53 protein-coding genes, 1 tRNA gene, 2 rRNA genes and 1 pseudogene (2 of these 57 running past the window's edge) are annotated in these 56,656 nt (G+C 61.7%); 21 read left to right on the top strand and 36 right to left on the bottom strand.

The window, feature by feature from the left end; genetic code table 11:
* The 6 genes from glyS to I6L36_RS13315 all read left to right on the top strand — a co-directional run.
* Window positions 1-530: the 3' end of a glycine--tRNA ligase subunit beta gene (gene glyS, locus I6L36_RS13340; RefSeq protein ID WP_053288902.1), read on the top strand. It extends 1,552 nt beyond the left edge of the window; the window shows 530 of its 2,082 coding nt (coding positions 1,553-2,082); its start codon lies off the left edge, out of view; it ends in the stop codon at window positions 528-530.
* A 138-nt stretch (window positions 531-668) separates the two neighbouring features.
* A complete protein-coding gene (locus tag I6L36_RS13335) occupies window positions 669-1,115 on the top strand; it encodes a hypothetical protein (protein ID WP_053288903.1) in 447 nt (148 codons plus the stop codon).
* The gene (locus tag I6L36_RS13330) at window positions 1,112-1,555 is read left to right on the top strand and encodes a hypothetical protein (RefSeq protein WP_152952594.1); all 444 of its coding nucleotides are present in this window, start codon (window positions 1,112-1,114) and stop codon (window positions 1,553-1,555) included. The genes I6L36_RS13335 and I6L36_RS13330 overlap by 4 nt, the downstream gene beginning before the upstream one ends.
* Before the next feature lie 872 nt (window positions 1,556-2,427).
* Window positions 2,428-3,192 (top strand): EAL domain-containing protein, encoded by a 765-nt coding sequence (locus I6L36_RS13325; RefSeq protein WP_053288904.1) that lies wholly within the window; start codon window positions 2,428-2,430, stop codon window positions 3,190-3,192.
* A 153-nt stretch (window positions 3,193-3,345) separates the two neighbouring features.
* Window positions 3,346-4,119 (top strand): hypothetical protein, encoded by a 774-nt coding sequence (locus I6L36_RS13320; RefSeq protein ID WP_042882740.1) that lies wholly within the window; start codon window positions 3,346-3,348, stop codon window positions 4,117-4,119.
* Between the two features lie 339 nt (window positions 4,120-4,458).
* Entirely contained in the window at window positions 4,459-4,647 is a 189-nt protein-coding gene (locus I6L36_RS13315; protein WP_254203437.1) for a hypothetical protein, read from the top strand.
* Here the strand turns inward: I6L36_RS13315 and I6L36_RS13310 are convergent.
* A pseudogene (locus I6L36_RS13310) lies at window positions 4,611-5,880 on the bottom strand (IS3 family transposase). The gene I6L36_RS13315 and the pseudogene I6L36_RS13310 overlap by 37 nt on opposite strands.
* A gap of 99 nt (window positions 5,881-5,979) precedes the next feature.
* Between I6L36_RS13310 and I6L36_RS13305 the strand changes: the two are divergent.
* Complete coding sequence (locus I6L36_RS13305; protein WP_254203436.1) at window positions 5,980-6,201, top strand: hypothetical protein; 222 nt, start codon at window positions 5,980-5,982, stop codon at window positions 6,199-6,201.
* 93 nt (window positions 6,202-6,294) lie between these two features.
* Here I6L36_RS13305 and I6L36_RS13300 read toward each other — a convergent pair whose 3' ends face one another.
* From I6L36_RS13300 to norV, 11 genes are all read right to left on the bottom strand, one after another.
* The gene (locus I6L36_RS13300; protein ID WP_216986717.1) at window positions 6,295-7,515 is read right to left on the bottom strand and encodes an aromatic amino acid transporter; all 1,221 of its coding nucleotides are present in this window, start codon (window positions 7,513-7,515) and stop codon (window positions 6,295-6,297) included.
* 198 nt (window positions 7,516-7,713) lie between these two features.
* Entirely contained in the window at window positions 7,714-8,928 is a 1,215-nt protein-coding gene (locus tag I6L36_RS13295) for an aromatic amino acid transporter (protein WP_043155441.1), read from the bottom strand.
* A 43-nt stretch (window positions 8,929-8,971) separates the two neighbouring features.
* Complete coding sequence (locus I6L36_RS13290; protein WP_080988673.1) at window positions 8,972-10,174, bottom strand: ISL3-like element ISAeme19 family transposase; 1,203 nt, start codon at window positions 10,172-10,174, stop codon at window positions 8,972-8,974.
* Window positions 10,175-10,310: 136 nt separating this feature from the next.
* On the bottom strand, window positions 10,311-11,591 hold the full coding sequence (gene tnaA, locus I6L36_RS13285) for a tryptophanase (RefSeq protein ID WP_254203435.1): 1,281 nt from the start codon (window positions 11,589-11,591) through the stop codon (window positions 10,311-10,313).
* 87 nt (window positions 11,592-11,678) lie between these two features.
* Window positions 11,679-12,626, bottom strand: coding sequence for an IS30-like element ISAs2 family transposase (locus I6L36_RS13280; RefSeq protein ID WP_019706001.1), 948 nt, complete (start codon window positions 12,624-12,626; stop codon window positions 11,679-11,681).
* A gap of 43 nt (window positions 12,627-12,669) precedes the next feature.
* Window positions 12,670-12,864, bottom strand: a complete 195-nt coding sequence (locus tag I6L36_RS13275; RefSeq protein ID WP_216986716.1) for a hypothetical protein — start codon at window positions 12,862-12,864, stop codon at window positions 12,670-12,672.
* Window positions 12,865-13,067: 203 nt separating this feature from the next.
* On the bottom strand, window positions 13,068-13,139 hold the full coding sequence (gene tnaC / locus I6L36_RS22265) for a tryptophanase leader peptide (protein ID WP_223302601.1): 72 nt from the start codon (window positions 13,137-13,139) through the stop codon (window positions 13,068-13,070).
* 188 nt (window positions 13,140-13,327) lie between these two features.
* The gene (locus I6L36_RS13265) at window positions 13,328-14,545 is read right to left on the bottom strand and encodes a 4Fe-4S binding protein (protein WP_052814748.1); all 1,218 of its coding nucleotides are present in this window, start codon (window positions 14,543-14,545) and stop codon (window positions 13,328-13,330) included.
* Window positions 14,546-14,667: 122 nt separating this feature from the next.
* Window positions 14,668-15,006 (bottom strand): DUF1971 domain-containing protein, encoded by a 339-nt coding sequence (locus tag I6L36_RS13260; RefSeq protein ID WP_042864709.1) that lies wholly within the window; start codon window positions 15,004-15,006, stop codon window positions 14,668-14,670.
* 51 nt (window positions 15,007-15,057) lie between these two features.
* Window positions 15,058-16,224 (bottom strand): NADH:flavorubredoxin reductase NorW, encoded by a 1,167-nt coding sequence (norW, locus tag I6L36_RS13255; RefSeq protein WP_053288905.1) that lies wholly within the window; start codon window positions 16,222-16,224, stop codon window positions 15,058-15,060.
* Window positions 16,221-17,705: an anaerobic nitric oxide reductase flavorubredoxin gene (norV, locus tag I6L36_RS13250; protein WP_053288906.1), complete on the bottom strand. Its 1,485-nt coding sequence runs from the start codon at window positions 17,703-17,705 to the stop codon at window positions 16,221-16,223. Before norV ends, norW begins: the two co-directional genes overlap by 4 nt.
* Before the next feature lie 170 nt (window positions 17,706-17,875).
* Between norV and norR the strand changes: the two genes are divergently transcribed.
* The gene (gene norR / locus I6L36_RS13245; protein WP_053288907.1) at window positions 17,876-19,402 is read left to right on the top strand and encodes a nitric oxide reductase transcriptional regulator NorR; all 1,527 of its coding nucleotides are present in this window, start codon (window positions 17,876-17,878) and stop codon (window positions 19,400-19,402) included.
* 83 nt (window positions 19,403-19,485) lie between these two features.
* Here the strand turns inward: norR and I6L36_RS13240 are convergent, their stop codons facing one another.
* The gene (locus I6L36_RS13240; protein WP_042017407.1) at window positions 19,486-20,490 is read right to left on the bottom strand and encodes a substrate-binding domain-containing protein; all 1,005 of its coding nucleotides are present in this window, start codon (window positions 20,488-20,490) and stop codon (window positions 19,486-19,488) included.
* A gap of 435 nt (window positions 20,491-20,925) precedes the next feature.
* Here I6L36_RS13240 and I6L36_RS13235 point away from each other — a divergent pair, with 435 nt between their 5' ends.
* The 6 genes from I6L36_RS13235 (at window position 20,926) to I6L36_RS13210 (ending at window position 26,801) form a co-directional block, all read left to right on the top strand.
* Window positions 20,926-22,047 (top strand): branched-chain amino acid ABC transporter substrate-binding protein, encoded by a 1,122-nt coding sequence (locus I6L36_RS13235; protein WP_053288908.1) that lies wholly within the window; start codon window positions 20,926-20,928, stop codon window positions 22,045-22,047.
* Between the two features lie 66 nt (window positions 22,048-22,113).
* Complete coding sequence (livH, locus tag I6L36_RS13230) at window positions 22,114-23,040, top strand: high-affinity branched-chain amino acid ABC transporter permease LivH (protein WP_010672383.1); 927 nt, start codon at window positions 22,114-22,116, stop codon at window positions 23,038-23,040.
* Between the two features lie 82 nt (window positions 23,041-23,122).
* A complete protein-coding gene (locus I6L36_RS13225) occupies window positions 23,123-24,391 on the top strand; it encodes a high-affinity branched-chain amino acid ABC transporter permease LivM (RefSeq protein WP_039041002.1) in 1,269 nt (422 codons plus the stop codon).
* Window positions 24,388-25,161, top strand: a complete 774-nt coding sequence (livG, locus tag I6L36_RS13220) for a high-affinity branched-chain amino acid ABC transporter ATP-binding protein LivG (RefSeq protein ID WP_010672381.1) — start codon at window positions 24,388-24,390, stop codon at window positions 25,159-25,161. Before I6L36_RS13225 ends, livG begins: the two co-directional genes overlap by 4 nt.
* Before the next feature lie 10 nt (window positions 25,162-25,171).
* The gene (locus tag I6L36_RS13215) at window positions 25,172-25,873 is read left to right on the top strand and encodes an ABC transporter ATP-binding protein (protein ID WP_053288910.1); all 702 of its coding nucleotides are present in this window, start codon (window positions 25,172-25,174) and stop codon (window positions 25,871-25,873) included.
* An 82-nt stretch (window positions 25,874-25,955) separates the two neighbouring features.
* Window positions 25,956-26,801, top strand: coding sequence for an AraC family transcriptional regulator (locus I6L36_RS13210; RefSeq protein ID WP_053288911.1), 846 nt, complete (start codon window positions 25,956-25,958; stop codon window positions 26,799-26,801).
* Here I6L36_RS13210 and I6L36_RS13205 read toward each other — a convergent pair.
* Entirely contained in the window at window positions 26,780-27,373 is a 594-nt protein-coding gene (locus I6L36_RS13205) for a LysE family translocator (RefSeq protein ID WP_053288912.1), read from the bottom strand. The genes I6L36_RS13210 and I6L36_RS13205 overlap by 22 nt on opposite strands.
* A gap of 163 nt (window positions 27,374-27,536) precedes the next feature.
* Between I6L36_RS13205 and glpE the strand changes: the two genes are divergently transcribed.
* Complete coding sequence (gene glpE / locus I6L36_RS13200; RefSeq protein ID WP_005307320.1) at window positions 27,537-27,860, top strand: thiosulfate sulfurtransferase GlpE; 324 nt, start codon at window positions 27,537-27,539, stop codon at window positions 27,858-27,860.
* A gap of 29 nt (window positions 27,861-27,889) precedes the next feature.
* The gene (glpG, locus tag I6L36_RS13195; protein ID WP_029313427.1) at window positions 27,890-28,723 is read left to right on the top strand and encodes a rhomboid family intramembrane serine protease GlpG; all 834 of its coding nucleotides are present in this window, start codon (window positions 27,890-27,892) and stop codon (window positions 28,721-28,723) included.
* 176 nt (window positions 28,724-28,899) lie between these two features.
* On the opposite strand, the gene I6L36_RS13190 is transcribed toward glpG, so the two are convergent.
* Window positions 28,900-31,317, bottom strand: coding sequence for a VolA/Pla-1 family phospholipase (locus I6L36_RS13190; RefSeq protein ID WP_053288913.1), 2,418 nt, complete (start codon window positions 31,315-31,317; stop codon window positions 28,900-28,902).
* 301 nt (window positions 31,318-31,618) lie between these two features.
* On the opposite strand from I6L36_RS13190, the gene I6L36_RS13185 reads away from it, so the two are divergent.
* A complete protein-coding gene (locus I6L36_RS13185) occupies window positions 31,619-31,876 on the top strand; it encodes an accessory factor UbiK family protein (RefSeq protein WP_010672374.1) in 258 nt (85 codons plus the stop codon).
* Window positions 31,877-32,014: 138 nt separating this feature from the next.
* On the opposite strand, the gene fre is transcribed toward I6L36_RS13185, so the two are convergent.
* The 5 genes from fre to trxA form a co-directional block, all read right to left on the bottom strand.
* The gene (gene fre / locus I6L36_RS13180; protein ID WP_010672373.1) at window positions 32,015-32,713 is read right to left on the bottom strand and encodes an NAD(P)H-flavin reductase; all 699 of its coding nucleotides are present in this window, start codon (window positions 32,711-32,713) and stop codon (window positions 32,015-32,017) included.
* A 155-nt stretch (window positions 32,714-32,868) separates the two neighbouring features.
* A complete protein-coding gene (ubiD, locus tag I6L36_RS13175; protein ID WP_010672372.1) occupies window positions 32,869-34,338 on the bottom strand; it encodes a 4-hydroxy-3-polyprenylbenzoate decarboxylase in 1,470 nt (489 codons plus the stop codon).
* A gap of 33 nt (window positions 34,339-34,371) precedes the next feature.
* Entirely contained in the window at window positions 34,372-35,379 is a 1,008-nt protein-coding gene (locus I6L36_RS13170) for a hypothetical protein (RefSeq protein ID WP_216986715.1), read from the bottom strand.
* A 106-nt stretch (window positions 35,380-35,485) separates the two neighbouring features.
* A complete protein-coding gene (rho, locus tag I6L36_RS13165; protein WP_010672370.1) occupies window positions 35,486-36,751 on the bottom strand; it encodes a transcription termination factor Rho in 1,266 nt (421 codons plus the stop codon).
* Between the two features lie 207 nt (window positions 36,752-36,958).
* On the bottom strand, window positions 36,959-37,285 hold the full coding sequence (gene trxA / locus I6L36_RS13160) for a thioredoxin TrxA (protein WP_010672369.1): 327 nt from the start codon (window positions 37,283-37,285) through the stop codon (window positions 36,959-36,961).
* Window positions 37,286-37,398: 113 nt separating this feature from the next.
* Between trxA and rhlB the strand changes: the two genes are divergently transcribed.
* From rhlB to I6L36_RS13140, 4 genes are all read left to right on the top strand, one after another.
* Entirely contained in the window at window positions 37,399-38,688 is a 1,290-nt protein-coding gene (gene rhlB, locus I6L36_RS13155; protein WP_029313424.1) for an ATP-dependent RNA helicase RhlB, read from the top strand.
* Between the two features lie 13 nt (window positions 38,689-38,701).
* A complete protein-coding gene (gppA, locus tag I6L36_RS13150; protein WP_052815022.1) occupies window positions 38,702-40,192 on the top strand; it encodes a guanosine-5'-triphosphate,3'-diphosphate diphosphatase in 1,491 nt (496 codons plus the stop codon).
* A gap of 211 nt (window positions 40,193-40,403) precedes the next feature.
* The gene (locus I6L36_RS13145; RefSeq protein ID WP_216987143.1) at window positions 40,404-41,375 is read left to right on the top strand and encodes a DUF4382 domain-containing protein; all 972 of its coding nucleotides are present in this window, start codon (window positions 40,404-40,406) and stop codon (window positions 41,373-41,375) included.
* Between the two features lie 24 nt (window positions 41,376-41,399).
* Window positions 41,400-41,654 (top strand): modulator protein, encoded by a 255-nt coding sequence (locus I6L36_RS13140; protein ID WP_052815024.1) that lies wholly within the window; start codon window positions 41,400-41,402, stop codon window positions 41,652-41,654.
* Window positions 41,655-41,727: 73 nt separating this feature from the next.
* Here the strand turns inward: I6L36_RS13140 and I6L36_RS13135 are convergent, their stop codons facing one another.
* From I6L36_RS13135 to I6L36_RS13060, 16 genes are all read right to left on the bottom strand, one after another.
* Entirely contained in the window at window positions 41,728-42,480 is a 753-nt protein-coding gene (locus I6L36_RS13135; RefSeq protein ID WP_216987142.1) for a class I SAM-dependent methyltransferase, read from the bottom strand.
* A gap of 60 nt (window positions 42,481-42,540) precedes the next feature.
* Complete coding sequence (locus tag I6L36_RS13130) at window positions 42,541-45,108, bottom strand: bifunctional diguanylate cyclase/phosphodiesterase (RefSeq protein ID WP_216986714.1); 2,568 nt, start codon at window positions 45,106-45,108, stop codon at window positions 42,541-42,543.
* Between the two features lie 234 nt (window positions 45,109-45,342).
* Window positions 45,343-47,385, bottom strand: coding sequence for an oligopeptidase A (gene prlC / locus I6L36_RS13125; protein WP_216986713.1), 2,043 nt, complete (start codon window positions 47,383-47,385; stop codon window positions 45,343-45,345).
* 221 nt (window positions 47,386-47,606) lie between these two features.
* Entirely contained in the window at window positions 47,607-48,626 is a 1,020-nt protein-coding gene (gene hemB / locus I6L36_RS13120; RefSeq protein ID WP_216986712.1) for a porphobilinogen synthase, read from the bottom strand.
* 3 nt (window positions 48,627-48,629) lie between these two features.
* Complete coding sequence (locus tag I6L36_RS13115) at window positions 48,630-49,415, bottom strand: TatD family hydrolase (RefSeq protein WP_104455030.1); 786 nt, start codon at window positions 49,413-49,415, stop codon at window positions 48,630-48,632.
* Between the two features lie 111 nt (window positions 49,416-49,526).
* Window positions 49,527-50,282 carry a twin-arginine translocase subunit TatC gene (tatC, locus tag I6L36_RS13110; protein ID WP_216986711.1) on the bottom strand — a complete coding sequence of 252 codons (756 nt, stop codon included), beginning with the start codon at window positions 50,280-50,282 and terminating at the stop codon, window positions 49,527-49,529.
* Window positions 50,279-50,737 (bottom strand): Sec-independent protein translocase protein TatB, encoded by a 459-nt coding sequence (gene tatB, locus I6L36_RS13105; protein ID WP_104455028.1) that lies wholly within the window; start codon window positions 50,735-50,737, stop codon window positions 50,279-50,281. Before tatB ends, tatC begins: the two co-directional genes overlap by 4 nt.
* A gap of 3 nt (window positions 50,738-50,740) precedes the next feature.
* Entirely contained in the window at window positions 50,741-50,989 is a 249-nt protein-coding gene (gene tatA / locus I6L36_RS13100; protein ID WP_010672358.1) for a Sec-independent protein translocase subunit TatA, read from the bottom strand.
* A 39-nt stretch (window positions 50,990-51,028) separates the two neighbouring features.
* Window positions 51,029-52,669: a ubiquinone biosynthesis regulatory protein kinase UbiB gene (gene ubiB / locus I6L36_RS13095; RefSeq protein ID WP_010672357.1), complete on the bottom strand. Its 1,641-nt coding sequence runs from the start codon at window positions 52,667-52,669 to the stop codon at window positions 51,029-51,031.
* A complete protein-coding gene (locus I6L36_RS13090; protein ID WP_029313421.1) occupies window positions 52,669-53,277 on the bottom strand; it encodes an SCP2 domain-containing protein in 609 nt (202 codons plus the stop codon). The genes ubiB and I6L36_RS13090 overlap by 1 nt, the downstream gene beginning before the upstream one ends.
* 8 nt (window positions 53,278-53,285) lie before the next feature.
* Window positions 53,286-54,038, bottom strand: coding sequence for a bifunctional demethylmenaquinone methyltransferase/2-methoxy-6-polyprenyl-1,4-benzoquinol methylase UbiE (gene ubiE, locus I6L36_RS13085; RefSeq protein ID WP_010672355.1), 753 nt, complete (start codon window positions 54,036-54,038; stop codon window positions 53,286-53,288).
* A gap of 65 nt (window positions 54,039-54,103) precedes the next feature.
* Window positions 54,104-54,481 (bottom strand): fluoride efflux transporter CrcB, encoded by a 378-nt coding sequence (gene crcB, locus I6L36_RS13080; protein WP_041212051.1) that lies wholly within the window; start codon window positions 54,479-54,481, stop codon window positions 54,104-54,106.
* A gap of 87 nt (window positions 54,482-54,568) precedes the next feature.
* Window positions 54,569-55,834, bottom strand: a complete 1,266-nt coding sequence (locus I6L36_RS13075) for a cytosine deaminase (protein ID WP_053288919.1) — start codon at window positions 55,832-55,834, stop codon at window positions 54,569-54,571.
* 213 nt (window positions 55,835-56,047) lie between these two features.
* Window positions 56,048-56,123 (bottom strand) — tRNA-Thr (locus tag I6L36_RS13070).
* Between the two features lie 47 nt (window positions 56,124-56,170).
* A 5S ribosomal RNA gene (gene rrf / locus I6L36_RS13065) occupies window positions 56,171-56,285 on the bottom strand.
* A 121-nt stretch (window positions 56,286-56,406) separates the two neighbouring features.
* A 23S ribosomal RNA gene (locus I6L36_RS13060) occupies window positions 56,407-56,656 on the bottom strand; it runs 2,640 nt beyond the window's last position.

Below are 56,656 nucleotides of genomic sequence, written 5' to 3'. Positions count from 1 at the left end.
AGCTGACCAACAAAACCGTCGTTACCGACGTGGTCGACTTTATGCTGGGCCGCTTCCGCGCCGCCTATCAGGACGAAGGTATCGGTGCCGACGTAGTGCTGGCCGTACTGGCCCGCCGCCCGACCCGTCCGCTCGACTTCGATCGTCGCGTCAAGGCCGTCAGCCACTTCCGCACGCTGGATGCCGCCCTGGCACTGGCTGCCGCCAACAAGCGCGTGAGCAACATTCTGGCCAAGGTCGAAGGCGAACTGCCGACTGCCGTCAAACCGGAACTGCTGGTCGATGCCGCCGAGAAGGCGCTGGCCACCCAGGTTGCCGAACTGCAAGCCGAACTGGCCCCGCTGTTCGCTGCCGGTGACTATCAGGCTGCCCTCACACGTCTGGCCGCCCTGCAGGGGCCGGTCGACACCTTCTTCAACGAGGTGATGGTGATGGCCGACGACGAAGCCCTCAAGGCCAACCGTCTGGCACTGCTGAACAACCTGCGCAACCTGTTCCTGCAAGTCGCGGATATCTCCCTGCTGCAGTAACGAAGATTGCCTGTATTACCCCAAAATGGCGCCATAGGCGCCATTTTTTTACAGATAGGTTCAATACAAGAATCTCTGTGTGATAAGGTTAGTATTTTTATGACATGAGTCATTATCAATAGGATAAAGGAACCTAAATTGCCTAAAGACTCTAAGAATGTCGCATCAAAGCATTTTTCTGGCGAGATATTCGACAAGCCGTTAATAATGGAAGGTTTTATAGAAAGTGAGCCCACACGTTATATCGCTGAAATGCCATACGATTTAACTAGATATGAATTTAGCATCATAAAAAAGCCTGATAACACAGAAATGTATTTTAATTTGTTCGCAGGTGCTAGTATAGGCCTACTAATATCGATCATTGGAAAAGCCGTAGCCTCCTTAGTAGCTAAAGAAGACCCTCAACTAGCTGGATGGGAAATAATATCGCTAGTCATTGGCTTATTTATTTGCCTAGTAACAAAGCGTTTCGTTAAATCTAATGAAGACAAAGAAAAGGAAGATTTACTAAACGCGATAGAAGAGCACTTCATCAATAACAAAAAAAGAAAACTACATGTTACTAAGGGAGAATGGCAATGAAGATTAATTCTCTTCCCACCAACTATAAGGCACCGAGTAGTATTTATATCGGTAGCAACATCATATCCAATGTTAATACTTTGATAGATTTCAAAGGATTCGCTCCCATATTAATAGGGGATGGCAAGATTCCCAGGATATGGATTAATATACCAGCCAAACAAGATGGTTCAGAGTGGTATCCATTGGTAAAAGATAATTTCTCTACAAACCCATCTGTTCTTGTAATTAAAAGCGGAAATAGAGTTAAAGTAACTACGCCAGATGGCGTGATAATTGACTGTGAAAAAGAAAAGAATGGAAGTGTTACAGTTAATAAATTAAATTTAAAACCCTTTGGTTTAAATGTTTATTCAGATGAAAAAAGCATGAGCATTATGAATGCAACTTTCTCATCAAGCAAATTTTCAAACATGATGTCCGTAATTGGCATTAGCTAACAATGTCAGTTCGTAGGTTCGATTAGCCGTCAGGCGTAATCGGACGTTCGCGTAAATCAATTCTCCCGCCATAACGGCCAGCCGAATTTTCCCCTCCGGCTGGCCACCCTGTTTCATGGCAACAACCGCAATCAAAACCTCTCGTTCGTCCGATTACGCTGCGCTAATCGAACCTACAGAAAGCGGTGGCTTGCAGAGCATGCCGGTCGGTGCCGAGCATCGAGAAACCCAACATTGACCTTGGGTTGGCATAACGCCCCCTCATCCCCAACCCTTCTCCCGCGAGGGGAGAAGGGGGCAACCCGTAGGTTCGATTAGCCGCCAGGCGTAATCGGACGTTCGCGTAAATCGATTCTCCCGCCATAACAGCCAGCCGAATTTCCTCCCTCCGGCTGGCCGCCTCTGTTGCACGACAACAACCGCAATCAAAGCCTCTCGTTCGTCCGATTACGCTGCGCTAATCGAACCTACAGGGCATTGGCTGGTGCTCTATGCCGGTTGCTCAAGATCGGCCATTGCCCTTTGCGGGCTATGAGCGGGCCAAGTTGCTGCATCAGGGCACACTGCGAGCATGCATAAGTAAAAATTGGGTCATTATCCGAAAACCCATAAATTCTGTTTATACCGACTGCCTTGGCGGAGTTGGCTGCCACCAGCGGCGCTAACGGGTGCCTACGGGGCATCGCCCGATCTCTGGCAAACAAGCGAGGCCATCCGCGCCCGCCCTTGCCGCATATCTTGCAGCAAACGGGGTAACGTTTGGTACCTCAGGAGGAGTGGCTGCGTATTACCGGGAAATTACTCTGCTGGCGGAGCCGAGCTGTTATCATTTGAGTCAGTCCCCAGCGCCGCCACGCCCCGAGAGGAGAGTCATGGATATACCTGCCGCCCCGTCCTCCACCCTCTGCCAGCAGTGTCATGAGCAGGTGGATCTCGACTTCGATTTCACCATGGCCTTCCAGCCCATCGTCGATTGCAGCCAACGCACTGTCTTCGGCTACGAGGCCCTGGTGCGGGGGCTCAACAACGAGTCGGCGCAGAGCGTGATTGCCCGGGTCAACGACGACAACCGCTACCGTTTCGATCAGCTGTGCCGCATCAAGGCCATCGCGCTGGCCGCCCGGCTCGATATGCGGGGCATGCTGAGCATCAACTTCCTGCCCAATGCGGTCTATCGCCCGGAGCGCTGCATTCGCACCACGTTGCAGGCGGCCCGCGAGCACCTCTTCCCCATCGAGCAGATCATGTTCGAGTTCACCGAGGTGGAACAGGTGCAGGACAACCGCCATATTCGCGGCATCGTCGATCACTATCAGGCCCTGGGCTTCAAGACGGCGATCGACGACTTTGGCGCCGGTTACTCGGGCCTGAGTCTGCTGGCCGATTTTCGCCCCGACATCATCAAACTCGATATGCACCTGCTGCGCGGCATCGACCAGGACCCGATCCGTCAGGCCATCGTTCGCCACTGTCTGGCGCTGTTTACGGAGTTGCAGATCACCCCGCTGGCGGAAGGGGTCGAGACCCGCGACGAGATGGCCTGCCTGCGGGAGATGGGCGTCAGCCTGATGCAGGGCTATCTGTTTGCCCGCCCCGGCTTCGAAACCCTGCCCGAGGTGGATTTCGCCAGCCTGTGAGCGGCGCTGGCTATCTCCCTTTGTTGTCGTTCATTCGGGCAAGGCGGCCCGGAGGGTATCCACGGGCGGACGGCAGAAAGCGCTGGACCGGGCAACCCCCTGGGCTAGGATAGGACTGTCACCCTTTGCAACCACCGCTCTGACAGGGACACCATGGCGCAGGTTTCAGGATACCGCTTCTTCGCTCTTTCACTGCTCTTGCTGCTGGCCTTCCAGGTATGGGGGGCGCAAGGCAGGGGCAACATCACACTGGTGAGCTCCCTTGAAACCAGGGAGTCCCCCTATGGTCGCTGGCTCGATCTCATCTATCGGGACGCGTTCGCTCGCCTGGGCTATGACTTCCAGTACCAGGGCTACCCCGGGGGACGGGCCCCCCTGCTGGCAGAGCAGGGACAGGTCGATGGCGAGATCCACCGCGCCGCCAGCTACCAGCAGCAGACCCGCACCCTCCAGCGCGTGCCCGAGCCCCATTTCGCCGTCTCCTATCAGGCCTATGCCCACCAGCCCGGGATCCAGCTGCAGGGGTGGCACAGCCTGCTGGGCACCGGTTATCGGGTCGAGTTTCGCCGTGGCGCCAAGCTGCCGGAGATGATGCTGGGCAAGGTGGTGGCACCGAACCGGCTCTTTGCCATCACCACCGCCGAGCAGGGGATGGGCAAGCTGCTCAAGGGGCGCAGTGACCTCTATGTGGAGCAGACCCTGATTGCCAGCCAGGCCCTGGCCGCCCTGACGCGCCAGGACCCGGGCTATGCCGGCATCTACTCCGCCGGGGTGATGGAGCTGGCCGATTCTTACGTCTACCTGCACGAACGGCATCAGGATCTGCTGGCCCCCCTTGCCAGCGTGATCCGGCAAATGAAGCAGGACGGCACGGTGGCGCGCTATGAGCAGCAGGCCATGGCGGCTGAGGGCACCAGCCAGCCATGACGTCCTCTTTTTCCGCAAGCCCTCCCGCGCCCTGACCATGCAGGAGACCCGGGGCGATCAATTCTGTCGCAGAGTCATGGCCGCAGCGGGCACCCTGTTCGTCAACACCACGTTGACAAAAACGCCCCCTGTATCAGGGATACTCGCCATATAAAACCCCATCGACCTTGTGTTCATCTGGCTTGCGGCCAAAAGGCACCATGTCCGTCTGTGCATACCCCAAATCTTGCAACATCCCCCACTCCGACCGCCCCATCATTTCGATGGAGTCGCGTCATCGTTCAGGCATATCTTCCCCTCGAGGCCCGTGCCAGGGCCCGATCACAGGAGCAATAGATAATGAAAAAAGCAGTAACGGCCGCCTTGCTGGCCATGATGATGGCGGCCTCGGTTCAGGCGGCAGACAAGGTGACCACGGTGCCGGTGCACTTCGCCAAAGGCGCGCACAGCGCCAAGGTTGACGGCACCTTCTCCGGTTATGACACCATCAACTACACTCTGGGCGCCAAAGAAGGCCAGTGGATTTGACCCCATAGGTCCAGACACTTTTTCCCGCTTAGGATTGTGATACCCGACTGCGCAGAAATTCCCGGGGTGAACGGTATCCCAAGGCGCTGTGCGGGTGGTGTTCGTTATAATGCTCAAACGCGATAGCCAAATTGCCTACCGCTGTTCGGCTATCCGGTTTTGGCATCATCTCGATATAGTCTCGCTTCATCGTCTTCACGAAGCTCTCCGCCATACCGTTGCTCTGTGGGCTTCTCACCGCAGTAGTTCTGGGCTCCAACCCGATTTCTCGTGCAAACGCGCGGGTCTCATGGGCTCGATACGCCGAGCCATTATCAGTCAGCCACTCCACCGGTGATGCCGGCAACGAATCCCCAAAGCGACGTTCGACAGACCTCAGCATGACATCTTGCACAGTGTCACTGTCGTAACCCCCAGTACTGGCCGCCCAGTCCAACGCTTCCCTATCGCAGCAATCCATGGCGAACGTGACACGTAGTTTTTCACCGTTATCACAGCGAAACTCGAAGCCATCTGAGCACCACCGTCGATTGCTCTCCTTGACGGCAACACGCCCCTTATGTGCCTGCTGGGCCAATGGTGCTGCTGGTTTTCTTTCCAGCAGCAAGCCATGCTCGCGCATTACGCGATATACCCGCTTAGCGTTTACCACAGGTTGTTCTGTTGCCTCAGACTGGCGCCGTAACAGCGCCCAGACCCGGCGATAGCCATAGGAGGGAAGCTCTGCCATCGCCTCCATGATACGGCCAAGTAAGGCTGCATCATCACGCTGGCGATGATGACGACCATCTTGCCAACCCGGTTTTCGATGAACACGAACGGATAGCTGCGCACGCGATACATTAAGAGCCTGGCTCACAGCACTTAATCGTCGTCCCCCGGCAACAAGGGCGCATGCGCAATCCATTTTTTTGCTCGACCATACTCCACGGCTTCTTTGAGGATCTCGTTCTCCATGGTCTTCTTCCCGAGCAGACGTTGTAGCTCTCGGATCTGCTTGATGGCAGCAGCCAACTCGGAAGCAGGAACAACATCCTCACCGGCGGTGATCGCCGTGAGAGACCCTTCTTGGAATTGCTTACGCCATTTGAAAAGCTGGTTTGCGTTGACGTCGTGCAAGCGAGCAACATGAGAGACGGTCATCCCGGGCTCAAAGGTCTGCTGCACGATGGCGATCTTTTCTTGTGGAGTCCGGCGTCGACGGCGCTCGGCCCCTGTTAACACTTCGACCATCTTCTCGTTGTGACTAGTACTGAACATAGCTCCAAGACTACCTCTTAAGTTAAGAGGGGCGAAGTGTCTGGATCTTCAAGGGGCCAATCTAGCCAGACCATGACTGTCGCCATCACCGGCAGCACCAATGCCAACTTCAACGTCTTCGCGCCGGGCGCCATCCCGGGTCAGGCCGAGGCTCTGGGCGGCGGCAACGTGGACACAAAATGGCAAGGCACCCTGCCCAAGTCGGGCAAGTACCTGATCCAGGTCTACCAGATGCGCGCCACCGCCCGTAAAGGCGCCAAGGTCCCCCACTCCCTGTCGGTCGGCATTCAGTAACCGACGCCAATATTGCCTGTGTGACAAGCAAGAAGGAGCCCATGAGGCTCCTTCTTTGTCATTGTGTGCTGGCACTGCGACCCGGGTCACGGCTCAGCCCTTGTAGGCGGGCAGCAGGTCCACCATGTTGAGCAGGTGGAAGGCGGCGGTCAGCACGCCGAACAGGATCACCAGGACGATCATGAAGAGGCCACCGGGGGCGCGGAAGCCCTCGCCACCTTCTTCGCGCCGGGCCGCCCGCACCTTCCAGGCCAGCAGGGGCGGGATGATGCAGGTCCACAGGGTCGCCACGGCGCCCGCATAGCCGATGGCCACCAGGAAGCCGAACGGGAACAGCAAGGAGAGCACCAGGGGCGGCAGGAAGGTCACCGCCCAGGACTTGGCGCGGCCACCCCGGCTGTTGTCGAACTTGAACAGATCCGCCAGGTAGTCGAACACCCCGAGCCCCACCCCGATGAAGGAGGAGAGGATGGCCGCCATGGAGAAGGCGTTGAGGGCGCTGGCCACCGCCTTGGACTCGATCACCGAACCGAGAGCCTTGAGCAGGGCATCCACGTTGCCCCCCTCCGCGATCACCGGGCCGAACTCGCTGCGGGGCAGGTTGCCAAAGACGCTCACCAGCCAGATGAGGTAAAACGCGAGCGCGATCAGGGTGCCCCCCAGAATGGCGCGGCTGGCGCGACGCTCTTCACCGTAGTAGGCGCGCATGGAGGAGACCGAATGGTGGTAGCCGAACGAGGTGAGCGCCACCGGCAGCATCACCAGGGCATAGGGGGCGTAGCTCACTTCGCTGCCCACCCGGTCGAGCAGCAGATCGAAGCGCACGTTCATCGACAGGCCCGAGATGCCGAAGGCAAAGCTCAGCCCCATCAGGATCACCAGCAACACCGAGATGCGGTCCACCGCCCGGGTGGAGTGCCACACCAGCAGGGAGAAGGCCAGGGTAAAGAGCACGGACGCCCACTGGCTGCCCATCCCCGTCATACCGTCGATGATGAGACCGGCCGAGGTGATGTAGGCATAGAGCAGGATGCCACCGACGAAATAAACGCTGAGATTGTTGAGGGCGTTGACCTTCTCCCCCAGCAGATCCCGGGTCACGGTATCGAAGGAGACGCGCAGGGGATAGCCCCGATAGGACTCCAGCAGCATCCAGCCGGAGACCGTCATCACCACCATGGTCAGTGCCACCGCGAGCATGGACCAGAGGGTCCAGGCGCCCGCCCCCGCACTCGGCAGCCCCAGCATGCCGGCCCCCACACAGACGCCGGCAATGATGCATGCCCCGCCCACCAACGATGGTTTCTGTTCCATTACTCCCCCAAACGGATTGTCGACTGGTCACGGCACACCGCCGTGCTTCTCCTGCGTTCGCCACTGCTGGCGCCGGGGGACTTTACCCTGCATGCCTTCGGGTATCAAATCCGGAGGGAAAATGGGGAGAAACGGACCGGATCCTGCGCCCCATCCGTGGAATATGCTCGGGATGGGGCCAGGTTCAGCACACCAGGGTCAACCGGTGTAGACGGGCAGCAGACCCGCCATGGCCATCAGGTGGAAGATGGCGGTAAGCACCCCGAAGACGATGACGGCCACCACCATGGGCTGGCCGCCGGGGGCCTTGAACCCCGCCTCGTCCGGGGCCAGCTCCCGGGACTTCTTCGCCAGCAGGGCCGGGATGATGCAGGCCCAAACGGTCGCCGCGGCCCCGGCATAGCCGATGGCCACCACGAAGCCGAACGGGAACATCAGGGAGAGCGCCAGGGGGGGCAGGAAGGTCACCGCCCAGGATTTGGCCCGCCCCCGGCGGCTGTTGTCGAACCGGAACAGATCCGCCAGATAGTCGAACACCCCGAGCCCCACCCCGATGAAGGAGGAGAGGATGGCCGCCATGGAGAAGAGGTTGATGGCCTGGGAGACCTGCCTGGACTCTATCACCGAGGCCAGCGCCCCCAGCAGCACATCCACGTCACCCCCCTTGGCGATGACGGGGCCGAAGGCGGGACGAGGCAGGTTGCCGAAGATGCTGAGCAGCCACAGCAGATAGAGCGCCAGGGCGATCAGGGTCCCCCCCAGGATCGCCTGCCTGGCTTTCTGCTCCTCGCCGTAATAGGCGCGCATCGATGCCACCGAGTGGTGGTAGCCAAACGAGGTGAGCGCCACCGGCAACATGGCCAGGGCGTAAGGGGCGCGGCCCAGCTCCTCGGCAAAGGAGTTGAACAGCTTGGCGGTGTCGACCTTGCTGGCAAGCCCGGAGACCCCGAACACGAAACTCAGCACCATGAAGACGATCAGGACGACCGAAATCCTGTCCACCGCCCGGGTCGAATGCCAGACGAACCAGGAGAACACCAGCACGAACAACACCGAGGCCAGCTGGCTATTGATGCCCAGCAGGCCGCCCAGGATGAGACCCGACGAGGTGATGTAGGCATAGAGCAAAATGCCGCCCACGAAATAGACGGTGAGGTTGTTGAAGAGATTGATCCTGTGACCGAGCAGATCCTTGGTCACCGAGTTGAAGGAGGCGGTCAATGCGTAGGGTTTCAGGGCTTCCAGCAGCATCCAGCCTGAAACCGTCATGACGACCATGGTAAGAATGATGGCGAGGGTTGACCAGCTGGTCCAGGCCCCGGCTCCCGCGCTCGGCAGCCCCAGCATGCCGGCACCGACACAGACGCTGGCAATGATGCAGGCCCCTCCGATGACGGACGGTGTTGATGTCATGTGTGTCACTCCAAATCTTTCACAGAGCAGTGAAAAAAAAGGTTCATCGCGGCTTTCCGGGGAAGGCCGCCTTGATTTTCAGAAAAAAGTATTCTGAGTCCCTAAATCCATATGCCATGCGCTTTATCACTTTGATCTTGTTGTTCACCCCTTCCAGCACACTCGTGTGCATCGGGTAGTTTGCACTCGCCAGGATCCCCCGCATATATTTCGATAAATTTCGACCAAATCGTTGCAGCGGCGCTAGCCCGCTTTCCTTCACCTGCCGCATCCAGCTCCGCCATCGTCGCCATCCTTCCCACACGCTCGGCGCATACCAGATGCCCTTCAACGCCTCTTTCAGCACGTACACCATCGCCAGCGGTTGATTCGCCGCCAACAGCTCCTGCAACTTCACATCCTGTTTTTCACTCAGCTTCGCCCGATTACGTAGCAGCAACCAACGCGCACTTTTGACCACTTTTCGCGCCGGTTTATCGCTTTTCAGTGCATTCGCCTGCTCCACTCGCACCCGGTCCACCACCTCTCGGCCATAGCGAGCCACCACGTGGAACAGGTCGTAGACCACCTCCGCCTGCGGGCAGTGTTGCTTCACCTCCAGGTCGAACGCCGTGTTCATGTCCATCGCCACCGCCTCAATCTGCTGGCATCGCTCGCCGAGCTGCTCGAAGAAGGGACGGATAGCGGCCCGACTGTTGCCGTGCCCCACCCACAGGACGCGGGTTCGCTCGGCATCCATGATCACGGTGGCATAGCGGTGTCCCTTGTGCAGGGCAAACTCATCCATCACCAGCCGCCGCACCTCCCCAAGTTCGATGGTGCCCACACTAGTCTGCAAACGGCGCTTGTCGATCTCCTTGATGGTGTGCCAACCGACCCCGGTGAGCTGGCTGACATGGCGGATGGGGAGGTACTGAACGAGCGCTTCAATCCAGCACTGCATGCGCCGGGTGAGGCGGGAGCCAGAGGGGAGCCAGTCGATATGTTCACTGACGCGACCACAGCGCAGACAGTCGACGCGGCGAACAGGCAGTTGTAACCAGACTTGTCGGTCAAATAGGTCTCGCTCACGCACCCGGCGGATACGTTGGTCGTGGATCAATGGCGTGGGTTGCAGGCATCGGCGACAACGGGGCAAGAAGTCGGCGCGAGGCTCAAGGGTAAACAGGGTGTGATGGTTGGCAGAAAGCGCTTGGGCGATGACGGTATAACCTGGCCAGAAGGAGGTAATATCAATATGATGCACGGCGACAGCAGGGTGATGGTGGTGGTGTGTTTGGCGACAACCAGTTTACCAGCACCCTGTCTGTCAACTTCCACTTTCCCAGGATCCCGCGAAGAACCAAAAAAAAGGGCACAGAAAAATCTGTGCCCCTGACTCGTTATGCTTCTATCAATTTTTTCTGCGTCTTGCCGGCTGACGGGTCGTTATGCTCGACCTCTTTCAGTCTGGCGGTGAAGTGGCGCAGCACGGCCGGCTCGTAAATGAAGTCCAGCCCCTTCACCCGGTGGGCGTTCTTCTTCACCTCGCCGAAGGCCTCGATGACAAAGTCCATGTGGGTCTGGGTATAGGTGGCACGGGGGATGGTCAGGCGCAGCAGCTCCGCCGGGCAGGGGTGCTGCTTGCCGGTGGCGGGGTCGCGCCCCAGCAGCAGGGAACCTATCTCCACCGCGCGGATGCCGGCGACCTTGTAGAGCTCGCAGGCCAGGGCGTGGGCCGGGAACTGATCCGCCGGGATGTGGGGCAGCAGCTTGCCCGCATCCACGAAGGCCGCATGGCCCCCCGCCTGCTGGCACACCACGCCGATGGCCTCCAGCCCGTCCACCAGGTACTGCACCTGGCCGATGCGATAGGCCAGCCAGTCCTGGCGCATGCCGTCCCGCAGGCCCACCGCCAGGCGCTCCATGGCGCCCCCTTCCAGGCCGCCATAGGTCGGGAAGCCCTCCTGCACCACGCACAGGGTGCGGCACTCGGTGTAGACGTCCAGCATGCTGTCATCCTTGAAGCACAGCAGCCCCCCCATCTGCACCATGGCATCCTTCTTCGCCGACATGGCGAGGCCGTCGGCGTACTTGTAGGACTCCCTGGTGATCTCCTCGATGGTCCAGTTCGCGTAGCCGGGCTCCCGCTGCTGGATGAAGTAGGCGTTCTCGGCGAAGCGGGCGGAGTCCATGATAACGGGGATGTCGTACTTTCTGGCGATCTCGTACACCGCCTTCAGGTTGGCAATGGAGACCGGCTGCCCCCCGGCGGAGTTGCAGGTGATGGTGCTGACGATGTAGGGCACGTTGGCGGGGCCCGCCTCCAGGATGGCCTCTTCCAGCTTCACCAGATCGAAGTTGCCTTTGAAGTCGGCGGTGACCGAGGTATCGAACGCCTCCCTGGTGTAGACGTTCTTCGCCACGCAGCAGTTGATCTGGGTGTGGCCCTGGGTGGTGTCGAAGAAGTAGTTGGAGAGGGCCACCATCTTCTTGCGATCCAGCCCCTTCTCCTGCTCCCGCTTCTTGATGAGCACGGGGATGTAAATCTGCTCGGCGCCGCGCCCCTGATGAGTGGGGATGGTCAGGGAGTAGCCGATGATCTCCTGCACCGCCTGTTGCAGGGCATAGTAGCTGCGGCTGCCGCTGTAGGCCTCGTCACCGCGCAGCATGGCGGCCTGCATGTCCTGAGTGATGGCGCCGGTGCCACTGTCGGTCAGCAGGTCGATGAAGACGTCTTCGCGAATTCAACTTCGAAGTGCGACACTCGCCTATGCCGCCTGACGGTACTCTTCGAATACCTTGACAGGCTGCCTGAATCCGAGACATTTCCGAGGTCGTAGGTTGAGCCACTGCTCCGCTCTCCTGACATCCTCGTCCGTGACCTCTCTCAGGTCTGTTCCCTTTGGGATAAACTGCCTCAACAGCCCATTGCTGTTCTCGTTCAGACCGCGCTCCCACGAAGAGTAAGGGTGCGCAAAGTAAGTCTCGGCACCCAGCGCTTCCTCTATCGCCTTGTGTTCGGCAAACTCGCCGCCGTTGTCAAAGGTGATGGTATGCACCTGCTCGATGTAGGGCGTTAACATCTCGATTATCGCATCCCGCACCACCCCAGCCTGTTTGCTCGCGACCCGCTTGACCAGATAGAGCCGGCTCTTGCGCTCCACCAGGGTGACCAGTGCACCTGTGCCTTGCTTGCCCAGCACCGTGTCCGCCTCCCAATCACCGAGCCGCTCCCGGCTATCGACGATAGCCGGCCGTTCATCAATAGAGCGGGCTTCCTTGATGGGAGAACGCAGGCTGCTCGCCCCCTTGCGGTAGCGCTTGTGGCCCTGGCGCAGATGGCGGTACAACTGGCCACCCCGGGCTTTGTCGGCGGCCACATGGCGGTATATCCACTCGTGACTCACCATGAGGCCTATCTGCTTGCCCACCGCGCTTATCTGCTCCGGGCTCCACCACCAGGCGAGTGTCAGCTCGACAAACTGGATGACATCGGCAGATAGCCGAGATTTGGCCGCACTGGCCCGTCGGTGGGTGGCGTGCTGATGCGCATTGTCTGGCTGGTAGCCCTGCGGCCCGGCGTTACGACGCAGCTCCCGGTAGAGGGTGGAGCGATGAACGCCAATGGCGCGTGCGGTGGCAAGGATGGACATCCCCTGTGCGCGAAGCACCGATAACTGGTATCGTTGCCCCTCGGTCAACTGCTGATAGCTCATGGTGATACTGCTTTTACTTTGGCGAGCAGAAGGGTACCACCAATCAGCAGTTGGCCACCTCTCGCCATTCATCCATGAGTGTCGCACTTATTATCTGAATTCCCGCTTCGCTGTCCAGCAGGAAGGGGTTCATGCCCGCCCGGACAATGGCCTCTTCCCGATAGGCACGGGTGGTGCGCTTGACCGGCTCGATGACACGAATACGGAAGGGTTCGGGCAGATGCTTGAAGTTTTCCATAATATAAACACCCCAGATTTAAATATTCAAAATGAGTCTCTTCCCCCGCCGAAAATAGAATGTCCGGCAGGTGGGAAATATTGGGAAATGGGTGCACGACATCGCCTCGCCAGAATAAACAGGCGAAGACGGGTGCAGCTATTTCAGTTCAGGAATGGAGGCGGGCTCTTGGCATGGCAGGCATGCCGCGCCGCCGCGGGGAATTACAGCGGGAAGAAGAACGCGATCTTATGGTCCAGGGTAAACCACTTGGGATAGCTGACCTTGATATTCATGTTGTTGCTCATCCAATTGATATTAACAACGCCAAATAACAGCACCCATTATGGTGGGGAGCGCTATATGATCAATTGCAATATGAGCAAAGTGGGATGGCGCTAACAATTTGGCGGGGGATTTTTATACAGCTTATTATCGCCAATCCGAAAGATCCCCCCATCATCCACCTTTTGCCCTTTCCCCCTCAGTGGCTCAGCCAGGGCAGCCGCTGCAACAACTCGTAGCGGTCAGGGATCGGTGTCTGGCTGACCCAGAGATCCAGCAAGCCGTAAGCGAGCAGCGGCAACACCAGCAGCAACAGACAGAGCAGCCCCAGCAGTTGGCGGGGGGCGAGTCGCTGCCCTTGCGTGCCAAGATGCAGGGCATCGGCCCGCTTGGGGCAGGCGGCCACGCAGCTCTGGCAACTGGTGCACTCGAGATTGCGCACCGCGATGAGCTGGTGCACCTGGATGCGCGAGGGGCAGGCCCGGCTGCACTTGTCGCAGTCGTGGCCCGCACTTCGCAGGCAGCGGGCCGGGTCGCGGCGAATGCGCAGTGGGGTCAGCAGGCCGAGCAGGGCGAACCAGGCGCCGTAGGGGCAGAGGTAGCGACAGAACCCTTGCCGGAAGGTGGCGGTGAGCAGCAGCACCCAGCCAAGGCACAGGCCCGAGATCAGGGTCAGGTTGAAGAAGAAGGCCCCCATCTTCATGTCCGCCGCCTGATGGTAGGGGCTGGCGAGGTAGCCGGGCAGGGCGGCGGCGGGTACCGCCAGCAATATGATGAAGAGCAGAAAGCCGAGCACCAGAAACTTCTGGCCGCGCAACACGGCATCGAGCCAGCGCGGCGGGGTCCACTCCCCCGGCAACAGGCGCGAGCGCAGGCCGTGCAGCCACTCCCCCACCAGCCCGAGCGGGCAGAACCAGGCACAAAACGCCCGACCCAGCAGCAGGGCCGACAGGGAGAGCACCAGCACGGTGACGGTGGCCGCCGGGTGGTGGGGGTCCGTCAGCCCCTGCCCGAGCCAGGCCCGCAGCCCGAGACCACCTGCGATGGGCAGGAAACCGTCCACCACGTCGGGGCGCACCAGCCAGGGGGTCATCCCCAGCCCCAACTGTCCGATATGAACAACATATTGAACCGCCACCAACACCCAACACAGCAGCAATAGCTGCCTGGTGGCCGTTCTGAGACGTTGACTGTCTATGTGGGCCAGCATGAGTAGGGGGCGATAGCGCAGCCAGAGCGCCAGGGTCGTGGCCACCAGCCCCAGTGCGAGCCAGAGTACCGAATCCGCCACCAGCAGCCAGAGCGCGGCGGCCAACAGCAGAGAGAGCGTCCAGCCCCAACCGCTGCGGCCCTGCCACAACAACAGAACCAGATAGACCAGACCCGAGGTCATGGTCAGGGCTTCCAACAGGCTCATGCTTCCCTCACAGTGCTCATCCGAATCGAGGGGGCAGGATAACCAACATCTGAGTTGATGATTTTGATCTGCATGGGCAGAGGGGGCATTTGCCCGCTCCGCCCCCTCAGCCTTAAACCCCGTTATTTGCGGCTGTGGAACAGCGGCTGGTCGGATTCGGCCTGCTCGGCCCAGAAGTGGATGTTGAAGCGGGCATCCTCCGACAGCTCTACCCTGTGCCAGTACTGGGGCGGGCTGGTGGCAAACTCCCCGGCCCGGATCACCAGGCTCAGCTCGGGCTCTTCGGCCTGCTCATCGGCAAAGCCGTGATAGGTGACGGTGCCCTCCATCACGCAGAGCTGGCCGAACACCCCGGCCGCGGTGTTGTGGTGGGTGAGCAGGGCCTGGGGCACATTCTGGCGGGTGAAGAAGGGGGTGGAGCGGCGCACTACCCAGTGAGACGGAATCAGTTGCATGGCCATATCGGTTCTCCTCGCGTGGCCGGGTCGACCCGGCCGGTGCAATGAAAGGGGTTAACGGGGCAGCTGACGCAGCAGCGGGAAGGCGGCGCTCATCTGGTCGCCCCCCACCACGAAGCCGCACAGCTCGCCGGCTTGATCGCGCGCCTCGGCCACCATGCCGTGGCTGTTCCAGCGGCACTGCCAGGCGAGATCCTCGCCCTTGGTGCGGCCGGCCAACTGCAAGGGATAACGCGGCGTCTTCACCTTCACCAGCATGGGCGGCAGGGTCAGCGGGGTCGGCGTGCCGAGCAGGGTGCGCGCCAGCGCATTGGCCCCCAGCACTATGGGTTGCAGGAAGGGGAGCAGCTGGCCCCGCCACTGCACGCAATCCCCCAGTGCGAAGATATGGGGATCGCTGGTCTGCAGCCGATCATCGACCAGGATGCCGCGCTCCACTGCCAGCCCGGCCCCACGGGCCAGGGCCTGATTCGGCCGCAGGCCGATCGCGGCGATCACCAGATCCTGCTCGCTGATGCGCCCATCGGTCAGGGTGACGCGCCAGCCATCCCCCGGCTGGGCATCTATCCTGGCGAGACCCGTCCCGAACTGCAGACTGACCCCCTGGGTGCGCAGGGCCTGTTGCAGCGGCTCGGTCAGGGCGGCGGGCAGCAGGGCGCTTAAGGGGCTGTCGGCCAGATCCACCAGCGTCACCTCTTTTCCTGCGCTCGCCATGTCCATCGCCAGCTCGCAGCCGATGAGCCCCGCCCCCAGCACCAGGATGCGGCGGGCCTGGCGCAGTTGCGCCTCGATGGCGGCGAACTCCTGCTGGCTGTTGAGGGTGACCAGGGATTCGCTGCCCGGCAGATCGGGGCGCGCCGCACTGGCACCGGTGGCCAGCACCAGCTGGCCGTAGGGGAATTCCCCTCGTTCGGTCAGCACCAACCGCCGGGCAGGGTCGATGCCATGCACCGGGCAGTGGGGCAGCAGCGCGATGCGCTGCTGCTCGGCAAAATCGCTGCCGCTAAGGCGAGTCATGGCTGCGGCAGGGCAGCCCCGACTCACCACGTGGCTCAAGTCGGGCTTGTTGTACTCATCGCCGCTGTCGGCGGTGATGAGGCGGATGGGCTGCTCGGCGTTAAGCTTGCGCAGGCTCTTGACCAGTTGCTGGGCAGCGAAGCCGCTGCCGATCACCACTATCTCCCGGCTGATGCCGGCGTCACTCTGCGTTGCTGCGCTCATACACAGGCCTCCACGGCGCAGGGTTCAAATACCTCCTTGCCGATGCCGCAGCCGGGGCAGAGGAAGCTCTCCGGCACCTGGGCCCAGGGGGTGCCCGGCGCCACCAGCTGATCCGGCTCACCCTGGGCCGGGTCATAGACCCACTGGCAGACGGTGCAGAGCATGGCCTGGTCGTCATCCCATTCGGCGGCGGCCGCTGCGGCTTGCGGCTCAACAGCAGGCATCGCGGGGACGGGCGTCACGGTTGTCTGGGTTGTGGTGATCGGGCGGGGTGCGTCCAGCGGGTGTAACGCCCACTGACGGGCGAGCTGGCGGCCGTGTTCGCGGCATTCCGCCAGCGCCGAGCCATCCGGCCGCCACTTGGCCTTGAGGGAGAGGCTGATGTCAAAGCCTGCATCCATCAATCGGGTCTGGATCCGGTCCACCGCACCACCTGTCCAGCCGTAGCTGCCGAAGGCCGAGGCGCGCTTGTTACGGAAGCGCAGGCCGGTGATCTCTTCGAGCATGCCCGCCACCTTGGGCATCATGACGTTGTTCATGGTGGAGGAACCCACCAGTATCCCCTTGGAGCGGAACACCTGGGTCAGAATCTCGTTCTTGTCGTGGCGGGCCACGTTGTAGATCTTCACCGCCACGCCGGGGTCCACCTCGTGGATGCCCTGGGCGATGGCGTCGGCCATCATGCGGGTGTTGTTGGACATGGAGTCGTAGAACAAGGTGATGCGATCTTCCTGATAGTGGTCGGCCCACTCCAGGTATTTCAGGATGATCTGGGTGGGGTCCTCGCGCCAGACGATGCCGTGGGAGGTGGCCACCATACTCACCGGCAGGTTGAAGCCGAGCACCTCCTTGATCTTGGCGGTCACCAGGGGGCTGAAGGGGGTGAGGATGTTGGCGTAGTAGCGCTGGCACTGCTCCATCAGCTCGGTCTGATCCACCTCGTCGTTGAACAGGTGCTCGTCGCAGTAGTGCTGGCCGAAGGCGTCGTTGGAGAACAGCACCGCATCCTCGGTCATGTAGGTCATCATGCTGTCGGGCCAGTGCAGCATGGGGGTCTCGATGAACACCAGCTGCTTGCCGTTGCCGATGTCCAGGCTGTCACCGGTCTTGACCGGGTGGAAGTTCCACTCCGGGTGGTGATGATGGCCGGTGATGGAGTCGATGGCGTTGTGGGTGCAGTAGATGGGGGTGCCGGGGATGCGGGCCATCAGCTCGGTCAGGGCGCCGGCGTGATCCTCCTCGGCGTGGTTGATCACCACGTAGTCGATGGCGGCGAGATCGATCTCGGCCGCCAGGTTCTGCACGAACTCCCGGCTGAACTTGTGATCGACGGTGTCGATCAGCACGTTTTTCCCTTCGCGGATCAGGTAGCTGTTGTAGCTGGTGCCCTTGTGGGTCTTGTACTCGGTGCCGTGAAAGTCGCGTACCTCCCAGTCCCGTTGGCCGACCCAGTGGATGTTGTTCTTGACGTGAATGCTCATCAGGCAGTTCCTCGAATGCAATAGTGGATGTTCAACTGAACCAGCTATTGCAGCGGACGTGCCAAAATGTAACTCGTTGTTTTTAATGGTTTCGCATATCACACATTGTCATTATGACACCATGCCTTTATAGTCAAAATCACAAACACACTGTCATTTGGACAATTATCGTGATCTCGACCGACAGCCTGGCGCGCATCGCCCTCGACCTGCAACTCGGCATCTCCCATCAGGACCGCTTCCACCGCCTGATCCAGAGCGTGCGCAGCCTGCTGAAATCGGATGCCTCGGCCCTGCTGCGCTACGAGGGGGGCCAGTTCATCCCGCTGGCCATCGACGGCCTGATGCAGGACGTGCTGGGCCGCCGCTTCGCCCTCAAGGATCACCCGCGCCTCGAGGCCATCGCCCGCGCCGGGGATGTGGTGCGCTTCCCTGCCGACAGCACCCTGCCCGACCCCTATGACGGCCTGCTGCCGGATCACGACGACTTCAAGGTACACGCCTGCGTCGGCCTGCCGCTCTTCTCGGATCAGGCGCTGATCGGCGCCCTGACCATAGACGGCATGAACCCGACCCAGTTCGACGGCATCAGCGACGAGGAGCTGCGGCTGGTGGGGGCTCTGGCCGCCGCCGCCCTCGACAACGCCCTGCTGCTGGAGCGGCTCGCCCGCCAGAGCAGCGAGCCCCTGGTCCCCGGCACCCGGCCCGGCCCTGAGCAGCCGGAGATGATAGGGCACTCCCCCGCCATGGCCCGGTTGCGCCACGAGATAGACGTGGTGGCAAGCTCCGAGCTGAACGTGCTGATTTTGGGGGAGACCGGGGTCGGCAAGGAGCTGATCGCCAAGGCGGTGCATGGCGGCTCGCCCCGCGCCCATGCCCCCCTGGTCTATCTCAACTGCGCCGCCCTGCCCGAATCCGTGGCCGAGAGCGAGCTGTTCGGCCACGTGAAGGGGGCCTTCACCGGCGCCATCCACAATCGGGCGGGCAAGTTCGAGCTGGCGGACAAGGGCACTCTGTTTCTCGACGAGATAGGGGAGCTGTCGCTGGCGCTGCAGGCCAAGCTGCTGCGGGTGCTGCAATACGGCGATCTGCAGCGGATCGGTGACGACACCCCGCTCAAGGTGAATGTGCGCATCCTGGCGGCCACCAACCGGGATCTGAAACAGGCGGTGGTCGAGGGGCAGTTTCGGGCCGACCTCTACCACCGGCTGAGCGTCTTCCCGATCCACGCCCCGGCACTGCGGGAACGTCCGGGCGACATTCCCCTGCTGGCCGGTTACTTTTGCGAGCGCTGCCGGCTCGGCCTGGGGCTGGAGCAGCTGCGTATCCAGCCACAGGCGCTGCAACTGCTCGAGCGCCACGACTGGCCCGGCAACGTGCGGGAGCTGGAGCACGCCATCCACCGCGCCGCCGTGCTGGCCAGGGCCGAACAGGGCAGCCCCTCGCCGACCCTGAAACCCCACCACTTCAACCTGGGACCGACGGGCTCATCCCTTCCCGCCGACACCGTCAGCCAGCCCGCCTCTCCGGCCATTGCCGGCCTGGGCCTGCGCGCCGCCACCGATCTGTTCCAGCGCCAACTCATCGAGCAGACCCTGACGGCCCATGACGGCAACTGGGCCGCCAGCGCCCGGGCGCTGGATCTGGACGGCGGCAACCTGCACCGCCTCGCCAGGCGGCTCGGTCTCAAGGCCTGACGCCCCCAGATACGAGAGGGGCCCAAAAACAGAAACCCCCTCGCTGGCGAGGGGGTTTCTTGTTCATGGCACCCGTGGCGCCGTCAGCGCAGGGACTTGACCGAGCGGCGGACGATAAGCTCGGGCTGCACCGTCATGGACTCCACTTCCAGCTCCTTGTTGCGGATCCGGCTCACCAGTTGCTGCACCGCCAGCAGGCCGAGTTCGGCCTTGGGGTGGCGGATGGTGGTGAGCGGCGGGCTGGAGAAGCGCGCCATCTCCACGTCGTCATAACCGATCATGGAGATATCGTCCGGCACCTTGACCCCGGCCTCCCAGGCGGCGCAGATGGCACCGATGGCCATGGGATCGTCGAAGGCAAAGACCGCGGTCGGGCGAGGGGTGAGGGCCAGGATGCGCTGCATGGCATCGAAGCCGCTCTGGCTCTCGTAGTCCCCTTCGAAGATCTGCTCTTCTTTCAGGGTCATCCCCTGTTCAGCTAGGGCATCGCGCACCCCGTCCAGCCGTTGCTGGGTAGTCGGCTTGGCGAGATGGCCGGTGATGCAGACGATGTTGGTGTGGCCCTGCTCCAGCAGATGGCGCACCGCCAGACGCGCGCCGATGCGGGCGTTGTCGTTGATCACGTTGGCGAAATCGCACTCGTTGCCCCAGTCCAGCACCACCTGCGGCACCTTCTTGTGGATACGCAGCATGTCCCTGAACTGGGTGTCGATATCGGTCCCCAGCACCAGCAGACCGTCCACCCGCTTCTCCATCAGCATGCGCAGATAGTGCTGCTGGCGTGGCGGCTGGTTCTCGGTGTTGCACAGGATCAGGCTGTAACCCTGCTCGAAGCAGTAGGCTTCCACCCCCTGTACCACTTCCGCGAAGAAGGGGTTGGCACTGGTGGTCACCAGCATGCCGATGGTCTTGGTCGAATTGATCTTGAGACTGCGCGCCACCGAGTTGGGCGCGTAGTTCAGCTCTGCCACCGCCTCAAGCACTTTCTGGGTTGCGTCTTCGCTGACCCGACGGGTGTGATTGAGTACATGTGAGACGGTGGAGATGGATACGCCTGCGCGCGAGGCGACATCCTTGATAGTTGCCATCTCTGTCTCCTGAATAACAAAGGCGGAACAGTAGCAGATTTCCCGAATAAAGGCTTGGTTTTAACGGGCGCTGCCAGTGAATTATCAATGCTGGCTAATCTATGCGGTCATTTCTTTTTGCGCAAACGGATTTTGGTCAAAATGAGAGCGGATGCAGAATGAAATATCGTCAGTTTTTTACTCTGGAAATTGTCACCATGACAATTTGTTATCTGTATGTTGCACCACTTTGACGACATTAAACTCCAGTAAACAGCAATAAACTGCGTGTTAGTTTCACAAAACCTCTCTCACACCTGCTCCGGTTAGTATCTTTAACATCTTGTTATTGCCCGGCGAGGAATGATAGAACCTTATCTATCGCCGGGCTGGCGGGACACAGGCTCGGAATGACGTGCATAAAATGAAACAATTCACTGATTAAGGGACGAATCAATGCATAACTTCAGCAAAATGGCAGTCAGAGCAGCGGTTTCTTTGGCTCTGTTTGGATCAGTTTCCATGGCCAATGCGGCCGATACCATCAAGATCGGCATTGCCGGCCCCCTGACCGGCCCGGTCGCCCAGTACGGTGACATGCAGTTCACCGGCGGCAAGATGGCGGTCGAGCAGATCAACAAGGCGGGCGGCATCAAGGGCAAGCAGATCGAAGCCGTCATCTATGACGATGCCTGCGATCCCAAGCAGGCCGTGGCCATCGCCAACAAGGTGATCAACGACGGCGTCAAGTTCGTGGTCGGCCACCTCTGCTCCGACAACACCCTGCCCGCCTCCGACATCTATGAAGATGAAGGGGTCCTGATGGTCACCCCCGCCTCCACCAACCCCAAGATCACCGAGCGCGGTTACCAGCTGACCCTGCGCACCATCGGTCTGGACAGCGACCAGGGCCCGACCGCCGCCAAGTACATCATCGAGCAGGTCAAACCCCAGCGCGTGGCCGTCATCCACGACAAGAAACAGTACGGTGAAGGCATCGCCTCCAGCGTGAAAGCCGCGCTGGACAAGGCCGGCGTCAAGGTCGTTGCCTATGAGGGCATCACCGCCGGCGACAAGGACTTCTCCGCCCTGATCGCCAAGCTGCAAAAAGAGAACGTCGACTTCGTCTACTACGGCGGCTACCACCCCGAGCTGGGTCTGATCCTGCGCCAGGCTGGCGAGAAGGGTCTGAAGGCCAAGTTCATGGGTCCGGAAGGCGTGGGCAACAAGGACATCTCCGCCATCGGCGGCCCTGCTTCCGAAGGCCTGCTGGTGACCCTGCCGAACAAATATGACCTGGTGCCGGCCAACGCCTCCATAGTGGAAGCGTTCAAGGCCAAGGGTCAGGACTCCTCCGGTCCGTTCGTCTGGACCACCTACGCCGCCATGCAGGCCCTGGCGGCCGGTATCGCCAAGGCGGGCGAGGATGATCCGGCTGCCGTCGCTGCCGCCATCAAGGCTGCACCGATCGACACCGTGATGGGCCCCCTGACCTGGGCGCCGAACGGTGACCTGAAAGGCTTCGAATTCGGTGTGTTCCAGTGGCACGCCGACGGTACCTCCACTCAACTCAAATAATCTGCCGGTCGGGGTGACGTGAGTCACCCCTCCTTTCTTTGCGGGCAAGTACACAGGGAACGCGGTATGTCCGAACACCTTCTTTATCTGGTTCAGCAGTTGCTGAACGGATTGACCATAGGCAGCACCTATGCGTTGATCGCCATCGGCTACACCATGGTCTACGGCATCATCGGCATGATCAACTTCGCCCACGGCGAGGTCTACATGATCGGCTCCTATGTCGCCTTCATGGTGATGGCCGGGCTCATGATGATGGGCATCGACAGCACCGTGCTGCTGCTGGGGGGCGCCTTCCTGGTCAGCATCATCATCACCGGCAGCTATGGCTGGTCCATAGAACGGGTGGCCTATCGTCCACTGCGGGGCGGCAACCGCCTGATCCCCCTCATCTCCGCCATCGGCATGTCGATCTTCCTGCAGAACATGATGCGGATGGCCCAGGGCTCGCGTGACATCGCCATGCCCACTCTGATCTCCGGGGGCTGGACCCTCGGCGGCGAGGATGGCTTCCAGGCCAGCCTCTCCTACATGCAGCTCATCATCTTCGTGGTGACCTTCGTCACCATGCTGGCGTTGACCCAGTTCATCGGCCGCTCCCGCATGGGGCGTGCCTGCCGTGCCTGTTCCGAAGACATCAAGATGGCCAACCTGCTGGGGATAGACACCCACGTGGTCATCTCCATCACCTTCGTGCTGGGGGCCGCCCTGGCCGCCGTCGCGGGGGTGCTGCTCGGCATGTACTACGGTGTCATCAACCCCTATCTCGGCTTCATGGCGGGCTTGAAGGCCTTCACCGCCGCGGTATTGGGCGGCATCGGCAGCATTCCCGGTGCCGTACTGGGCGGCCTGCTGCTCGGCGTGGTGGAAGCGCTCACCGCGGGCTATCTCAGCACCGAGTACAAGGATGTGATGGCCTTTGCCCTGCTCATCTTCGTGTTGCTCTTCATGCCCACCGGCATCCTGGGTCGTCCGGAGGTCGAGAAGGTATGAAAAACCAATCTATGCATGCCCTCGTGCTGCTGTTCATGACCATCACTGGCATTCTCGGCCGTCCGGAAGTGGAGAAAGTCTGATGAAACGTCAATTTATCCATGCCTGCATCGCCAGCCTGGTGCTGCTGGTGCTCTCCTTCTGGCTGCTCGGCTTCAAGCTGGAGACCGATGGCTCCCGCCTGCTGGTGGTGAGCCGCCTCGATGTGTCGCTGGCCTGGCTGCTGGGGGGCGCCACCATCGTCTTCTGGTTCCAGATGCTGCGCGGCCAGATAAGCCGCCTGTTCCAGGCCTCCATCAGCGGCTTCTCCGTCGGCTTCACCAAGCTGGTGCTGCCAAGCCCCGAAGAGGCCCCCAAGCTCTATAACCTCACCGCCGTGCTGGTGCTGCTGTTTGCGGTGAGCTGGCCCTTCATGGCCTCTCGCGGCGCCATCGATCTGGCCACCCTCACCCTGATTTACATCATGCTGGGGCTGGGACTGAACGTGGTGGTGGGCCTCGCCGGTCTGCTCGACCTCGGCTATGTCGGCTTCTATGCGGTCGGCGCCTACAGCTACGCCCTGCTCAACACCTACTTCGGTCTGAGCTTCTGGGAGTGTCTGCCCATCGCAGGTCTGCTGGCGGCCACCTTCGGCTTCCTGCTCGGGTTCCCGGTGCTGCGGCTGCGGGGGGACTACCTGGCCATCGTCACCCTGGGCTTTGGCGAGATCATCCGCATCCTGCTCAACAACATGACCACCCTGACCGGCGGTCCGAACGGGATCTCCGGCATTCCGAAACCGACCCTGGGGGGCCTGGAGTTCAACCGCACCGTCAAGGATGGGGGCTTTGGCACCTTCCACGACTTCTTCGGCATCGCCTACAACGCCAACCACAAGGTGATCTTCCTCTACCTGATGGCCCTGGTGCTGGTAGTGGCGACCCTGTTCGTCATCAACCGCCTGCTGCGCATGCCGCTCGGCCGTGCCTGGGAGGCGCTGCGGGAAGACGAGATCGCCTGCAAGTCCCTGGGGCTCAACCCCACCATCATCAAGCTGACCGCCTTCACCATAGGCGCCTGCTTCGCGGGCTTTGCCGGCAGCTTCTTCGCCTCACGCCAGGGCTTCATCAGCCCGGAATCCTTCGTCTTCATCGAGTCGGCCATCGTTCTTGCGATTGTGGTGCTGGGGGGCATGGGATCCCAGATCGGGGTGGTGCTGGCGGCCATCGTGATGACGGTGCTGCCGGAGCTCGCCCGCGAGTTCAACGAATATCGCATGCTGATGTTCGGTCTCTTGATGGTATTCATGATGATCTGGCGGCCGCAGGGACTGCTGCCCATGAGTCGACCCCATATGGAGCTGCGTAAATGAGCAACAATCAACCATTGTTGGATGTCTCAGATCTGTCGATGCGCTTTGGCGGCCTGCTCGCGGTCAACGGCGTCAAGCTGGATGTGGAAAAGGGGGAGGTGATCTCCATCATCGGCCCCAACGGGGCGGGCAAGACCACCATCTTCAACTGCCTGACCGGCTTCTATCGCCCGAGTGGCGGTGTCATTCGCTACAAGGGTGAGGAGATCCAGGGGTTGCCCGGCCACCTCATCGCCCGCAAGGGCATAGTGCGGACTTTCCAGCACGTGCGCCTGTTCAAGGAGATGACGGCGGTGGAAAACCTGCTGGTGGCCCAGCACAGGCATCTCAATACCGGCTTCATCGCCGGCCTGTTCAAGACCCCCTCCTTCCGCCGTGCCGAGAAAGAGGGGTTGGAGCAGTCCGCCTTCTGGCTGGAAAAGGTGGGCCTCAAGGATCTCGCCAACCGCGCCGCGGGCAACCTGGCTTACGGCCAGCAGCGCCGCCTCGAGATCGCCCGCTGCATGGCGACCCGGCCCGAACTGCTGATGCTGGATGAACCGGCCGCAGGCCTCAACCCCAAGGAGACCGACGAGCTCAACGAGCTCATCTCCAACCTGAGGGACGAGTTCGGGGTCTCGGTGCTGCTGATCGAGCACGACATGAAGCTGGTGATGGAGATCTCCAACCGCATCTTCGTGGTCAACCAGGGCACCCCGCTGGCCCACGGCAAACCGGACGAAATCCGCAGCAATCCGGCGGTGATCAAGGCCTATCTGGGCGAGTCGTAAGGACAAAAAGATGTTAGAACTTCGCAACGTATCGACCCACTACGGCAAAATTCAGGCGCTGCACGACGTCAGCGTCGAGGTGAAAGAGGGGGAAATCGTCACCCTGATCGGCGCCAACGGCGCCGGCAAGACCACTCTGCTGATGACCCTGTGTGGCGAGCCCAAGCCCAGCAGCGGTTCCATCTGGTTCGAGGGGGAGCAGATAGACTCTCTCACCACCGCCCGCATCATGCGCAAGGACATCGCCGTGGTGCCGGAGGGGCGCCGCATCTTCGCCCGCCTCACGGTGGAGGAGAACCTGCTGATGGGGGCCTTCTTCGTCGACAAGGCGGAGCAGCGCGGCCTGCTGGATCAGATATTTACCTTGTTCCCCCGCCTGCAGGAGCGGCTGGAGCAGCGGGCAGGCACCATGTCCGGCGGCGAGCAGCAGATGCTGGCCATCGGCCGCGCCCTGATGAGCAAGCCGCGCCTGCTGCTGCTTGATGAACCCTCCCTCGGATTGGCGCCCATCGTCATCCAGCAGATCTTCGACACCATAGAGCAACTGCGCCAGAAGGGGATGACCATCTTCCTGGTGGAGCAGAACGCGAACCAGGCGCTCAAGCTGGCGGATCGCGGCTATGTGCTGGAGAACGGCCGGGTGGTGCTGCAAGACACGGGAGAGGCCCTGCTGGCCAACCCCGCCGTCCGCCAGGCCTATCTCGGCGGCTGAGGATGCAGCAACCATCGTCACCCTTCCCCTGCCGCGCTCCCCGAGCCAGGCAGGGGAACAGCCCCCCGCCGAGGAGCACATCGTGAGCCGTGCGCGGGCGACGCAGGATCAGCACCACTTCTGGCACGATCCCGCCCTGCCCTTCATCGAGGCGCGGGCGGTGCAGGATGGCCGGCGCGTCTGCTACGACAAGCACAGCCACCCCCACTTCTCCATCAGCGCCATCACCGGCGGCCACAGCCACTACCTCAACCAGCGCAGCCTGCAAGAGGTCGGCCGCGGCAGCCTGGTGTTGATGAACCCGGAAGAGGTGCACGCCTGCAATCCCGTCGCGGACCAGCCCTGGTCCTATCTGATGTTCTACATCGACAACCTCTGGTTGCAGCGCCAGCAGGAGGAGGCCGGGCTCGGCAACGCGTTTCGCCCCTTCGACATGACCGCAAGCCGGGATCCCCTGCTCTACCAGGGGCTCTGCCGGCTTCATCGGCAACTGGTGGAGGAGCCGGATCCCCTGGCTCGCGAAGTGGCCTGCCACCTCTTCAGCCGCCAGCTTCTGGCCAGGCTCACCCCGGCCAAGTGGGATGACCGCCCTCCCCGGCACCTGCAGCGAGCCGCCGAGCTGATGCAGGACGAGAGTGCCTGCGCCCTCACCCTGGCACAGCTGAGTGCGGTGGCCGGGCTTACCCCTTCCCACTTCGTGCGCGCCTTCAGCCGCCACTACGGCATGACGCCCCACGCCTACCTGCTCGATCAGCGCATTCGCCACGCCCGCACCCTGCTGCGCCAGGGGCAGCCCCTGGCGGAAGTGGCCCTTGCCAGCGGTTTTGCCGATCAGGCCCACTTCCAGCGCCAGTTCAAACGCCGGGTGGCCGCCACCCCGGGCCAGTACAAAGCGCAGCTCGTCCCTCAGGACGAGCGCACCAGATAGGCGGCGCTGAGCAGCAGCAAGAGCGCCATGGCCCGATTGAACCAGCGCAATCGGCGAGGAGAGACCAGCCACCCCTGCAATCGGCTGCCCGCATAGGCCCAGCAGGCGATGGAGCCGAGGCAGATCACCAGATAGATGCCGGTAAAGAGGGCGATCTGGCTCATGCCGCCCGCGATCCCATAGGCTCCCATCCCCATGCTGGCGGCGAGCCAGGCCTTGGGATTGAGCCACTGCATCAAGGCCCCGTACCAGAAAGCGGGGGGCACACCCTCTACTTCCTTCACCTCGCCGCTGTCCACCAGCAACTGCCAGGCCATCCAGCCGAGAAAGAGCACGCCGCCCCAGTGAATGGCCCCCAGCGCCACAGGCCAGCGGGACAGGGCGCCGCCAAGACCCAGCCCCATCAGCAGGAGCAGCAGGATGAAGCCGAGGGTGGCCCCCACCACGTGGCGCAGGCTGGCCGTGAAACCGTACCGGGCGCCGGTGCCAAGGGCGACCAGATTCACCGGCCCCGGGGAGATGGACATGGCCAGGGCAAACCCGGCCATGGATAACAGCAGACTGAATTCCATGGATGATGCTCATTCAATTGAGGGAAGCCCGAGCCTACCCGGCCCGGGCGGCCCGATATTGAAGAAAATTGCGATCCCCTGGATGCCGCCTCCATTGCACACTTAGCGCAAACCGCCGCTTGCGGTAAACTGCCCTTCAACCTTCCATTTTCAGGACATCTCAATGGACCAGTTTGCCCATATCAGCGCCCATGATGCCCACCAGAAGCTGAGCGCAGGCGAAGCCCGTCTCGTGGACATTCGCGATCCCCAATCCTTCGAGACGGCCCACGCAGTCGGCGCCTTCCACCTTACCAACGGCACCCTGGTTCGCTTTATGAACGAGGTGGACTTCGATACCCCTGTCATCGTGATGTGCTATCACGGCAACAGCAGCCAGGGGGCGGCCCAGTACCTGCTGCAACAAGGCTATGACGAGGTCTATAGCCTGGATGGCGGTTTCGAGGCCTGGCGCAGGGAGTTCCCCATCCAGGCGGGGGACGCATGACAGAGGCGGGTCGCTCCTCCTCAACCGGCATGATCCAACTGCTGGTGCTGGGTGACGCCCGCATGGCCCAGGCGCTGGTGGATTATCTCGCTACCCTGGGCATTCCGTGCGAGCTGACCCAGTCAGAGCTTGGCGTCTCGGTCTGGCTGGCAGACGAACGGCGCCTCGCCCAGGCCCAGCAGGAGGTCAAGCGCTTCCTGAGCGAACCCAATCACCCCCGCTACATGGAGGCCTCCTGGCAATCCGGCCATGCCGATGCCCGGATCGACTACAGCAAGGGGATGACGGATCCGGTCACCGATTTCCTCCACCAGGCGGGCCCCCTGACCCTGGTGGTCATCATCGCCTGCCTGGCCATCTACGCTCTGGATGCCATCGGCCTGCCCATCTTCGACGAGCTCGCCTTCCACCCCACCCTGGCCCAGTTCACCGACTGGCAGGCCTGGCGCTACGTCACCCCGGCCTTCATCCACTTCTCGGTGCTGCACCTGGTGTTCAACCTGTTGTGGTGGTGGTATCTCGGTGGCCAGATAGAGCAGCGCCTCGGCAGCGGCAAGCTGTTCATCCTGCTCATCGTCGGGGCTGCCCTGCCCAATATCGCCGAGTTCTTTGTCAGCGGCCCGCGCTTTGGCGGCCTCTCCGGGGTGGTCTATGCCCTGCTCGGCTACAGCTGGCTGCGAACCAGGCTGCAACCGGATTGCGGCCTCGCCATGCCGCCAGCCCTGATGGGCTTCATGCTGGTCTGGCTGGTACTCGGCTTCCTGGACATGCTCGGCACCCCCACCGCCAACATGGCCCATTTGGTCGGCCTGCTGGTCGGCCTTGCCCAGGGCTGGCTGGACAGGCACCACAGGCCGGGGTGAGGCCTGGTTGCCGGCAACGGCTCGGCAACCAAAGCGACCACCAACATGGCTCACCTGGCGGGTCTGCTGGTCGGCCTTGCCCAAGGCTGGCTGGACAGGCACCACAGGCCAGCCTGAGCCGATTTGCCATAAAAAAACGCCGCCCCAAGGGGCGGCGTTTTTATTGGTCGGCCGGCTTACTGCTTGAGCAGGCTGCCGTCGGTCACCTTGACCGCGGTACCGCCGCTTGCGAAGAAGCTGCCGAACTGGGTCTGCATCTCGGTGGTGACGGCGCCGGTCGGATCGAAGTTCTCGTCAGGTGCCAGCAGCGAGCTGTGCCCCCCGGCCACAAAGCGGGCCGCTCTGTGGTTGGCGGCGCCGGTGGCGGTCAGCGGTTGCAGGGCCAGGACCTTGAACAGCGGCTCGGTGCCACCCAGCGGGGCGGTGGCGATGCTGTTCGGGATCACTCGATCCGACAGGCTCAGGGCGCCGTCGCCGACGATTTCGGTGGCAAACAGCGGGAAGTCCGCCGCGATGCCGCTCCCCAAGTTGATGGGGTCTGCCGAATCCAGCACCGACTGCGCCGCGAAGCTGTAGCTCTGCAGGGTGCTGGCCGCCGTGGCCTGGGTGGCCGCATCCTGGCTCGGCAGGAACTCGTTGACGAAGCAGGTCGGCACCGCCGTCTTGCAGTTCGGGGCGTAGGCGGTGAAGGCTGCCTTCAGGGCCGCACTGCCAGCGGTCAGCACGCTCATCTGGATGGTCGGGCCGAAGGTCGGCGAGTTCAGCAACAGCGGCGCTATGCCGCCACCCGGCATGGCCAGGCCGCCAGTGTCGAACTTGAACAGGGCGTCTGCCGTCGGGTTGCCAACAGACTGGTTGGCCACCGCCAGCAGGTTGGCCCCCGCGATGGCACCCAGAGAGTGACCCAGGAAGTGTACCTTGAGGCTGCCAGCGGTGCCGATAGCCCCCTTGGCATTGGCCAGCCCCACCGCCAGACGCAGGCCCAGCAGATCCGCGACGCTCTGTTTCAGGTTGTCGCGGGCCACGGTCAGGTAGCTCAGGTTCAGGTAGGGGGTCGGGTTGTCGGAGGTGGTCACCGAGTCCATGCTGCCGGTCAGGGCGAAGCCGCGTTCACCGTGCAACGGATGATCGATCACCACCACGGCCACGTTCTTGCTCGCCTGGGCACCGGCACCAATCTGGCCAAGGGCCAGGGCGTAGGCGTTCTCCTTCACCGAGGTGACGCCGTGCTGATAGATGATCACGTCGGTGATGTTCGCCAGCGGTGCGGCGGCAAAGATCCGCATCGGGACGGACTGCACCTCTTCCAATGCCGGCAGCGGGTTGAAGCGCCCGATATTCATCTCGGGATCCAGCGCCTTGCCGCCGGAGGTGAGGGTCACCCCGATCAACTTGCTCGCCTCCGCCAGCAGCTCGGCCTGACGGCTCGGATCGGCGATGAGTTCGCCCAGCAGGGCCGGATCCACACCCGCCCCCACCAGGCCGCCGATCACTTCGGCATCCTGGGCCTTCAGGGCGTTCGCGATGGCGTAGAGGCTGGGGATGGCACCGTGCCAGGACTGGGTCTTCGCCTTGTCCCAGGAGCCGGCGGTGGTCGGGGAGGAGAGGAAGTAGGGCAGCTTGACGGTGCCGCTGTAGACGGTGGTACCCAAGGCCAGATTGTGGAGTGGAGTGCCGTCACCAAAAGCGGCGGCAATCGCATCCTTCTGCTCCTGGGGCAGGAAGTTCTCGGCGTCCAGCTGGGTCAGGAAGGGGCTGCCGCCGCTCACCGACAGGGTATAGGTGCCAGGCAGGCTGGTATTGCCCAAGGCGTCCTGCTTCCACAGGGCGGCAGCGTCCAGGGTCGGGCTCTTGAGCACGGATGCGGCCGCCCCTTTCACCGCCACCAGCACGTCGGCGCCGGACTGGGTACCGAACCAGTCGGAGAAGATCACGTGGTCGCTAGTGATGCCGGTGGCAGCCTTGAACAGCCCTTCCTGCAGCGCAATCAGGCCGCTGATGGTCTGCTCCTGGGCGTTGCTGCCGGTGCTGGTCTTGTAGTTGCTGTAGTCGCTACCCGGTCGCAGGGGGGCACCCGTGCTGTCTTTGAGGGTATCGGTCGCCACTATCATGTAGTAGGAAGAGGGGTTGAGCGGCTTGAGCGGCACCAGATTCAGCTTCCCGGTCGTCTCGGCCACCACGAAGTCCACCCCGTAGGTCAGCACCTTTTTCACGCCGCTCGGACGCAGGGCCGCACTGTCAAACTCCAGCTCCATCAGGTAGAGGGGGGCCACGGAGGCTGCGAATTCAGCAGCGGCCGGCGCCTTGACCTGGATGCCGGAGGCCGTCACCGGCACTATCTGGATCGCCTGGGTAGTCGACCAGCCATCCAGGGTGGAGAGGGCGGACACCGGGTTGGAGAGATCCGCCGTTTCCGTGGAGAATTTCAGGGTACCGTCGGTCGCACGGGCTGCCAGGGCGCTGGGTCGGACTGCATTGGAGCCGCTCAGCAGATAATCGAGATAGCTTGAGGTATCGCCTGTGTTGTCGTCACTGCCACCACAACCGCTCAGCAGCGCACTGACGACGGCCGCGTAAATTAGCTTTTTCTTCATATCCTTATCTCTTTTATGTTGTTATCCATGATGAGCCTGACGGGGTAGGGTTCAAACCCGACCGAATCATATTAACAGCAACGCAACAATTAATAAGCCTCTGGTCAGTCATCTGATCTGATTTTTTTGTGTACACCATCAAGGAATTGGAATTGATTCCCGGTGTCACAGGGTAGCAGCCAGGGTACATCAACCAGACCCGACCAGAGCCCGGCTGGATCCATGGCGCAAAAAGCCGCTCCGATCTCGGCAAAGGGGACGATTTGTCGGTAGAATGGCGCCATTGCTTAAGGAGACCCCCATGATCGACCCGAAAAAACTGGAAGAGATCGCCAAACAGATACACAACGCCCTACCCCCCGGCATTCGCAGCATGGGTGAAGAGGTGGAGAAAAAGACCCGTCAGGTCTTGCAGGCCCAGCTCAACAAGCTGGATCTGGTTAGCCGCGAGGAGTTCGACGTGCAGACCAAGGTGCTGCTGCGCACCCGGGAGAAGCTGACCGCCCTCGAGGCCAAGCTGGCCCAGCTCGAGCAGCAGCTCGCTGCCAAGGGCGAATGATCCGGCGTGACCCGCCGTAGATAGCACAAACCCCAGCCAGGCTGGGGTTTGTCGTTTTTATGGGGACAACGAGTTTCTCATCCCCCTTCTCTCGCAAGACGATAAGGGGGCAGATCGACGCTCTGCGGTTGGCCGTGGTCAGATAAACTCGTAGGCATCGCCGAAGATGCGCTCGGGCTCGGCGCCCAGCACCTTGAACTCTTCCCGCGCGGCACCGGCCATCTCGAAGCGGCCCGCCACATAGATGTCGTAGTCATGCAGGCTGACGAAGTCATCCATGATGGCCTTGTGCACCAGCCCGGTCCTGCCGGTCCAGTCGCTCTCGGGCTCCTGCACCACGGGAATGAAGGTCAGCGGCGCATAGTCGCGCTCCCACTGCTGCATCTGCTCCAGCTCGTAGAGCCAGTGCGCCTGGCGTACCCCCCAGTAGAGGAACACCGGACGCTTGCTGCCGCTGCCGATCAGGTATTCCAGGATGGCGCGGGCATAGGAGAAGCCGGTGCCTCCCGCCATCAGGATCAGCGGTCGGGGGGATTCGTCGCGCAGGAACGCCTTGCCGGCGGCCAGCTCGACCTCGATCTCTCCCTGCTCGCGCATGCGGGCCAGCACCTGACCGGCATAGGCATTCTCGGGAGTGGCACCGATCTGCAGCTCCAGCACGCCGGAGCGGGTCGGCGAGTTGGCGATGGAGAAGGGGCGCTTGTCCGAATCGCTCATCACCACCAGCAGATACTGGCCCGGCTTGAAGCTCACCTCCTGCTGCGGCGCCAGCGCCACGTGCCAGATGGTGTCGACATATTCGCGCAGTTCCTCTACGCGGCACTTGATACGTTGCATTCTTGTCCTTGTGAGGGGCCTGCCCGGCCCGCTTCGCTCATGGTTTCACTGTTTTTATGGCGACCAGTTGGTGGTCAGGTCCGTCGAGCATACCCAATTCGGCACGGCAATACCGCACTTTTGCGTCACAATGGCCGCGCCCCATCGGGGATCCCTCAGTCGAGGATCTTCAGCTCATCCCAGATGGCATCGATCTTCTGCTTTACCGCCTCGTCCTGAACGATGGGCTGACCCCACTCCCGATTGCTCTCCCCCGGCCACTTGTTGGTGGCATCCAGCCCCATTTTGGAGCCGAGCCCGGAGACCGGAGAGGCGAAGTCCAGGTAGTCGATGGGGGTGTGCTCGATCAGGGTGGTGTCGCGAGCCGGGTCCATCCGGGTGGTGATGGCCCAGATCACGTCCTTCCAGTCGCGGGCGTTGATGTCGTCATCGCAGACGATCACGAACTTGGTGTACATGAACTGGCGCAGGAAGGACCAGACTCCCAGCATCACCCGCTTGGCGTGGCCAGGGTAACGCTTCTTGATGGTCACCACCGCCATCCGGTAGGAGCACCCCTCCGGCGGCAGGTAGAAGTCCACTATCTCGGGGAACTGCTTCTGCAACAGCGGCACGAACACCTCGTTGAGCGCCACCCCGAGCACCGCCGGCTCATCGGGCGGACGGCCGGTGTAGGTGCTGTGGTAGATGGCATCCCGGCGCATGGTCATGTGGGTGATGGTGAAGACCGGGAACTCGTCCACTTCGTTGTAGTAGCCGGTGTGATCGCCGTAAGGCCCTTCGGGGGCCATCTCCCCCGGCTCCAGATAGCCTTCCAGCACGATCTCGGCGCTGGCGGGCACTTCCAGATCGCAGCTCAGCGCCTTCACCACCTCGGTACGGCTGCCCCGCAGCAGACCGGCAAAGGCGTATTCGGAGAGGCTGTCCGGGACCGGCGTCACCGCGCCCAGGATGGTCGCCGGATCGGCGCCCAGCGCCACCGCCACCGGGAAGCGTTCGCCCGGGTGGGCCTCCTGCCACTCGCGAAAATCGATGGCGCCGCCCCGGTGATCCAGCCAGCGCATGATCAGCTTGTTCTTGCCGATTTTCTGCTGGCGATAGATGCCGAGGTTCTGCCGCTTCTTGTAGGGACCGCGGGTGATGGTCAGACCCCAGGTGACCAGGGGCGCCACATCCCCGGGCCAGCAGTGCTGGATGGGGATCTGATCCAGATCCACCGCGTCCCCTTCCAGCACCACCTGCTGACAGGGGGCCGAAGAGAGCCGCTTGGTCGGCATGTTGAGCACCTGCTTGAAGATGGGCAGCTTCTCCATCAGCTCCTTGAGCCCGCGAGGCGGCTCCGGCTCTTTCAGATAGGAGAGCCAGGTCCCCACCTGGCGCAGGGCGCTGACGTTGGGCTGGCCCATGCCCATGGCAACCCGGTCCGGCGTGCCGAACAGGTTGGTCAACACCGGCATGGTGTAGCCCTTGGGATTCTCAAACAGCAGAGCCGGGCCCCCCGCACGCAGGGTACGGTCGCTGATCTCGGTCATCTCCAGATAGGGGTCTATCTCGCGACTGATGCGCCTGAGCTGTCCGTTTTGTTCCAACTGCGCGATAAAATCACGCAAGTCCTTGTATTTCATGCAAGTACCCCAGCGGGATCAGGTGGTCCCGCATTATAACCCTGGCGGCGTATCCGGTGTACCCGTATCGGACCTCATGACGGACGAGGCGTGTCGCCGCTCCTGAAGCGTCAACCGGTTTGCCAATTGACCCAGGAACCTGGGCTCGTCCATCTGCAACAACAGGCCGGCCACCAGCCCGCCATACTGGTGCTTGCCGAGTTCGGCCAGGAGGAACTGCTGGGCCCCGTCCGGCAAGGGGGAGAGGCGGCTGAGCTGGTGCAGGGCGGGGACCATCAGGCGGCTGTTCTGGCTGGCGGCGATCAGCAGATCGCTCGCCTCCTGACCTGAATAAAAGCGGGAAATGGTGTGTAGCGCAGTCAGGCTATCGTGATCCACTGGCTGACGCCACAGCTTGAGGTAGAGTGCCGTCTCCCCGGTCTGTTCGATGAAGTGCAGCAGCAACTGGTTGTCCGGCAGGAAGAGATTGAGGGCGGCAAGCCGCTGCGCCTCCCGGCGCAGCACGGATACCGGCTGCCGATCGAGCACCGCCAGCAGGGCCTGCTGCTGCTGTGCCAGCTCGGGATTGCGGCTGTAGTAGACCTGCTTGAAGTCGAAGCGATCCTGCTCCAGCAACTGGCGATAGTTGTCCTGCCAGGCCAGCTGCTGCCAGTGGCTCAACACCAGCCGGGCCTCGGCGGGGAAGTCATAGGCGGGTAGCTGCACCAGGAAACCGTCCACCTTCCCTTCCACCAGCCATTGTGGCGCCTTGGCCGCTTGTGCCCGCACCCAGGCCAGCAGCGCCGGGCTGGGTGCGCCCGATGACTTGAGCTCACCCAGCAACTGGAACAACAGGAACTCCCGCTGCCCCACCGACAGGGTCTCAAGCAACGAGTCCATGGCATCAAACTGCCCGAGCGCCATACGGCCGTCCAGGTACGCCCGATGCCCATCCAGTCCCTCGTCCGCCACCAGAGGAGCCTGCAATTGCGGCGGGGAATCGGCATGCACCGGGGCCGCCAGCCACAACCAACCCATCCATATGAACAACACCAGCTTCATGACGTCTCTTTCCTTGTGACATCGAGGCTTCATACTACTAAGCCAGCCGTGAAATAGATAAACAAAAACCGCGACCTGGGCCGCGGTTTTGTCATGGAAGAGGCTGTTACTTCTGTTGACGCTTCATGGAGTCGAAGAACTCGTCGTTGGTCTTGGTCGCAGCCAGCTTGTCGATGAGGAACTCGATGCTGTCGATCTCGCCCATGGGGTGAATGATCTTGCGCAAGATCCACATCTTCTGCAGCTCGTCCGGTGCGGTCAGCAGCTCTTCCTTGCGGGTGCCGGAGCGGGTGATGTCGATGGCCGGGTAGACGCGCTTCTCGGCAATCTTGCGCGAGAGGTGCAGTTCCATGTTGCCGGTACCCTTGAACTCTTCGTAGATGACTTCATCCATCTTGGAGCCGGTATCGATCAGCGCGGTGGCGATGATGGTCAGGCTGCCGCCCTCTTCGACGTTGCGCGCCGCACCGAAGAAACGCTTCGGACGGTGCAGGGCGTTGGCGTCCACACCACCGGTCAGCACCTTGCCGGAAGACGGGATGACGGTGTTGTAGGCGCGGGCCAGACGGGTGATGGAGTCCAGCAGGATCACCACGTCCTTCTTGTGCTCGACCAGACGCTTGGCCTTCTCGATCACCATTTCGGCGACCTGGACGTGACGGGAGGCCGGCTCGTCGAAGGTGGAGGCGATGACTTCGCCCTTCACCATGCGCTGCATCTCGGTCACTTCTTCCGGACGCTCGTCAATCAGCAGCACGATCAGTTCACAATCCGGGTGGTTGTAGGCGATGCTCTGGGCGATGTTCTGCAGCAGCATGGTCTTACCGGCCTTGGGCGGTGCAACGATGAGACCGCGCTGGCCCTTGCCGATCGGGGATGCCAGATCCAGTACACGGGCGGTGATGTCTTCGGTGGAACCGTTGCCACGCTCCATGCGCAGACGCTCGTTGGCGTGCAGGGGAGTGAGGTTTTCAAACAGGATCTTGTTGCGGGAGTTTTCCGGACGGTCGTAGTTGACGTCGTTGACCTTGAGCAGGGCGAAATAGCGCTCGCCCTCTTTCGGCGGCCGGATCTTGCCGGAAATGGTATCGCCGGTACGCAGGTTGAAGCGGCGGATCTGGCTCGGGGAGACATAGATGTCATCCGGACCAGCGAGATAAGAGCCGTCTGCACTGCGCAGGAAACCGAAACCGTCGGTCAGGATTTCCAGCACACCGTCGCCAAAGATATCCTCGCCGCCCTTGGCGTGCGCCTTGAGGATTGCAAAGATAATGTCTTTCTTGTGCGCCCGAGCCAGATTTTCCAACCCCATGGATTCGCCAAGCTGGACCAGCTCGGACACAGGAGTGTTCTTAAGTTCAGTCAGATTCATAGTGGTGAAAGTCTGTAAGCAAGGATTGAAATGAGGAGACAGTCTGCTGGATTGATGCTGATCGGATTTGACTTGCCAGGCTGGTAGTTAAGCAAAGAGTCAGGCAAAAAGGTTAGCAAACGAGCGATAAACTAGCACCAATCAGGGTGAGCGTCTAGGTGATAAAACACAAGGAGCGCATTATTGCAATGCGCTCCTTCTTGATTATTACAGGTTGCCGTCCAGGAACTCTTTCAGTTGGGTCTTGGACAGGGCGCCGACCTTGGTCGCTGCCACTTCACCATTCTTGAACAGCAGCAGGGTCGGGATACCACGAATGCCGTACTTGGGCGGAGTGTCGGCGTTATGATCGATGTTCAATTTCGCCACGGTCACGCGACCTTCATATTCCTGAGCAACTTCGTTCAGGATCGGGGCAATCATCTTGCACGGTCCACACCATTCGGCCCAGAAATCGACCAGAACAGGGCTGTCGGCGTTGATTACATCGGCCTCGAAGCTGGCATCGCTCAGCTGAACAATCTTGTCACTCATCTCCAACTCCAGTCAGTAATTAAGGCTTTATTGATGGTTCAACAAAGGCAATAGTTGCCCTATTTGAAATGATCCTGTTTATTATTGCAAGCCTAACCTGATAACCTACCGCCATGAGCAAAACACATCTAACGACCGAAAAATTCGCCCAAATGGGCCTCGAACCCGAAGTTCTGGCTGGTCTGGAATCAAAGGGATTTCACTATTGTACGCCCATCCAGGCACTGTCCCTGCCCCTGCTGGTTGAAGGTCATGACCTCGCCGGTCAGGCCCAGACGGGGACCGGCAAAACCCTGGCTTTCCTGGCGGCGACATTCAACTATTTGCTGACCCATCCGCTGACCAGGCCGCGCCTCGTCAACCAGCCCCGCGCCATCATCATGGCCCCGACCCGGGAGCTGGCCGTCCAGATCTATAACGATGCAGAGAGCATGTCCGCCTCCACCGGGCTCAAGCTCGGTCTCGCCTATGGTGGCGAAGGCTACGACAAGCAGCTGGCCGTGCTGGAACAGGGCGTCGACATCCTGATCGGCACCACGGGTCGCATCATCGACTACTTCAAGTCCAAGGTCATTGATCTCGGCAACATCCAGGTCGTGGTACTGGACGAAGCGGATCGCATGTTCGATCTGGGCTTCATCAAGGACATCCGTTTCCTGTTCCGCCGCATGCCCCCCGCCACCGAGCGTCTGAGCATGCTGTTCTCCGCCACCCTCTCCCTGCGGGTGCAGGAGCTAGCCTATGAACACATGAACCACCCGGAACATGTGCAGGTCGAACCGGAACAGATGACCGGCGTGCGGATCAAGGAGGAGCTCTTCTACCCCTCCAACGAAGACAAGATGTTGCTGCTGCTCTCCCTGATGGAAGAGGAGTGGCCCGAGAAAGCCATCGTCTTCGCCAACACCAAGCACGTCTGTGAAGACGTTCACGCCTGGCTGGAGAACGACGGCCACCGCGTCGGCCTGCTGACCGGCGACGTGCCGCAGAAGAAGCGGATGAAGATCCTGGAAGAGTTCACCAAGGGTACCCTGGATATCCTGGTCGCCACCGACGTGGCCGCCCGTGGTCTGCACATCCCCGACGTGACCCACGTCTTCAACTACGACCTGCCCGACGATGCCGAAGACTATGTCCACCGCATCGGTCGTACCGGCCGCGCCGGCAGAAGCGGTCACTCCATCAGCCTGGCCTGTGAAGACTATGCCTTCAACCTGCCGGCCATCGAGGAGTACATCCACCACCCCATCCCGGTCAGCAAGTATGACCGCGAGGCGCTGCTGGATGACGTCACCGCACCAAAACGGGTGTTCCGCAACCGCCAGCCGGTGAACCGCAACATGCGGGATCGCCAGGGCGGTGGCAACAGCAACAACCGTCGTCGTCCCCCCCGCAAGAACTGAGGGATCGGCCAAGTTGCACAACTCGCCTCTCTATGCCGCCATCGACCTCGGCTCCAACAGCTTTCACATGCTGGTGGTGCGCGAGGTCGCCGGTGCCCTGCGCACCGTCACCAAGGTCAAGCGCAAGGTACGCCTCGCCGCGGGCCTCGATGCCGATTTTCGCCTCAACCGTGCCGCCATGGAGCGGGGCTGGGACTGCCTGCGCCTCTTCTCCGAGCAGTTGCAGGACATCCCGTCCGACAACATCCGGGTAGTGGGCACCGCCACCCTGCGCCTGGCCACCAACGTCGACGAATTCATCAGCGAAGCGGAACGGGTGCTCAACCACAGCATCGAGATCATTTCGGGCGAGGAAGAAGCCAAGACCATCTATGAAGGAGTCTCCTGGACGTCGGCAGGGGAAGGCAACCGGCTGGTGATCGACATCGGCGGCGCCAGCACCGAGCTGGTGATCGGCGAGCAGAGCGAAGCCAAGCTGCTCAACAGCCTGCACATGGGCTGCGTCACCTGGCTCAACAACCACTTCGGTGATGGCGAGCTCTCCGAGGCGCGCTTCAACCAGGCCATTGCCGCCGCCAAGGCGGTACTGGAGAAAGTGGCTGCGGACTACCGTGTCCTCGGCTGGCGCACCTGCGTCGGCGCCTCCGGCACCGTCCAGGCGCTGCAGGAGATCATGCTGGCCCAGGGCAAGAGCGAGCGGGTCACCCTGCCCAAATTGCAAGAGCTGATGGGTCAGGCCATCGCCTGCGGCAGACTCGATCAGTTGCAGCTCGAAGGGCTGGCGGCCGAACGACTGACCGTGTTCCCCTCCGGTCTCGCCATCCTGATCGCCATCTTCGAGACCCTCGACATCGAGAGCATGACCCTGGCGGGTGGTGCCCTGCGGGAAGGGCTCATCTACGGCCTGCTCGGCAACAATCACGACTGTGATGCCCGGGATCGCACCGCCGACAGCCTGATCAGCCGCTACCAGCTCGACAAGGAGCACGCCGAGCGGGTCCGCGACACCGCCATCGAGGCGTTCACCCAGTTGCAGCCGGCCTGGCGCCTCTCCAAGCGCTACGGTCGCCCGATCCTGCGCTACGCGGCCCTGCTGCACGAAATCGGTCTGTGCATCGAGTACAAGAAGGCGCCGCAGCACGCCGCCTACATCATCGACAACATCGACATGCCGGGCTTCACCCCCGCGCAGAAGAAGCTGCTGTCGGCCCTGCTGTTCAACCAGCGAGATGAATTCAAGCTGGAGCCGCTGGAGAAACAGGGCGCCGTCACCGGTCGCCAGGCGATCCGGCTGGCTCGCATCCTGCGCATCTCCCTCATCCTCTGCATGCGCCGGACCCAGGGCACTGTGCCCAGGTTCATGCTGCAAGCCGATGAAGATGCCCTGACCCTGACCCTGCCCAAGGGTTGGCTGGACGAGCACTACCTGCGCGCCAGCGAGCTGCGCCTCGAGGTGGAGCGCCAGCAGAAGATGGGCTGGGCCACCCGCCTGCTGGAAGCCTGAACGGGCGCCTTGCGCCCATTCTGCTCTCTTTCCCGTCTGTTCCGACAACCTCCTTCGCACCCATAGATGGCACCATTCAAGGCCTTGCCGTTGATTTCATTCTATTTTTCGCCAATGCAGGCCATGTCGCGCCTTCCGTCCATCTAGTCACTGCCAGCGACTCGGCTAGAGTTGAATGGTCTCTCCCACAGGAACGGAAACCATGAAACACATACCCCTGATAGCCCTGACCGCCCTGCTGACCGCCTGCGGTGGCGGCAGTGACAACGACAGCCAGCCGAATGCCCAGATGTCACTGGCCTTCTCCGATGCCCCGGTGGACTCGGTCAGCAAGGTCTGCATCGCCGTCTCCAATATCAGCATCAACCCGGTCACGGGGACGGAACAAGGCTGGACGACCGCCAGCTTCCTGACCTCGGCCCAGGACGACGGCTGTACCCCGCTCGGGGAGAGCATCCCCCTCGACGGCAGCGGTCATCCGCTGTTCACCTATATCGATCTGCTGAGCTATCAGGGCTCCGCCAGCCGCCCCCTGCTGGCCAGCCAGAGCGTGGTCCCCGGCGAGTACAGCCAGATGCGGCTGCGGGTGCTGGACGGGCGTGAGGTCGCCAACCAGTTCCTGGACGGCACCCCCTACTCCTACGTCAAACAGGATGACGGCGTGATCAAGCCGCTGGAAGTACCCAGCAGCGAGCTCAAGCTGGATGCCTTCACCATCGCCGCCAACGGCCTCAGTGCCTTTACCACCGAGTTCGACCTGCGCCACTCCATGGTGCTGCCGGGCCACGAGGAGTACTACAAGCTCAAGCCCAGAGGGGTGAGACTGGTGAACACCACCGAGGTCGCCACCGTCAAGGGGACGGTGGCATCCGGGCTCTGCGGCGGTCAGCTGACCGACAAGACGTTTGTCTACTTCTATGACGACCTGCGTCCGGTGGGCGACGACGCCTACCCCGACATGGCCGACAGCGACAACGGCTTCTATGCCAGCGCCCCTGTGGTGCTGGACAACGGTGTCTACGGTTATGAGCTGGGCTTCGTCGAGCTTGGCCACTACGACGCCGTGCTGGTCTGCAACGGCGACGAGGATGATCCCGAGCTGGCTGGCGACGCGCTGCAACAGGAGCAGGTGCTGAAAGATCAGGTCGTGGCTGCCCCCACCACCAGCATCGATTTCCAGTAAGGGCAGCGAGGAGGCGATGGCCCCATGAGCGACTATCAACCCATCGCCTGCGACCTCTACGACTGGCTCGAGATCGCCGCCGGCTGGCACCTGCCGGTGACGATCACCGACCGGCGTGGCCACCAATGGACGGACGGGATCCGGACCATAGAGGCCAACGAGGGAGTCGAGGACTTGCTGCTGACCAGCAACGTGCGCCTGAGCCTGGCGGATCTGGCCACCCTGGATCTGGTCTGGCAGGGGGAGGCAAAGCACATCCACTTCGCCCCCCTCCTCTGAACCCCGGCACAAAAAAGGAGGGCCAACCCAGGGTTGGCCCTCCTTTTCTTTTGTCCCGCCATGGTGGCTGGCATCAGTTCGCCGCCAGGGCCGCCATCACATAGACGTCGAAGCGGTTGCTCTTGGTCTCGATGGCCATGCTGGGCTTGTGCTCGTTGAGCCAGCCCGCATAGTCGGGCCGCTTCACCACCACCCGCTTGTCAGCCATCCTGAGCGCCGCCGGCAGCAGGGCATCCGCGTCGAGATCCGCCCCCACCAGGGACTGGAACACCCGCATCTCTTTTTTCACCAGCGCCGACTTCTGCTTGTGGGGGAACATGGGGTCCAGGTAGATGACCTCCGGCCGCTCGGTCAGCGTCAGCAGGGTTTCCACCGCCGGGCCTTGCAGCAGTTGCATCCGCTCGCGCACCCAGGGGCCTATCTCGGGATCCTGCCCCGCCCGGGTCAGACCGTCCTGGAGCAGGGCAGCCACCACGGGGCTGCGCTCAATAAGCGTCACCTTGCAACCGAGGGAGGCGAGCACGAAGGCATCGCGCCCGAGCCCGGCGGTGGCATCCACCACGGTCGGCATGGCTCCCGACTTCAATCCCACCGCCTTGGCGATGGACTGGCCGCGCCCGCCACCGAACTTGCGCCTATGGGCCACCGCCCCTTCCACGAAGTCCACATAGACGGCCCCCAGCTTGGGTTCGTCCAGCTTGCGCAGCTCCAACCGCAATTCGGTCAGCACCAGGGCGAAAGGAGCGGGAAACGCCACGTCGGCAAGGCGCTGGCGCAGGGCGTCGAGCTCGCCATCGCGGGCGGGCACTTCACTGAAAACCTGAATATGGGGCATAACATGGACTCATCACGGCGCAGAAGCCGGCATGATAGCAGAAGCGGGGGGTCAGCTCACCGTGGTCAGATTCGCCAGGTTCATTCCCTGACGGTTGAGACTCAGGTACTCGGTCAGATCGTCGAAGGGCAGCGGGCGGCTGAGCAGATACCCCTGGGTGAAGGCGCACCCCTTCAGGCAGAGGAAGTTCAGCTGCTCCCGGGTCTCCACCCCTTCGATCACCACCTGCATGCCGAGGTTGTGCACTATGTTGATGATGCCGTCGAGCAGCAGCCTGTCCTGCTCGTTGAAGGGGATGTGGCGCACGAAGGAGCGGTCGATCTTCACCAGATCCACCGGGAAGGTGCGCAGGTAGTTGAGGGCCGAGTAGCCGGTGCCGAAGTCGTCGATGGCCAGCTTGCAGCCCGCCTCGCGCAGGGCATCGATCCGCACCCTGTGCTGATCGCTGGTCTCCATCAGCAGAGATTCGGTGATCTCGATGATGATGTCCGCCGGATCCAGCTCGAAGTGGCGGATCACCCTGAGCCACTCGTTGGCCTCCGGGTCTATGGTCTGGAACTCCAGGGTGGAGCGGTTGATGGACATCTGCAGATCCGGGAAGCCGGACTGCTGCAATCTGGCCAGATCCCGGCAAGACTGCCACAGCACCAGGGCACCCAGCCCCTGGATGAGCCCCGCCTCTTCCGCCAGCGGGATGAAATCCGCCGGTGAGACCTGACCCCAGTGGGGGTGATACCAGCGCACCAGGGCCTCCAGCTTGGCGACCCGGCCGCTGCGGTTGTCCCAGATGGGCTGGTAGGCCATGGTCAGCTGGCCCAGCTTGATGGCCTCCGCCAGATCGTGCTGCATCTGGTGGCGCTGGCTCACCTCTTCCCGCATGGAGGCGTTGTAGGTGCCGAGGGGGCGTCCCTGGCGCTTGGCGACGAACAGGGCCTGCTCGGCATTGCGCAAGAGCTCGTCGCTGTCGCCGCCGTCATTGGGACAGAGGGTGATCCCCAGGGTGGCGGTCACATAGAGGTGCTGGTTGGCCAGCATGAAGGGACGGGCAAAGCCGCCGATCACCTGCTTGGCAAACACCTCGGCCTGACGGCGGTTGACGATGCCGGGCACCAGGAAGGCAAACTCGTCGCCGCCGATGCGGGCCACTAGGTCTTCGGTGCGCACCCGGCTCACCAGCCGATCCGATACTTCCCGCAGCAGGGCGTCGCCCACATGGTGATCCATGCTGTTGTTGACCGCCTTGAAGTTGTTGAGGTCGAGCACCATGAGGGCGAAGCGCTCCCCCCGCTCGCAGAAGCGGGCCAGACAGCGACCGAACAGCCAGCGGTTGGGCAGGCCGGTGAGGTTGTCGTAGTTGGCCTGGGCGGCGATCTTCTGCTCCGCCAGCTTGGTCTGGGAAAGATCGCTGAAGATGGCGATGTACTGACTGATCTTGCCCCCTTCCCGCACGGCGCTGATCATCAGCTGCTGGGGATAGAGCTTGCCGTTCTTGCGCTTGTTCCACACCTCCCCACGCCAGATCCCCACCCGCTCCAGGGCGTGGTACATGTCCGCATAGAAGGTCTGATCGTGCAGTCCGGACTTGAGCATGCTGGGCCGCTGGCCACACGCCTCCTCCTCGCTGTAACCGGTGATCTTCTCGAAGGCCGGATTGACCGAGATGATGCGACTGTCGGCATCGCACACCAGAATGGCTTCGGAGAGGTTGTCATAGACCCGGTGGGAGAGCTTGAGCTGCTCCGCATGGCGCCTGATGGGATCGATGTTCTCCAGCACCACCATGAGATAGTCGGGGTGCATCTGCTCGTTGCGGATCAGGGTCACCGTCACCCGTCCCCACAGGACGGTCCCATCCCGATGGAGATAACGCTTCTCCTGGGTAAACGCGGGACGCTCCCCCCGCTTGAGGGCGTCGTAGAGCGCAATGCTGGTCTGCCAGTCGTCCGGATGGTTGATTTCGGCGACGGTGAGCTGTTGCAGCTCCTCCTGGCTGTAGCCGAGCATCTTCTCGATGGCCGGGTTCGCCCAGAGGATCTTGCCGCCCAGATCCACCTTGCCGATGCCCACGGGCGCATGGGACATCATGGTGTCCAGGAAGTGGTGATGTTCCGGTTGCGCCGGCTGCTCCTGGCTCTGGCGCTGCTGATACATCAGCGCCAGTTCACGACCGGCGAGCGGGGCCAGCAGACGCAGCAGGCCCACTATCTTCTCCATTCTCGGCATGGCCCGCTTGAACATGACGCTGCACAGGCCGATGGTCTCTCCCTCGGCGTTCTTGAGCGCGACGCCGGCATAGGCTCTCACCTCGCAGCGCTCCAGCACGGCGGCGTGGGGGAACAGCTGGCGGGTACGATCACTGAACCAGGCTTCACCCTGTTGCATGGCGATCTCCCCCGGAGTGTCGGCGAGGGGGAAGCTGTAGGAGTTGATGTCGAGGGAGGCGGGATAGGCGGCATGCACGGTAAAGAACAGACCCGCCTGATCCTTGCCGGACACCAGGACGAAGTCAGCCCCCACCGCGTTGGCGATTTCACTCACAAAGGCATCAAAATATCCCTGACCACTCGAATGAGACAGGCTGGAGATGATTTGATAGACAGACTCGAGTGCTCGCCTCATGGCAAGGTTCTTTCTCTCCCTGGAAGGTAGAACCCGACTCTACTGAAGAGGCGGGGACAGTGCAAACATGCACTCCGCAAGATATTAAAAAGGCTTGGAAAAAGGGACCAAAAGGTCCCTTTTTCTATCAAAAATCACGTTTCGATCCCACTATGCCGCAAATGTGTACCTGCTTGAAGCTCCCGCAGTGGCGCGGCAGCTCATCCAATCGAGGCTCACTGTGGCGGCGGGACCTCACGCGGCGATACCGCTGTGACGCAGCAGCGCATCCACCTGGGGCTCCCGGCCACGGAAGGCACGGAACAGCTCCATCGGTTCCCTGGAGCCGCCCTTTTCCAGAATGTTCTTCAGGAAGGAGTGGCCCGTGGCCGGGTTGAAGATCCCCTCCTCCTCGAAGCGGGAGAAGGCGTCGGCAGAGAGTACCTCGGCCCACTTGTAGCTGTAGTAGCCCGCCGCGTAGCCGCCCGCGAAGATGTGGGAGAAGCTGTGCTGGAAGCGGTTGAACGCCGGAGGCGTCATCACGGCGACCTGGCTGCGCACCTCATCCAGCAGCGCAGGGATCTGATCCGCGCTGGCCGGGTCAAACTCCTGGTGCAGGCGGAAGTCGAACAGGGCGAACTCCAGCTGGCGCAGCATCTGCATCGCCGCCTGGAAGTTGCGGGCGGTCAGCATCTTCTCCAGCAGATCAGCGGGCAGCGGCTCCCCGGTCTCGTAATGGCCGGAGATGAAGGCCAGCGCCTCGGATTCCCAGCACCAGTTCTCGAGGAATTGGCTAGGCAGCTCCACCGCATCCCAGGCCACGCCGTTGATGCCGGCCACACCGGCCACATCGATGCGGGTCAGCATGTGGTGAATGCCGTGGCCGAACTCGTGGAACAGGGTGACCACTTCGTTGTGGGTGAACAGGGCCGGTTTGCCGTCCACCGGGCCGTTGAAGTTGCAGGTCAGGTAGGCCACCGGCTTTTGCAGGGAGCCGTCCTGACGGTAGCGGCGACCCAGGCAGACATCCATCCAGGCGCCGCCCTGCTTGTGCTCGCGGGCATAGAGATCCAGGTAGAAGCTGCCGCGCAGCTCGTCATCGGCGTCAAAGATGTCGTAGAAGCGCACGTCCGGGTGCCAGGTGTCGATGCCGAGACGCTCGCGCACCTTCATGCCGAACACCCGCTTGACCACCTCGAACAGCCCCTTCACGACCCGACCGGCGGGGAAGTAGGGACGCAACTGCTCATCAGAGACCGAAAACTTGTGCTGTTTGAGCTTTTCTGCGTAATAGGCAAGATCCCAGGCCGCCAGTTCGTCCTGACCGTGCTGCTCGGCGGCAAAGGCGCGGATCTCTTCGAGCTCCGCCTTGCCTTGCGGCAGGGACTTGGCCGCGAGATCCGTGAGGAAGGTCACCACCTGCTCGGGCTTGTCCGCCATCTTGGTGGCGAGCGACAGCTCGGCATAGTTGGCAAAGCCCAGCAGCCGGGCCAGCTCGCGGCGCAGGGCGAGCAGCTCGGTCATGATGGCGGAGTTGTCCCACTTGCCGGCGTTCGGTCCCTGGTCGGAGGCGCGGGTGGTGAAGGCCTCGTACAGCTCGGCGCGCAGGGCGCGGTTGTCGGCGTACATCATGACCGGCAGGTAGGAGGGGATGTCCAGGGTGAACAGCCACCCCTCCTTGCCCTTCAGTTCGGCCAACTGGCGGGCGGCGGCCTGTGCGCTCTGCGGCAGCCCGGCCAGTTCGGCCTCGTCGGTCACCAGCTTGCTCCAGCCCTGGGTCGCGTCCAGCACGTTGTTGCTGAACCGGGAGGCCAGCTCGGAGAGGCGGGCCTGGATCTCGCCGTAGCGCTGCTGCGCCTCGGCGGGCAGACCGATGCCGGAGAGGCGGAAGTCGCGCAGGGTGTTCTGGATCTCCTTGCGCTGGGCATCGTCCAGCCGCGGGAAGTCGTCGCTCTCGGACAGCGCCAGATAGGCCTGATAGAGGCCTTCATGCTGGCCGACATAGGTCTGGAATTCGGAGAGCAGTGGCAGGCAGGCGTCGTGAGCCGCCCGCAGCGCCTCGCTGTTGAGTACGGCGTTGAGGTGGCTGACGGGCGACCAGATCCGGGAGAGGCGGTCATTGACCTCTTCCAGCGGCGCGATAAGGCTGTCCCAGGTGTGGGGTTCCTTCTGGGCCAGCACGTCCTCAATCTTCTGTTTGCAATCGGCGATGGCCTGCGTCACGGCAGGTTGCACCTGATCGGGCTGGATCTGGCTGAAGGGAGGCAGCGAGTCCATTGTCAGCAAAGGGTTAGTCATCTGCGGTACCTCTAAATGCTCTGCAGCCCCTGCCGTCCAGAAGCCTGCTTGGACCATCTAAGATGTAGGCAGAAACCCCATTTATCAAGCCTTTGCCGCCAAGAGACGGGCATGTTGCCCACTTTTTCAGGCATTTTGTTCATAAAACCAGCATTCCATCTGCCAGAGACGACAATGCCGGCCCGAGGGCCGGCATTGTGAGGGCATGGACACTCCCCGCCTCAGCGTCGGGCGTCCTCTTTCAACCACTGGGCGACCCGCTTGGCGAAGTAGGTGAGGATGCCATCGGCCCCGGCCCGCTTGAAGCAGAGCAGGGACTCCAGGACGCACTCCTTCTCCTTGAGCCAGCCATTCTGGATCGCCGCCATGTGCATGGCGTACTCGCCGCTCACCTGATAGGCGAAGGTCGGTACGCCGAACTGATCCTTCACCCGGCGGATGATGTCCAGGTAGGGCATGCCCGGCTTGACCATGACGCTGTCGGCCCCTTCCGCGATATCCAGCGCCACCTCATGCAGGGCCTCGTTGCCGTTGGCCGGATCCATCTGGTAGGTCGCCTTGTTGCTCTTGCCGAGGTTGCCGGCAGAGCCCACCGCGTCGCGGAACGGACCGTAGTAGTGGGAGGCGTACTTGGCGGAGTAGGCCATGATCTGCACGTTAACGAAGCCGTTCTCCTCCAGGGCCGCACGGATGGCCCCGATACGGCCGTCCATCATGTCGGACGGTGCGACGATGTCGGCACCGGCGGCGGCATGGGAGAGCGCCTGCTTCACCAGGATCTCGGTGGTGATGTCGTTTTGCACATAGCCTTCATCGTCGATGATGCCGTCCTGACCATGGGTGGTGAAGGGGTCGAGCGCCACGTCGGTGATGACCCCCAACTCCGGGAAACGGGCCTTGAGGGCACGGGTCGCCCGCTGGGCCAGGGCATCCGGGTTGTAGGCCTCTTCCGCCATCAGGCTCTTGCGGGCCAGCGGGGTGACCGGGAACAGGGCCACCGCCGGCACGCCCAGGGCGACCAGTTCGGCGGCCTCTTCGAGCAGCAGATCGATGGAGAGACGATCCACCCCCGGCATGGAGGCGACGGCCTCCCGCTGACCCTCTCCCTCCAGCACGAACACGGGATAGATGAGATCGTCGACGGTCAGTACGTTCTCGCGCACCAGGCGGCGGCTGAAATCATGTTTGCGCACCCGGCGCAGACGGCGACCCGGGAAGGCCCCCGGAAGAGTTGTGGCCATGAATCACTCCAAAAGCGGAAGTTGGAAAAATGCGGCGGAGGTGGCCCGGGTATGGGCCAGCAAGGCCTCGGGCGCTTCACCACGGCAGGCCGCCACCACCTGGGCGATGTGCGGCAAGAAAGCGGGTTCGTTGCGTTTGGGCCTGGGCTTCAGATCCCGCGGCACCAGGTAGGGGGCGTCCGTCTCTATCATCAGGCGACCCGCCGGAATGCGCGCCACCTGCTCGCGCAGCAGCTGGCCGCGCCGCTCGTCACAGAGCCAGCCGGTGACGCCGATGTGCAGCCCCAGCGCCAAGCACTCGTCCAGCTCGGCGTCGGAGCCGGTGAAGCAGTGCAGCACGGCCCCCGGCAGGCGGGGCAACCAGGGGCGCAGGATCTCGACGAATTTGTCATGGGCATCGCGGCAGTGGAGAAACACCGGCATCCCGAGATCGGCGGCGAGCGCCAGCTGGGCGTCAAACACCGCGTCCTGCACCGGACGGGGGGAGAAGTCCCGGTTGTAGTCGAGACCGCACTCGCCGATGGCCACCACCTGGGGCAGGGCCGCCAGTTCGCGCAAGGCGGGCAGGGTCGCCTCATCGACGCTTTTGGCATCGTGGGGATGTACCCCGGCGGTGGAGAAGCAGTAACCGGGCCAGCGGGCGGCCAATGCGGCGCTCTCGCGGCTGCCGGCCAGATCCGTGCCGGTCAGGATCAAGGCTTCCACCCCGGCGGCGCGCGCGCGTTCCACCAGGTCGGCCTGTTCGCCGGCAAACTGGCTGCTGGTCAGGTTCAAACCGATGTCGATCATGAAATCCGGGATTCCGAACAGAAGAGATGCATATCAGGTATTTGAAAACCACCTACTCGATGGGGCCTTACCATACGCCTCGAACGGAGGCATGAAAAGAGGAAGGGAGCCTCAGCTCCCCTCTTCCGATTGTTCCTGCTCCTGCTCGTCTTCTTTCTTCACGTAGAAGCGGGCGAAGAAGAGACCCAGTTCCCAGAGCGCCCACATGGGGATCGCCAGCAGGGTCTGGGAGAACACATCCGGCGGCGTCAGCAGCATGCCGACCACGAAGACCCCGACGACGACGTAAGGGCGCTTCTCCTTCAGGCTCTTGGGCGTGGTCACCCCGGTCCAGCACAGCAGTATGGTGGCCACCGGGATCTCGAACGCCACCCCGAACGCGAAGAACAAGGTCAGCACGAAGTCCAGGTAGCTGGCGATGTCGGTCGCCACCGTCACCCCGGCGGGGGCGGTACTGGTGAAGAAACCGAACACCAGGGGGAACACCACGTAGTAGGCAAACGCCATGCCGGCGTAGAACAACACGGCACTGGAGGCGACCAGCGGCATGATGAGACGCCGTTCATGCTGGTACAGACCGGGGGCAATGAAGGCCCAGGCTTGGTAGAGCAGATAAGGGATCGCCACGAAGAAGGAGACCACCAGGGTCAGCTTGATGGGCGTGATGAAGGGGGTCGCCACATCCGTCGCTATCATGCTGGTCCCTTCCGGCAGCTGGCTGAGCAGCGGCTGGGCCACGAAGTCGTAGATGTTGTTGGAGAAGTAGATCAGCGCAATGAACACCAGCAGAATGGCGGTGATGGAACGCAGCAGGCGCGTTCTCAGCTCCACCAGATGGCTGATGAGGGGTTGTTCTGCCTGACTCATGGCTTACCCTCCCCCTTGGCTGCGGACTCGCTGGCGGGCACTGGCTCGCTCTCTCGCTGACTGTTGACCGGTGGCACCTCTGAGGTCACGGGCACCGAGGCCGCCACCGGAATGGCTGGCTCGGCCTGGGCGGGCTCCCGAGGCGGGCGGATCTCGTTCTCCCCCTGATAGGGACGATTCACCGACTGGGCGGCCGCTTTCAACTGCTCGATGGATTCCTGCAGCTCGGGGCTCAGGTTGTTCATCTGCAACCGTTCGGCCTTCTTCAGATCGTTGTGCAGATCCTGCAACTTGAGCTCCTGTTCCAGCTCGGCCTTGACCGAGTTGGCGGTGCTGCGGATCAGCCTTATCCAGTGGCTGGCGGTGCGGATCGCGACCGGCAACCGCTCGGGGCCCAGCACCACCAGGGCGACGACGCCGATGACGACCAGTTCCCAAAAACCGATGTCGAACATGGCTTAGGCCTGATCTTTGTCTTTCTGCTTGGCGGCTTCGGCGTTGCTGGCCGTCTCGTTCAACTGCTTGGTCGGGAACTCGGCATCTTTCTGCTCGGGTTTGGTGTCGGCCGGCTCATCGGAGAGCGCCTTCTTGAACCCCTTGACCGCCGCGCCCAGATCGCCACCGATACCGCGCAATTTCTTGGTGCCAAACAACAGCACGACGATGACTGCGATGATCAACAACTGCCAAATACTGATACCACCCATGACTTTCTCTCCGGATAGGCGCCCGATGGCGCAGGTTATTTAATGGGAACGGGTTCGCAACCAACCCAGCAGCCAGCATAACCCGGCGCCGGCGAGGCTGATTTGTCCCCACTCAATGTGTTGTTTCTGGGTCAGCAAGAATACACCCGCGAGCAGCAGGCTGGCTCCAACCCCTAAGAGGTAGCGGGCCTGCCCCTGACGGCGACTGTGGCGACGGAAATCGGCAAACATCTGGTCGAAGTGGTGCTGCTGATGGCGGGCCTGACGCAGGGTCTCGTAGACCAGCTCCGGCAGCTCCGGCAGTTTCTCCGCCCAGAACGGCGCCTTCTCCTTGATGGCATTCCACACCGCCTTGGGGCCGACCTGCTCGTGCATCCAGTTTTCCAGATAGGGCTTGGCGGTCTGCCACAAATCCAGCTGGGGATAGAGCTGGCGACCCAGCCCTTCCACATAGAGCAGGGTCTTTTGCAGCAGCACCAGCTGCGGCTGCACCTGCATGTTGAAGCGGCGCGCGGTGTTGAACAGATTGAGCAGCACGTGGCCGAAGGAGATCTCGGAGAGCGGTTTCTCGAAGATGGGCTCCAGCACGGTGCGGATGGCGAACTCGAACTCGTCCACCTTGGTATCGGGCGGCACCCAGCCAGACTCCACGTGCAGCTCGGCCACACGGCGGTAGTCGCGGTTGAAGAAGGCGAGGAAGTTCTCCGCCAGGTAGCGCTTGTCTTCCCGGTTGAGGGTGCCGACGATGCCGCAGTCGATGCCGATCCAGAGCGGATTCTCGGGGTGTTCGAAAGAGACGAAGATGTTGCCCGGGTGCATGTCGGCGTGGAAGAAGCTGTCACGGAACACCTGGGTGAAGAACACCTCCACTCCGCGCTCGGCCAGCAGCTTCATGTTGGTGCCGTTGGCTTCCAGCGCCGCAATGTCGGAGACCGGAATGCCGTAGATGCGCTCCATCACCAGCACCTGCTCACGGCAATGGTCCGTGAACACCTCGGGCACGTAGAGCGCCTCGGAGCCGGTGAAGTTGCGGCGCAGCTGGATGGCGTTGGCCGCTTCGCGCATCAGGTTGAGCTCGTCGAGTATGGTCTTGCGATACTCCTCCACCACCTCGACGGGGCGCAGTCGTCCGCTCTGGGGCACGAAACGGGCCACCAGACGAGCCAGGGCCTGCATCAGGCGCAGGTCGGCCTCGATGACCGGCTCGATATCGGGACGGATCACCTTGATGACGATCTCGCGGCCGTTCTCCTTCAACCGGGCGGTGTGCACCTGGGCGATGGAGGCGGATGCCAGCGGCGTCTCGTCGAAGTCATCGAACAGAGTCTCGACGGGGCAACCCAGGCTCTCTTCTATCTGGCGACGGGCGGCCTGACCACAGAAGGGAGGCACCCTGTCCTGCAGCAGGGCCAGCTCTTCGGCAATGTCGGGGGGCAGCAGGTCTCGGCGGGTCGAGAGCATCTGGCCGAACTTGATGAAGATGGGGCCCAGGGCCTCGAAGGCGAGGCGAATACGGGCGCCACGGCTCATGCCTTGTTGCTTGTTCTTGAGCCAGAACAGACTGCGACGGGCCAGACGGCCAGGCCAGGGCTGATAACGGGCGGGCACCAGCTCGTCGATGCCCTGTTCCAGCAGGATGCTGACGATGCGATAGAGGCGTTTGAACTCCTTCGGGGTCATCAGCTCACCTGCTGTTCGAGGCGGGCAAGCCGCAACTCGATCGCCTTCATCTGTTGGGCCAGCTCTTCGACATCGTCATTGAAGCTCGCCACTTCCAGCGGACCCGGGGCAAGCCTCGCCTCCTCGGTCAGATACTCGGCCACTTGACGCTGGGAACGGCACAACTCTCGCCCCACAAAACGGCGAGCCTGACGGGCACCACTGCACAGGGTGTGGGCCACCACATCGCCGGTGTAGCGGGACAGCTCCTCTTCCCAGTCGATATCGAGCTCGCCAAGCAGGGCGCTGAATGCCTGCACCAGCTGGGGGTCACCGCTCAGGTCCAGCTTCTCCTCGCGGATGTAGCGGGTCAGGGCGGAAGGCTCCTTGAGCAGGCCGAGGGCAGTCAGGGAGAGGCTCAACACCGCATCCGCCTCGCCTTCAAACCTGGCCAGCACATCCAGACGGCGCTCCGAGAAGACAAACCAGAGCGGCTTGAGTTCGCGCAGCTCCAGTTTGAGTACCTTGCCCGTCAGCTTGCGCAACCGCTCCGGGCTCTGTTTGTCCAGGGCCAGCAACTGGTTGAGGCTGGTTTCGATCACCGCGGTGACCATGGCATCCATCGGCATAGGCGACCTTAAAACTTGTAACCGCGGTGCAGGGCGACCACGCCCTGGGTCAGGTTGTAGAACTCCACCTGCTCGAACCCGACCTGCTCCATCATACCCGCCAGGGTCTGCTGATCCGGGTGCATGCGGATGGATTCCGCCAGGTATTTGTAGCTTTCGCTGTCGTTTGCTACGATTTCGCCCATTTTCGGCAGCAATTTGAAGGAGTAGAGATCATAAAGCTTGGCGATCACTTCGCTCACCGGCTTGGAGAACTCCAGCACCAGCAGGCGGCCACCCGGCTTGAGCACCCGGAACATGGAGGCAAGCGCCTTGTCCTTGTCGGTGACGTTGCGCAGGCCGAAGCCGATGGTGATGACGTCGAAATGGTTGTCAGGGAACGGGAGCGCCTCGGCATTGGCCTGTACGTAGGAGACGTTGTTGGCCACCCCCAGGTTGCGCAGCTTGTCGCGGCCCACCTTGAGCATGGAGTCGTTGATGTCTGCCAGGACCACCTGGCCGGTCTCACCCACGATGCGGGAGAACTTGGCGGTCAAATCCCCTGTGCCGCCAGCCAGATCCAGCACCTTCTGTCCTTTGCGGACACCGGAGCAGTCGATGGTAAAGCGCTTCCAGAGGCGATGGATGCCGAACGACATCAGATCGTTCATCAGATCATACTTGGCCGCTACCGAATGAAAGACACCGGCGACCAGGGTTTCCTTCTCGGTCGCTGCCACGGTTTTATAGCCAAAATGCGTAGTAGTAGTCTGTTCCGACATCCCTCAAATACCCATAGAGCAAAGAATGGCCGCCAGTTTACCAGAGCCGATGGCGTGCGGACACCTCAAACCCGGCTTGTGACCAACTGCATCCCCAGCACGACCATGGCCAGACAGAGGAACAGATTGAGACCGATATTGAGCAGTGCCTTCAGATAGGCCCCTTGCTGGGCCAGCACGACCGTATCGAGGGCAAAGGAGGAGAAGGTGGTCAGGGCACCGAGGACACCCACCATCAGCAATGGCTTCATCGGGTGTTCCACCACGTGACCATGGCTGATCAGGGCATAGGCAATCCCCATGATGAAGGAACCCACCACGTTGACCACCAGGGTGCCATAGGGAAAGTGGCGTCCCAGCAGCCATGCCATCAGCTCGGCGATGCCAAAGCGCAGGCAGGCACCGAAGGCGCCCCCGACAGCGACAAATAACCAGGTTTGCATCAAGCAGTCTCCAAGATTGTCAGGTTGGCATTATGCAAAATCTCGACAGCAGGGGACAGCCGGGCAATTAATCGACCCGGCTAGACCCTAGCGGCGAAAGTCTACCGGTTCTGGATTCACAAGGTGGAGGGTCGTCTCAGCCGGGCGAGTATCGGCGATGACTCTGCCATGGCGGATGGAATAACGCACCGGCACCTGGCGGCGCACCGCATCAAAACCATTCTCAGCAGGAAGGATCAGCAGGTTGGCGGGCTTGTCCACCTCGATGCCGTAGCGATCCTGCACGTTCAGGGTGCGGGCGCTGTGGTTGCCGATGAGCTTGAGACTGTCGTTGATCTGTTCATAGCCCATGATCTGGCAGACATGCAGCCCCATGTGCAGCACCTGCAACATGTTGGCCGTGCCCATGGGATACCAGGGATCGAACACGTCGTCGTGGCCGAAGCAGACGTTGATGTTCGCCTCCAGCATCTCCTTCACCCGGGTGATGCCACGACGCTTGGGATAGCTGTCGAAGCGCCCCTGCAGGTGAATGTTCACCAGCGGATTGGCGACGAAGTTGATGTCCGCCATCTTCAGCAGCCTGAACAGTCGCGACGCATAGGCACCGTTATAGGAATGCATGGCGGTGGTGTGGCTGGCGGTCACCCGATGGCCCATGCCGCGCTCGTAGGCCAGGGTTGCCAGCGTCTCGATAAAACGGGACTGTTCGTCATCGATTTCGTCGCAATGCACATCCATCAAAACCTGATATTTCTCCGCAAGATCGAAGACGTAGTGCAGACTTTCGACCCCGTACTCCCGAGTGAACTCGAAATGGGGGATGGCACCGATCACGTCGGCCCCCAGCTTGAGGGACTCTTCCAGCAATGCCTTGCCGTTGGGGTAGGAGAGGATCCCCTCCTGTGGGAAGGCCACTATCTGCAGCTCCACCCACTCCTTCATCTCCTCCCGCACCTCCAGCATCGCCTTCAGAGCGACCAGATTGGGGTCGGAGACATCCACGTGGGTACGGACAAACTGGATGCCGTTGGCAATCTGCCATTTCAGTGTCTGGATGGCTCGCTGTTTCACATCCTCATGGGTCAGCAGCGCCTTGCGCTCGGCCCAGCGCTCGATCCCCTCGAACAGGGTACCGGAGAGGTTCCAACTCGGCTCGCCAGCCGTCTGGGTGGTATCGAGGTGAATGTGCGGTTCGATAAAGGGGGGGATGACAAGGCCTTGCTCACCATCAAGCTCGCGGGCAGAGAGCAGCTGAGTGCTCATGGGCTCAATGGCCCGGATCACGCCTCCCTGACAGAGGATTTGCCACATCCCTTCCCTGCCCGCCAGACGCACATTCCTAATCAGCATGTTCTTTCCCCTTCGAAAGCGTAGTTGTCTTTGCCAATCCACAACTTAGCCCGGATCCCTTTAAGAGAGAAGCGGCGCCCGGAAAGCATACGGGATAGAAAGGGAAGATATCTCAGCAACAAGAAGGTGCGACATTGCAGGACTGCAATTTGCGATGGATGGCTGAAAGGCAGATACAAGAAAGCCTCCCTATTGGGAGGCTTTCTTATTTAATGGTGCTGATACCCAGAATCGAACTGGGGACCTCATCCTTACCAAGGATGCGCTCTACCGACTGAGCCATATCAGCACACTAACCGGTAAAGACCACGCTCAATGCGTAATCTAAAATTGGGTGCCTGGCAGTGTCCTACTCTCGCATGGCGAATGCCACACTACCATCGGCGCTACAGCGTTTCACTTCTGAGTTCGGCATGGGGTCAGGTGGTTCCACTGCGCTATTGCCGCCAGGCAAAATCTTAATCCAGAAAGCTGACGTGAATAACGACTTTGCTAGTTGCTTGTCATTACCACTGAATTTGTAAGTAGTTCACTCATTCGCTACAAGGCCAGAAACACTTCTTGGGTGTTGTATGGTTAAGCCTCACGGGTAATTAGTATGGGTTAGCTCAACGTATCGCTACGCTTACACACCCCACCTATCAACGTTGTGGTCTCCAACGGCCCTTTAGGACCCTCAAGGGGTCAGGGATGACTCATCTCAGGGCTCGCTTCCCGCTTAGATGCTTTCAGCGGTTATCGATTCCGAACTTAGCTACCGGGCAGTGCCACTGGCGTGACAACCCGAACACCAGAGGTTCGTTCACTCCGGTCCTCTCGTAC

Origin of the sequence: Aeromonas sp. FDAARGOS 1406, assembly GCF_019048565.1 — a bacterium.
GTDB lineage: Bacteria > Pseudomonadota > Gammaproteobacteria > Enterobacterales > Aeromonadaceae > Aeromonas > Aeromonas caviae.
This window is presented reverse-complemented; position numbering and strand designations above follow the sequence as displayed.

Excerpts from the sequence above, each read along its gene's own strand:
- I6L36_RS13330 (WP_152952594.1), top strand. The coding sequence starts at position 1,112 with ATGAAGATTAATTCTCTTCCCACCAACTATAAGGCACCGAGTAGTATT.
- I6L36_RS13325 (WP_053288904.1), top strand. The coding sequence starts at position 2,428 with ATGGATATACCTGCCGCCCCGTCCTCCACCCTCTGCCAGCAGTGTCAT.
- I6L36_RS13320 (WP_042882740.1), top strand. The coding sequence starts at position 3,346 with ATGGCGCAGGTTTCAGGATACCGCTTCTTCGCTCTTTCACTGCTCTTG.
- I6L36_RS13315 (WP_254203437.1), top strand. The coding sequence starts at position 4,459 with ATGAAAAAAGCAGTAACGGCCGCCTTGCTGGCCATGATGATGGCGGCC.
- I6L36_RS13305 (WP_254203436.1), top strand. The coding sequence starts at position 5,980 with ATGACTGTCGCCATCACCGGCAGCACCAATGCCAACTTCAACGTCTTC.
- I6L36_RS13300 (WP_216986717.1), bottom strand. The coding sequence starts at position 7,515 with ATGGAACAGAAACCATCGTTGGTGGGCGGGGCATGCATCATTGCCGGC.
- I6L36_RS13295 (WP_043155441.1), bottom strand. The coding sequence starts at position 8,928 with ATGACATCAACACCGTCCGTCATCGGAGGGGCCTGCATCATTGCCAGC.
- tnaA (WP_254203435.1), bottom strand. The coding sequence starts at position 11,591 with ATGCAGGCCGCCATGCTGCGCGGTGACGAGGCCTACAGCGGCAGCCGC.
- I6L36_RS13280 (WP_019706001.1), bottom strand. The coding sequence starts at position 12,626 with ATGAGCTATCAGCAGTTGACCGAGGGGCAACGATACCAGTTATCGGTG.
- I6L36_RS13275 (WP_216986716.1), bottom strand. The coding sequence starts at position 12,864 with ATGGAAAACTTCAAGCATCTGCCCGAACCCTTCCGTATTCGTGTCATC.
- I6L36_RS13265 (WP_052814748.1), bottom strand. The coding sequence starts at position 14,545 with ATGAGCCTGTTGGAAGCCCTGACCATGACCTCGGGTCTGGTCTATCTG.
- I6L36_RS13260 (WP_042864709.1), bottom strand. The coding sequence starts at position 15,006 with ATGGCCATGCAACTGATTCCGTCTCACTGGGTAGTGCGCCGCTCCACC.
- norW (WP_053288905.1), bottom strand. The coding sequence starts at position 16,224 with ATGAGCGCAGCAACGCAGAGTGACGCCGGCATCAGCCGGGAGATAGTG.
- norV (WP_053288906.1), bottom strand. The coding sequence starts at position 17,705 with ATGAGCATTCACGTCAAGAACAACATCCACTGGGTCGGCCAACGGGAC.
- I6L36_RS13240 (WP_042017407.1), bottom strand. The coding sequence starts at position 20,490 with ATGGCAACTATCAAGGATGTCGCCTCGCGCGCAGGCGTATCCATCTCC.
- I6L36_RS13235 (WP_053288908.1), top strand. The coding sequence starts at position 20,926 with ATGCATAACTTCAGCAAAATGGCAGTCAGAGCAGCGGTTTCTTTGGCT.
- livH (WP_010672383.1), top strand. The coding sequence starts at position 22,114 with ATGTCCGAACACCTTCTTTATCTGGTTCAGCAGTTGCTGAACGGATTG.
- I6L36_RS13225 (WP_039041002.1), top strand. The coding sequence starts at position 23,123 with ATGAAACGTCAATTTATCCATGCCTGCATCGCCAGCCTGGTGCTGCTG.
- livG (WP_010672381.1), top strand. The coding sequence starts at position 24,388 with ATGAGCAACAATCAACCATTGTTGGATGTCTCAGATCTGTCGATGCGC.
- I6L36_RS13215 (WP_053288910.1), top strand. The coding sequence starts at position 25,172 with ATGTTAGAACTTCGCAACGTATCGACCCACTACGGCAAAATTCAGGCG.
- I6L36_RS13205 (WP_053288912.1), bottom strand. The coding sequence starts at position 27,373 with ATGGAATTCAGTCTGCTGTTATCCATGGCCGGGTTTGCCCTGGCCATG.
- glpE (WP_005307320.1), top strand. The coding sequence starts at position 27,537 with ATGGACCAGTTTGCCCATATCAGCGCCCATGATGCCCACCAGAAGCTG.
- glpG (WP_029313427.1), top strand. The coding sequence starts at position 27,890 with ATGATCCAACTGCTGGTGCTGGGTGACGCCCGCATGGCCCAGGCGCTG.
- I6L36_RS13190 (WP_053288913.1), bottom strand. The coding sequence starts at position 31,317 with ATGAAGAAAAAGCTAATTTACGCGGCCGTCGTCAGTGCGCTGCTGAGC.
- I6L36_RS13185 (WP_010672374.1), top strand. The coding sequence starts at position 31,619 with ATGATCGACCCGAAAAAACTGGAAGAGATCGCCAAACAGATACACAAC.
- fre (WP_010672373.1), bottom strand. The coding sequence starts at position 32,713 with ATGCAACGTATCAAGTGCCGCGTAGAGGAACTGCGCGAATATGTCGAC.
- ubiD (WP_010672372.1), bottom strand. The coding sequence starts at position 34,338 with ATGAAATACAAGGACTTGCGTGATTTTATCGCGCAGTTGGAACAAAAC.
- I6L36_RS13170 (WP_216986715.1), bottom strand. The coding sequence starts at position 35,379 with ATGAAGCTGGTGTTGTTCATATGGATGGGTTGGTTGTGGCTGGCGGCC.
- rho (WP_010672370.1), bottom strand. The coding sequence starts at position 36,751 with ATGAATCTGACTGAACTTAAGAACACTCCTGTGTCCGAGCTGGTCCAG.
- trxA (WP_010672369.1), bottom strand. The coding sequence starts at position 37,285 with ATGAGTGACAAGATTGTTCAGCTGAGCGATGCCAGCTTCGAGGCCGAT.
- rhlB (WP_029313424.1), top strand. The coding sequence starts at position 37,399 with ATGAGCAAAACACATCTAACGACCGAAAAATTCGCCCAAATGGGCCTC.
- I6L36_RS13140 (WP_052815024.1), top strand. The coding sequence starts at position 41,400 with ATGAGCGACTATCAACCCATCGCCTGCGACCTCTACGACTGGCTCGAG.
- I6L36_RS13130 (WP_216986714.1), bottom strand. The coding sequence starts at position 45,108 with ATGAGGCGAGCACTCGAGTCTGTCTATCAAATCATCTCCAGCCTGTCT.
- prlC (WP_216986713.1), bottom strand. The coding sequence starts at position 47,385 with ATGACTAACCCTTTGCTGACAATGGACTCGCTGCCTCCCTTCAGCCAG.
- hemB (WP_216986712.1), bottom strand. The coding sequence starts at position 48,626 with ATGGCCACAACTCTTCCGGGGGCCTTCCCGGGTCGCCGTCTGCGCCGG.
- I6L36_RS13115 (WP_104455030.1), bottom strand. The coding sequence starts at position 49,415 with ATGATCGACATCGGTTTGAACCTGACCAGCAGCCAGTTTGCCGGCGAA.
- tatC (WP_216986711.1), bottom strand. The coding sequence starts at position 50,282 with ATGAGTCAGGCAGAACAACCCCTCATCAGCCATCTGGTGGAGCTGAGA.
- tatB (WP_104455028.1), bottom strand. The coding sequence starts at position 50,737 with ATGTTCGACATCGGTTTTTGGGAACTGGTCGTCATCGGCGTCGTCGCC.
- tatA (WP_010672358.1), bottom strand. The coding sequence starts at position 50,989 with ATGGGTGGTATCAGTATTTGGCAGTTGTTGATCATCGCAGTCATCGTC.
- ubiB (WP_010672357.1), bottom strand. The coding sequence starts at position 52,669 with ATGACCCCGAAGGAGTTCAAACGCCTCTATCGCATCGTCAGCATCCTG.
- I6L36_RS13090 (WP_029313421.1), bottom strand. The coding sequence starts at position 53,277 with ATGCCGATGGATGCCATGGTCACCGCGGTGATCGAAACCAGCCTCAAC.
- ubiE (WP_010672355.1), bottom strand. The coding sequence starts at position 54,038 with ATGTCGGAACAGACTACTACTACGCATTTTGGCTATAAAACCGTGGCA.
- crcB (WP_041212051.1), bottom strand. The coding sequence starts at position 54,481 with ATGCAAACCTGGTTATTTGTCGCTGTCGGGGGCGCCTTCGGTGCCTGC.
- I6L36_RS13075 (WP_053288919.1), bottom strand. The coding sequence starts at position 55,834 with ATGCTGATTAGGAATGTGCGTCTGGCGGGCAGGGAAGGGATGTGGCAA.